The sequence below is a fragment of the Variovorax sp. AC103 genome (genome assembly GCF_979254005.1).
Window position 1 is genome coordinate 56,116 of sequence record NZ_CEEDFC010000026.1, and the last position, 54,366, is coordinate 110,481.

At 67.8% G+C, this 54,366-nt stretch carries 54 protein-coding genes and 1 pseudogene (2 of these 55 cut by a window edge); 24 read left to right on the forward strand and 31 right to left on the reverse strand.

Annotated elements, in window-relative coordinates; translation table 11 throughout:
• On the reverse strand, positions 1-1,321 hold the 5' portion of the coding sequence (glgX, locus tag AC0IYU_RS29585) for a glycogen debranching protein GlgX (protein ID WP_472124573.1). It extends 821 nt beyond the left edge of the window; 1,321 of the gene's 2,142 nt are visible here — the first part of the coding sequence; it begins with the start codon at positions 1,319-1,321; the stop codon falls past the left edge of the window.
• Positions 1,322-1,534: 213 nt separating this feature from the next.
• Here glgX and AC0IYU_RS29590 point away from each other — a divergent pair, with 213 nt between their 5' ends.
• Positions 1,535-1,786, forward strand: coding sequence for a hypothetical protein (locus AC0IYU_RS29590; RefSeq protein WP_472124576.1), 252 nt, complete (start codon positions 1,535-1,537; stop codon positions 1,784-1,786).
• A 5-nt stretch (positions 1,787-1,791) separates the two neighbouring features.
• Here the strand turns inward: AC0IYU_RS29590 and AC0IYU_RS29595 are convergent, their stop codons facing one another.
• Positions 1,792-3,126, reverse strand: coding sequence for an MFS family transporter (locus AC0IYU_RS29595; protein ID WP_472124579.1), 1,335 nt, complete (start codon positions 3,124-3,126; stop codon positions 1,792-1,794).
• Between the two features lie 350 nt (positions 3,127-3,476).
• On the opposite strand from AC0IYU_RS29595, the gene AC0IYU_RS29600 reads away from it, so the two are divergent.
• Entirely contained in the window at positions 3,477-4,142 is a 666-nt protein-coding gene (locus AC0IYU_RS29600; protein ID WP_472124581.1) for a hypothetical protein, read from the forward strand.
• Between the two features lie 27 nt (positions 4,143-4,169).
• Here AC0IYU_RS29600 and AC0IYU_RS29605 read toward each other — a convergent pair whose 3' ends face one another.
• Positions 4,170-4,844 (reverse strand): NAD(P)-dependent oxidoreductase, encoded by a 675-nt coding sequence (locus AC0IYU_RS29605; protein ID WP_472124583.1) that lies wholly within the window; start codon positions 4,842-4,844, stop codon positions 4,170-4,172.
• 44 nt (positions 4,845-4,888) lie between these two features.
• Positions 4,889-5,755, reverse strand: coding sequence for an SDR family oxidoreductase (locus AC0IYU_RS29610; protein WP_472124586.1), 867 nt, complete (start codon positions 5,753-5,755; stop codon positions 4,889-4,891).
• Positions 5,756-5,854: 99 nt separating this feature from the next.
• Here AC0IYU_RS29610 and AC0IYU_RS29615 point away from each other — a divergent pair, with 99 nt between their 5' ends.
• Entirely contained in the window at positions 5,855-6,754 is a 900-nt protein-coding gene (locus AC0IYU_RS29615; protein ID WP_472124589.1) for a LysR family transcriptional regulator, read from the forward strand.
• Between the two features lie 37 nt (positions 6,755-6,791).
• On the opposite strand, the gene AC0IYU_RS29620 is transcribed toward AC0IYU_RS29615, so the two are convergent.
• The 4 genes from AC0IYU_RS29620 to AC0IYU_RS29635 form a co-directional block, all read right to left on the reverse strand.
• The gene (locus tag AC0IYU_RS29620) at positions 6,792-7,163 is read right to left on the reverse strand and encodes a hypothetical protein (protein ID WP_472124591.1); all 372 of its coding nucleotides are present in this window, start codon (positions 7,161-7,163) and stop codon (positions 6,792-6,794) included.
• Positions 7,164-7,197: 34 nt separating this feature from the next.
• Positions 7,198-7,812, reverse strand: a complete 615-nt coding sequence (locus AC0IYU_RS29625; protein ID WP_472124740.1) for a response regulator transcription factor — start codon at positions 7,810-7,812, stop codon at positions 7,198-7,200.
• A gap of 14 nt (positions 7,813-7,826) precedes the next feature.
• On the reverse strand, positions 7,827-9,998 hold the full coding sequence (locus AC0IYU_RS29630; protein ID WP_472124594.1) for a sensor histidine kinase: 2,172 nt from the start codon (positions 9,996-9,998) through the stop codon (positions 7,827-7,829).
• 84 nt (positions 9,999-10,082) lie between these two features.
• On the reverse strand, positions 10,083-10,694 hold the full coding sequence (locus tag AC0IYU_RS29635) for a class I SAM-dependent methyltransferase (protein WP_472124597.1): 612 nt from the start codon (positions 10,692-10,694) through the stop codon (positions 10,083-10,085).
• Positions 10,695-10,922: 228 nt separating this feature from the next.
• Here AC0IYU_RS29635 and AC0IYU_RS29640 point away from each other — a divergent pair, with 228 nt between their 5' ends.
• A complete protein-coding gene (locus AC0IYU_RS29640) occupies positions 10,923-11,303 on the forward strand; it encodes a nuclear transport factor 2 family protein (RefSeq protein WP_472124600.1) in 381 nt (126 codons plus the stop codon).
• 25 nt (positions 11,304-11,328) lie between these two features.
• Here the strand turns inward: AC0IYU_RS29640 and AC0IYU_RS29645 are convergent, their stop codons facing one another.
• The 6 genes from AC0IYU_RS29645 to AC0IYU_RS29670 form a co-directional block, all read right to left on the reverse strand.
• Positions 11,329-11,970, reverse strand: coding sequence for a glutathione S-transferase family protein (locus AC0IYU_RS29645; protein WP_472124603.1), 642 nt, complete (start codon positions 11,968-11,970; stop codon positions 11,329-11,331).
• A 22-nt stretch (positions 11,971-11,992) separates the two neighbouring features.
• Positions 11,993-12,190 carry a hypothetical protein gene (locus AC0IYU_RS29650; RefSeq protein WP_472124606.1) on the reverse strand — a complete coding sequence of 66 codons (198 nt, stop codon included), beginning with the start codon at positions 12,188-12,190 and terminating at the stop codon, positions 11,993-11,995.
• Between the two features lie 152 nt (positions 12,191-12,342).
• The gene (locus AC0IYU_RS29655; protein ID WP_472124609.1) at positions 12,343-12,747 is read right to left on the reverse strand and encodes a hypothetical protein; all 405 of its coding nucleotides are present in this window, start codon (positions 12,745-12,747) and stop codon (positions 12,343-12,345) included.
• Between the two features lie 194 nt (positions 12,748-12,941).
• Positions 12,942-13,241: a hypothetical protein gene (locus AC0IYU_RS29660; RefSeq protein WP_472124612.1), complete on the reverse strand. Its 300-nt coding sequence runs from the start codon at positions 13,239-13,241 to the stop codon at positions 12,942-12,944.
• A 2-nt stretch (positions 13,242-13,243) separates the two neighbouring features.
• Positions 13,244-14,245 (reverse strand): Bug family tripartite tricarboxylate transporter substrate binding protein, encoded by a 1,002-nt coding sequence (locus AC0IYU_RS29665; RefSeq protein WP_472124615.1) that lies wholly within the window; start codon positions 14,243-14,245, stop codon positions 13,244-13,246.
• A gap of 41 nt (positions 14,246-14,286) precedes the next feature.
• Entirely contained in the window at positions 14,287-15,495 is a 1,209-nt protein-coding gene (locus tag AC0IYU_RS29670) for a CaiB/BaiF CoA transferase family protein (RefSeq protein ID WP_472124618.1), read from the reverse strand.
• A gap of 163 nt (positions 15,496-15,658) precedes the next feature.
• Between AC0IYU_RS29670 and AC0IYU_RS29675 the strand changes: the two genes are divergently transcribed.
• Entirely contained in the window at positions 15,659-16,549 is an 891-nt protein-coding gene (locus AC0IYU_RS29675; RefSeq protein ID WP_472124621.1) for a LysR family transcriptional regulator, read from the forward strand.
• A 17-nt stretch (positions 16,550-16,566) separates the two neighbouring features.
• Here the strand turns inward: AC0IYU_RS29675 and AC0IYU_RS29680 are convergent, their stop codons facing one another.
• From AC0IYU_RS29680 to AC0IYU_RS29700, 5 genes are read right to left on the reverse strand one after another with little or no spacing between them, the layout of a single operon-like run.
• A complete protein-coding gene (locus tag AC0IYU_RS29680; protein WP_472124623.1) occupies positions 16,567-17,580 on the reverse strand; it encodes a 2Fe-2S iron-sulfur cluster-binding protein in 1,014 nt (337 codons plus the stop codon).
• The gene (locus AC0IYU_RS29685) at positions 17,577-18,536 is read right to left on the reverse strand and encodes a PdxA family dehydrogenase (protein WP_472124626.1); all 960 of its coding nucleotides are present in this window, start codon (positions 18,534-18,536) and stop codon (positions 17,577-17,579) included. Before AC0IYU_RS29685 ends, AC0IYU_RS29680 begins: the two co-directional genes overlap by 4 nt.
• A gap of 2 nt (positions 18,537-18,538) precedes the next feature.
• Complete coding sequence (locus tag AC0IYU_RS29690; protein ID WP_472124629.1) at positions 18,539-19,003, reverse strand: aromatic-ring-hydroxylating dioxygenase subunit beta; 465 nt, start codon at positions 19,001-19,003, stop codon at positions 18,539-18,541.
• A 29-nt stretch (positions 19,004-19,032) separates the two neighbouring features.
• The gene (locus AC0IYU_RS29695; protein WP_472124632.1) at positions 19,033-20,277 is read right to left on the reverse strand and encodes a Rieske 2Fe-2S domain-containing protein; all 1,245 of its coding nucleotides are present in this window, start codon (positions 20,275-20,277) and stop codon (positions 19,033-19,035) included.
• A gap of 19 nt (positions 20,278-20,296) precedes the next feature.
• Complete coding sequence (locus AC0IYU_RS29700) at positions 20,297-21,283, reverse strand: Bug family tripartite tricarboxylate transporter substrate binding protein (protein WP_472124635.1); 987 nt, start codon at positions 21,281-21,283, stop codon at positions 20,297-20,299.
• 81 nt (positions 21,284-21,364) lie between these two features.
• Between AC0IYU_RS29700 and AC0IYU_RS29705 the strand changes: the two genes are divergently transcribed.
• Positions 21,365-22,165 (forward strand): IclR family transcriptional regulator domain-containing protein, encoded by an 801-nt coding sequence (locus AC0IYU_RS29705; RefSeq protein WP_472124638.1) that lies wholly within the window; start codon positions 21,365-21,367, stop codon positions 22,163-22,165.
• Between the two features lie 170 nt (positions 22,166-22,335).
• On the opposite strand, the gene AC0IYU_RS29710 is transcribed toward AC0IYU_RS29705, so the two are convergent.
• From AC0IYU_RS29710 to AC0IYU_RS29730, 5 genes are all read right to left on the reverse strand, one after another.
• Entirely contained in the window at positions 22,336-23,304 is a 969-nt protein-coding gene (locus AC0IYU_RS29710; RefSeq protein WP_472124639.1) for a hypothetical protein, read from the reverse strand.
• Between the two features lie 210 nt (positions 23,305-23,514).
• Positions 23,515-24,732: an NAD(P)/FAD-dependent oxidoreductase gene (locus AC0IYU_RS29715; protein WP_472124642.1), complete on the reverse strand. Its 1,218-nt coding sequence runs from the start codon at positions 24,730-24,732 to the stop codon at positions 23,515-23,517.
• A 67-nt stretch (positions 24,733-24,799) separates the two neighbouring features.
• Positions 24,800-25,123 carry a non-heme iron oxygenase ferredoxin subunit gene (locus AC0IYU_RS29720; RefSeq protein ID WP_472124644.1) on the reverse strand — a complete coding sequence of 108 codons (324 nt, stop codon included), beginning with the start codon at positions 25,121-25,123 and terminating at the stop codon, positions 24,800-24,802.
• Between the two features lie 8 nt (positions 25,124-25,131).
• Positions 25,132-25,602: an aromatic-ring-hydroxylating dioxygenase subunit beta gene (locus tag AC0IYU_RS29725; protein WP_472124646.1), complete on the reverse strand. Its 471-nt coding sequence runs from the start codon at positions 25,600-25,602 to the stop codon at positions 25,132-25,134.
• 1 nt (position 25,603) lies between these two features.
• Positions 25,604-26,869, reverse strand: coding sequence for an aromatic ring-hydroxylating dioxygenase subunit alpha (locus AC0IYU_RS29730; protein ID WP_472124648.1), 1,266 nt, complete (start codon positions 26,867-26,869; stop codon positions 25,604-25,606).
• Positions 26,870-26,999: 130 nt separating this feature from the next.
• Here AC0IYU_RS29730 and AC0IYU_RS29735 point away from each other — a divergent pair, with 130 nt between their 5' ends.
• The 7 genes from AC0IYU_RS29735 (at position 27,000) to AC0IYU_RS29765 (ending at position 33,100) form a co-directional block, all read left to right on the forward strand.
• On the forward strand, positions 27,000-27,941 hold the full coding sequence (locus tag AC0IYU_RS29735; RefSeq protein WP_472124651.1) for a LysR family transcriptional regulator: 942 nt from the start codon (positions 27,000-27,002) through the stop codon (positions 27,939-27,941).
• A 138-nt stretch (positions 27,942-28,079) separates the two neighbouring features.
• Positions 28,080-28,685 carry a TetR/AcrR family transcriptional regulator gene (locus AC0IYU_RS29740; RefSeq protein WP_472124653.1) on the forward strand — a complete coding sequence of 202 codons (606 nt, stop codon included), beginning with the start codon at positions 28,080-28,082 and terminating at the stop codon, positions 28,683-28,685.
• Between the two features lie 109 nt (positions 28,686-28,794).
• Complete coding sequence (locus AC0IYU_RS29745) at positions 28,795-29,475, forward strand: type 1 glutamine amidotransferase domain-containing protein (protein WP_472124656.1); 681 nt, start codon at positions 28,795-28,797, stop codon at positions 29,473-29,475.
• A 211-nt stretch (positions 29,476-29,686) separates the two neighbouring features.
• On the forward strand, positions 29,687-30,511 hold the full coding sequence (locus AC0IYU_RS29750; protein WP_472124657.1) for an alpha/beta fold hydrolase: 825 nt from the start codon (positions 29,687-29,689) through the stop codon (positions 30,509-30,511).
• Positions 30,512-30,566: 55 nt separating this feature from the next.
• Positions 30,567-31,328, forward strand: a complete 762-nt coding sequence (locus AC0IYU_RS29755) for an alpha/beta fold hydrolase (RefSeq protein ID WP_472124660.1) — start codon at positions 30,567-30,569, stop codon at positions 31,326-31,328.
• Positions 31,329-31,451: 123 nt separating this feature from the next.
• Positions 31,452-31,784 carry a GlcG/HbpS family heme-binding protein gene (locus AC0IYU_RS29760; protein ID WP_472124743.1) on the forward strand — a complete coding sequence of 111 codons (333 nt, stop codon included), beginning with the start codon at positions 31,452-31,454 and terminating at the stop codon, positions 31,782-31,784.
• Between the two features lie 35 nt (positions 31,785-31,819).
• Positions 31,820-33,100: an MFS transporter gene (locus AC0IYU_RS29765; protein WP_472124663.1), complete on the forward strand. Its 1,281-nt coding sequence runs from the start codon at positions 31,820-31,822 to the stop codon at positions 33,098-33,100.
• A 50-nt stretch (positions 33,101-33,150) separates the two neighbouring features.
• Here the strand turns inward: AC0IYU_RS29765 and AC0IYU_RS29770 are convergent, their stop codons facing one another.
• Together AC0IYU_RS29770 and AC0IYU_RS29775 are read right to left on the reverse strand one after the other, a co-directional pair.
• A complete protein-coding gene (locus tag AC0IYU_RS29770; RefSeq protein WP_472124666.1) occupies positions 33,151-33,789 on the reverse strand; it encodes an NADPH-dependent F420 reductase in 639 nt (212 codons plus the stop codon).
• Between the two features lie 52 nt (positions 33,790-33,841).
• Positions 33,842-34,657 (reverse strand): inositol monophosphatase family protein, encoded by an 816-nt coding sequence (locus tag AC0IYU_RS29775; protein WP_472124669.1) that lies wholly within the window; start codon positions 34,655-34,657, stop codon positions 33,842-33,844.
• 80 nt (positions 34,658-34,737) lie between these two features.
• Here AC0IYU_RS29775 and AC0IYU_RS29780 point away from each other — a divergent pair, with 80 nt between their 5' ends.
• The gene (locus tag AC0IYU_RS29780) at positions 34,738-35,691 is read left to right on the forward strand and encodes a LysR family transcriptional regulator (protein ID WP_472124672.1); all 954 of its coding nucleotides are present in this window, start codon (positions 34,738-34,740) and stop codon (positions 35,689-35,691) included.
• Between the two features lie 93 nt (positions 35,692-35,784).
• Here the strand turns inward: AC0IYU_RS29780 and AC0IYU_RS29785 are convergent.
• The 3 genes and pseudogenes from AC0IYU_RS29785 to AC0IYU_RS29795 form a co-directional block, all read right to left on the reverse strand.
• Positions 35,785-37,182: pseudogene (locus AC0IYU_RS29785) on the reverse strand (GTP-binding protein); the annotation flags it as partial.
• Positions 37,183-37,316: 134 nt separating this feature from the next.
• Complete coding sequence (locus AC0IYU_RS29790) at positions 37,317-38,558, reverse strand: D-alanyl-D-alanine carboxypeptidase family protein (protein ID WP_472124675.1); 1,242 nt, start codon at positions 38,556-38,558, stop codon at positions 37,317-37,319.
• Between the two features lie 177 nt (positions 38,559-38,735).
• Positions 38,736-39,416, reverse strand: coding sequence for a hypothetical protein (locus tag AC0IYU_RS29795; RefSeq protein WP_472124678.1), 681 nt, complete (start codon positions 39,414-39,416; stop codon positions 38,736-38,738).
• A gap of 92 nt (positions 39,417-39,508) precedes the next feature.
• On the opposite strand from AC0IYU_RS29795, the gene AC0IYU_RS29800 reads away from it, so the two are divergent.
• From AC0IYU_RS29800 to AC0IYU_RS29830, 7 genes are all read left to right on the forward strand, one after another.
• Positions 39,509-40,315 (forward strand): DUF3601 domain-containing protein, encoded by an 807-nt coding sequence (locus AC0IYU_RS29800; protein WP_472124681.1) that lies wholly within the window; start codon positions 39,509-39,511, stop codon positions 40,313-40,315.
• Between the two features lie 516 nt (positions 40,316-40,831).
• The gene (locus tag AC0IYU_RS29805; RefSeq protein WP_472124684.1) at positions 40,832-41,869 is read left to right on the forward strand and encodes a glycosyltransferase family 2 protein; all 1,038 of its coding nucleotides are present in this window, start codon (positions 40,832-40,834) and stop codon (positions 41,867-41,869) included.
• Positions 41,866-42,711: a ChbG/HpnK family deacetylase gene (locus tag AC0IYU_RS29810; protein WP_472124686.1), complete on the forward strand. Its 846-nt coding sequence runs from the start codon at positions 41,866-41,868 to the stop codon at positions 42,709-42,711. Before AC0IYU_RS29805 ends, AC0IYU_RS29810 begins: the two co-directional genes overlap by 4 nt.
• Positions 42,712-42,779: 68 nt before the next feature.
• Entirely contained in the window at positions 42,780-44,333 is a 1,554-nt protein-coding gene (locus AC0IYU_RS29815) for a glycosyltransferase family 39 protein (RefSeq protein ID WP_472124689.1), read from the forward strand.
• 162 nt (positions 44,334-44,495) lie between these two features.
• Positions 44,496-44,939, forward strand: a complete 444-nt coding sequence (locus AC0IYU_RS29820; RefSeq protein ID WP_472124692.1) for a hypothetical protein — start codon at positions 44,496-44,498, stop codon at positions 44,937-44,939.
• 79 nt (positions 44,940-45,018) lie between these two features.
• Positions 45,019-45,504: a hypothetical protein gene (locus AC0IYU_RS29825; RefSeq protein WP_472124695.1), complete on the forward strand. Its 486-nt coding sequence runs from the start codon at positions 45,019-45,021 to the stop codon at positions 45,502-45,504.
• On the forward strand, positions 45,504-45,821 hold the full coding sequence (locus AC0IYU_RS29830; RefSeq protein WP_472124698.1) for a hypothetical protein: 318 nt from the start codon (positions 45,504-45,506) through the stop codon (positions 45,819-45,821). The genes AC0IYU_RS29825 and AC0IYU_RS29830 overlap by 1 nt, the downstream gene beginning before the upstream one ends.
• Before the next feature lie 32 nt (positions 45,822-45,853).
• On the opposite strand, the gene AC0IYU_RS29835 is transcribed toward AC0IYU_RS29830, so the two are convergent.
• The gene (locus tag AC0IYU_RS29835; protein ID WP_472124701.1) at positions 45,854-47,716 is read right to left on the reverse strand and encodes a sensor histidine kinase; all 1,863 of its coding nucleotides are present in this window, start codon (positions 47,714-47,716) and stop codon (positions 45,854-45,856) included.
• Between the two features lie 137 nt (positions 47,717-47,853).
• On the opposite strand from AC0IYU_RS29835, the gene AC0IYU_RS29840 reads away from it, so the two are divergent.
• Positions 47,854-48,873 carry a phosphotransferase enzyme family protein gene (locus AC0IYU_RS29840; protein ID WP_472124704.1) on the forward strand — a complete coding sequence of 340 codons (1,020 nt, stop codon included), beginning with the start codon at positions 47,854-47,856 and terminating at the stop codon, positions 48,871-48,873.
• Positions 48,874-49,043: 170 nt separating this feature from the next.
• Here the strand turns inward: AC0IYU_RS29840 and AC0IYU_RS29845 are convergent, their stop codons facing one another.
• Positions 49,044-52,598, reverse strand: coding sequence for an indolepyruvate ferredoxin oxidoreductase family protein (locus tag AC0IYU_RS29845; RefSeq protein WP_472124707.1), 3,555 nt, complete (start codon positions 52,596-52,598; stop codon positions 49,044-49,046).
• Positions 52,599-52,877: 279 nt separating this feature from the next.
• On the opposite strand from AC0IYU_RS29845, the gene AC0IYU_RS29850 reads away from it, so the two are divergent.
• Positions 52,878-53,765, forward strand: a complete 888-nt coding sequence (locus AC0IYU_RS29850) for a LysR family transcriptional regulator (protein ID WP_409171121.1) — start codon at positions 52,878-52,880, stop codon at positions 53,763-53,765.
• Between the two features lie 520 nt (positions 53,766-54,285).
• A protein-coding gene (locus AC0IYU_RS29855; protein ID WP_472124709.1) for a hypothetical protein crosses the window boundary here: on the forward strand, positions 54,286-54,366 show its 5' portion. It continues 189 nt past the right edge of the window; the window shows 81 of its 270 coding nt (coding positions 1-81); its start codon is at positions 54,286-54,288; the stop codon falls past the right edge of the window.

Here is a 54,366-nt window from a genome sequence, read left to right on the forward strand (position 1 = left end):
GGCATTGCGCCAGCTTGCCGGCCATGCCTTCGTCGCCCTTCCAGTAGGCGCGCACCGTGTCGCGGAACTGGTCGTTCCACTCGGCCCAGCCCGGCGGAAAGCCGCCCACCTGGTAGCCGCCGGGGCCGATGTCCCACGGCTCGGCGATCAGCTTCACGCTGGAAAGCACCGGGTCCTGCCGGCAGCTCTTGAGGAAGCCGCCGCCTTCGTCGAAACCGTGCGGCTCGCGCGCCAGGATGGTCGCCAGGTCGAAGCGGAAGCCGTCCACGCGCATCTCCGTCACCCAGTAGCGCAGGCTGTCCATCACCATCTGCAGCACGCGAGGATGGCTCAGGTTCACCGTGTTGCCGGTGCCCGTGTCGTTGATGTAGTAGCGCGGACCCGGCCCGTCGCCACCGGGCATCAGGCGGTAGTAGCTGGCGTTGTCGATGCCCTTGAAGGAGATCGTCGGGCCGAGCTCGTTGCCCTCGGGCGTGTGGTTGTAGACCACGTCCAGGATCACCTCGAGCCCGTGCGCATGGAAGCGGTCGACCATGTGCTTGAACTCGTCGATGTGCGGCCCGTCCATGTAGCGCGGGTCGAGCGCGAAGAAGCCGATGGTGTCGTAGCCCCAGAAGTTGGTGAGGCCCTGCTCCAGCAGCGACGACTGGTTGAGGAACATCTGCACCGGCAGCAACTCCACGCTGGTCACGCCCAGCGCACGGATGGGCGCCAGCACCTCGTCGCGCGCCATGCCGGCGAAGGTGCCGCGGAACTGCTCGGGCACCTTCGGGTGCTTCATGGTGAAGCCGCGCACGTGGGTTTCGTAGAACACGGTTTCCTTCCATGGCACGCGCAGGGCGTCGGTCTGCGTCCACTCGAAGCGCGAATCGACCACCACGCACTTGGGCACGAAGGGCGCGCTGTCGCGCTCGTCAAAGCTCAGGTCGCCGTCTTCGTGGCCCACGGTGTAGCCGAACACCTCGGGGCCCCACTTCAGCTCGCCCATGTGCGCCTTGGCGTAGGGGTCGAGCAGCAGCTTGTGGTGGTTGAAGCGGTGGCCCTTCTCGGGCTCGTAGGGGCCGTGCACGCGCAGGCCGTAGCGCGCACCGGGCTGCAGGCCGGGCACGAAGCCGTGCCATATCTCGTCGGTGTACTCGGGCAGCGTGACGCAGCCGATCTGCGTGGTGCCGGCCTCGTCGAAGATGCAGACCTGGACCCGCGTGGCATGCGCCGAGAACACGGCGAAATTGACGCCGTCGCCCGTGAAGGTCGATCCGAGCGGGTGGGAGGTGCCTTCCAGCACTGTCAGGGGCTGCGGAACGGAAGATGTGTCTGCCATGGGTGTGGGGAGGGCGTGGGTGGTTTGCGGAAAAGGGCCTGCAAAGTTTCCACGCCGGCGCGGCCGCGCGCGGTAGTAATTGGCGCGGCCGCGCGTAGGCGGCGCGCCCATTCCGCGCCCGTGTGCATTGCTCGCAACCGTTTTGAAAGCGCGCCCGGTTACCCTGTGAAAGCGCCGGCGCGATGCCGGCTTTCTTGGACCAGGGAGTACAGCTTGTTCACGACAGTGATCTTGTGGGTGATCGCCATCGGTTGGCTGGTGGCCAACGGCATGTGGGCCCAGAAGCCCTCCCGCGCGTACGCGCGGCGGCGTACGGCGTGGGCCTGGGCGTTCGCCGGCGCATGTGCAGGCGCGTTGGCGGGGTGGGCGGTGGGCCGGCTTCCCGTCGCGGGCGCCGTCCTGGGTGGCGCGCTGGCGGGCCTGGTCGCCGGCCGGCTCACGAAAGGGCGCGCCGACGCGCCCTGAAACGCCTACTTGTCGTGGTGCAGGTAGCTCGCCTGCTTCGGCAGCAGCAGGCTCACCAGGAAGGCCACGGCCATCATGCCCGTCACGTACCAGTAGAAGTACGACTCGTGGCCGATCGACTTCAACCCCAGCGCCACGTATTCCGCGCTGCCGCCAAAGATGGCGTTGCCCACCGCATACGACAGGCCCACGCCCAGTGCGCGCACTTCGGGCGGGAACATCTCGGCCTTCACGATGCCGCTGATCGACGTGTAGAAGCTCACCACCGCCAGCGCCACCGTGATCAGCAAGCCTGCCATCAGCGGGCTGCCGACGTTTTGCAGGTTGCTGAGCACCGGCACCGTCATCAGCGCGCCCAGGGCGCCGAACAGCAGCATGTTGGTGCGGCGTCCGATGCGGTCGGACAGCGCGCCGAACAGCGGCTGCATGCACATGTAGATGAACAGGCACGCGGTCATGACGTTGCTGGCCGTCTTGATCGACATGCCGGCCGAGTTCACCAGGTACTTCTGCATGTAGGTGGTGAAGGTGTAGAAGATCAGCGAGCCGCCGGCGGTGTAGCCCAGCACCACCAGGAAGGCGCGCTTGTGATGCGTGAACAGTTCGCGCATGGTGCCCGCGCCCTTGGCGGCGCGGGTCTTGTTGCTGGCGGTCTCGGTGAGCGTGCGGCGCAGCATCAGCGCGACCACGGCCGCCAGGGCGCCCAGCACGAAGGGAATGCGCCAGCCCCAGCGCTTGAGCTCGGACTCGTCCAGCACCTGCTGCAGCACCACCACGACCACCACGGCCAGCAACTGGCCGCCGATGAGCGTGACGTACTGGAACGACGAGAAGAAGCCGCGCTGCCCGCGCATGGCGACCTCGCTCATGTAGGTGGCGGTGGTGCCGTACTCGCCGCCGACCGACAGGCCCTGCAGCAAGCGCGCGGCCAGCAGCAGCGCGGGCGCGGTGGCGCCGATCTGCGCGTAGGTGGGCAGGCAGGCAATGATCAGCGAGCCCACGCACATCATGGTGACCGAGACCACCATCGAGGTCTTGCGGCCCTTGCGGTCGGCCAGCCGGCCGAACAGCCAGCCGCCCACCGGGCGCATCAGGAAGCCGGCGGCGAACACGCCGGCCGTGTTCAGCAGCTGCACGGTCGGGTCGGACTTGGGGAAGAACGCCGGCGCGAAGTAGATGGCGCAGAAGGCGTAGACGTAGAAATCGAACCATTCGACCAGGTTGCCCGACGATGCGGCAAAGATGGCGAAGATGCGCTTGCGTTTTTCTTCGAAGGTATAGGGCGCGTTGGCGTCGGAAGTGTCCGCGCTGGCGCCGCCGGTGTTGGCGATGGTGGTCATGGGAGGAGTCCTTGTCGTCTCTGGCGGGGGTCTGCCACGGACCTTCCGGGGTCGCGTGGAGCCGTGCCGGCGAGTCTGTCGGGCAGAGGCCGCGCTGTCGTCCGTAGCTGCCCGCCGTGCGGCTACGTATCGGTACGCAAGGGTAAATACCTAGAAAGGCTTACCCGAGGTGCGCTTGGCGCAGGGCCGCGCTCCAATGAGAGGGCGGGGTGATTGCGTGAGTGCACAAAAAATTCAGCGGCTAAATTCCGGTGCGGCTCCGCAAGCTGCGGGCCCCTGTCTGAAACGGCAAGCATCTGCTTTGAGCCCAAGGGCCGTCATCACCTCACGCCAACCCGCGCAACACCAGCATGCAAAACAAACTCAGCAAACTCGCGGCAGAGTCCGCCGACAAAGGCCGTTGGGCGCTGGCCGCCGCGGCCACACGCGCCTCGACCAGCGACACGGTCGATGACCACATCAACGTGCTCGGCGCAATGCACGAAGTCGGGCTGCTGAAGAACAGCCTCGCACCATTCGCCAAGGTCTGGCGCGCCGACACAGCGGCTTTTGCCGCCGCCTGCGTGGCGCGACTCGACAAGGGAGATGCGGACTACTGGGCACTTGCGGCACTGCTCGGCCTGAACGTTGCCGACGTCGCGCCGGTGTTGATCGGGGCGGGCTTCGAGCTGCTGGCCGTCACGCGTGTTCCGGCATTCAAGGACCCCGAGCTGCACGTCGCAACGCTCGCCCGCCGTCAGGCGGTCAGCCCCGAAGTGCTGACATCGCCCATCGACCTGGGCTGGAACGCCAAGACGGGTGAACTGCTGGACGTGAGCCGCTGGCGAGCCATCGTTCTGGAGGAATGCACAGGCGTGGCGCCGCAACTGAGCGGCAGCGGCTTCGGCAGTTACTACATGCGGGCCAAGCTGCCGTTCGGTTGCTGGCGGTTGCTTCACGACAAGTTCTCGCTCGACGCAGATGCGGCGGTGCCGCCCGATGCAACGCTCTGGAAGAAGAGCAAAGGCGGGCTGTAGCGTCGGCCACCAGCAGCCCCTCACCCTTCACCAGGAAATCAGCGGCGACCGGCGCAGCCAGGCGTCGCCGTTCACCTGGTCCAGAACGAAGCTTGCCGCGTCCGCCCTCGCGATGGTCCCGCCGTGGAAGCCGGAGAGGTCCGTGAGGGCGCGAACCGCGGGCCCCGAGGCCTTGTCGTTGAGCACCGAAGGCCGCACCAGCACCCAGTCGAGCCCGCTGTTCCTGACGAGCGCTTCCTGCCGGTTCTTGTCGGCGTAGACCTTGCGCAGCAGGGCCGGAAAAATCAGCCGGTCGAAGAAGAAGCCGCCGTGCCCGGCGCTGTCGCCAGCCCCCATGCCGGTGATGCAAACCAGCCGCTGCACGCCTTCCGCCCGCATCGCACCGACGAGTGCACGCGTTGCAGTGGACAGCGCGGTCACCTCCCGGAAAGGGCTGGCCGGCGTGCCCAACGCGCTGATCACGGCGTCCATGCCCCCGAGGGCCTTGCGCAACGCACGTTCGTCACTGGCGTCGCCGACGGTGATCGTCGCACCCTCCAGGCCGCTCGCCTTTTCGGGCGAGCGCACCAGTGCGTGCACGTCGTGCCCGCGTGCAAGCGCCTGCTCGACGATGAGCCGGCCCGTGCCGCCAGTGGCGCCGAGAACCAGGACTTTCTTGCGGGTCGGCACGGCGAACGTGGCAGTGGTGTCTGAATTGATCATGAGGGGCTCCTTTTCGTTGACGTTGACGTTGCCGGGCCCGTCGCTCAGGCCGAGGCGCCAGCCTCGAAGGCGAAGTCGCGGTACGAGCGCAATGGGCGTCCCAGCAGCGTCGCCAGGCGCTGCACGTCGCCGGCCTCCGGGGTCATTCCGTCCGACAGGAAGCGTTCGCTCATGAGGCGCATGTCGTAGGCCATCCAGCCTGGCATGAAGTTCAGGAGGTTCTTCTCGAAGCCGACGGTGTCGTCGCCGCCGTAGGCAATCGGGCGACCCGCCACGGCCGACCAGATGCCGGCGACGTCGGCGCCCGTCAGCGTGTCGGGACCGACCAGGTTGATGCGCTTGAGCGGCAGCGTCTGCGATGCGTCGCGCGCCAGCAGTTCGATGGCGGCGATCTCCGCGAGGTCGCGCGTGTCGATCATCGCGAGCCCCTTGGCGCCGATGGGCATCGGATAGACGCCGTGGCCGAGCACCGCATCCTTGATCGTGAGGTCGTTCTGCATGAAGTAGGCCGGCCGCAGGATGGTGGCGCCGAAGCCCATCTGCTCGAGCATGCGCTCCACCCCGAACTTGCCCGCGAAGTGGGGAACGTTCACATACCTGTCGCTGTGGATCACCGACAGGTAGACGACGCGCTCGACCCCTGCGTCGCGCGCCACGTTGAGCGTGACCAGGGCCTGGGTGAACTCGTCCGGCACGACGCCGTTGAGCAGGAACAGGGTGGAGACCCCGGCCATGGCGCGGCGCAACGCCGCCACGTCGAGCAGGTCGCCCTGCACGACCTCGACGCTTTCGGGGAAGGTGGCCTTGGACGGATCGCGCACCAGTGCGCGCACGGCGGCGCCGCGGTCGACGAGTTGCTGGACGACCTGGCGGCCGATGTTGCCGCTGGCGCCCGTGATGAGGATGGTCATGGAATTGCTCCGGTTCGTTGAAGGAGCCTCGATCTTCAAAGTTCCAGGGCCGGGCCGATAGACCCTATATTTGGACACCTCGTCTCACTGGTGGAACACATGGACTTCCTCGCCCTCACCGACTTCAACCTCGTGGCGCGTCACGGCGGCTTTGGGCGCGCTGCCCGGGAATCCGGGCGGCCGAAGGCGACGCTGTCGCGCCGGGTGGCCGACCTGGAACGCGGGCTCGACCTGCGCCTGTTCGAGCGGGGCGCGCGCACCCTGAAGCTCACCGAGGAGGGGCGCGCCCTCTACGAGCGGACCTCGGTGCTGCTGACCGAAATCGACGAGACCGCGGCGGCGATCGCATCTGGCGGCGGTGCCCCGCGCGGCAGCCTGAGGGTGAGTGCGCCCCTGCTCTTCTCGCAAGCCGCGATGGGCAAGCTCGCCGCCCGATTCGCCCTGCAGTACGGCGACGTCCGGCTCGAGGTCACCACCGAGGACCGGCCGGTCGACATGGTGGAAGAGGGTTATGACGTGGTGATCCGCGTGAACCCCGACCCCGATGCGCGGCTGGTCGGGCGGATCTTCCTGAGGGACCGGCTCGTGGTGGTGGCGAGCCCCGGACTCGGGTGGCCGACGGGCACCGAGCCTGCCCCGGCCGTGGTGCGTGGCGGCAGCGGGGCGGGGGAACAGCGCTCGACATGGGAGATGACCGGTCCGTCCGGCACGAAACGCATCGAGGTGGAACCCGTGCTGCGCCTGTCCTCGTTGTTCATGGTGCGCGACGCCGTCAGGGCAGGCGTCGGGGCGGCGCGACTGCCGTTGTCGCTGGTCACTCACGACCTGGCCGCAGGGCGTCTGGTGCACTGGGGCGATGTCGACGGACCTGAGATTGCGCTGTGGGCGCTGTATCCGTCGCGCAGGCTGCTGAGCACCCGCGTTTCAGTGTTCCTGGACTTCCTGAAAGAGGCCTTTCCCACCGGATCGCCCGACGAGCTGGCAGCGTTCGTCGATTGAAAGCCATGCGGCGATGGCCCGCAGGGCCTGCCCCCGCCTACAGGCCGGCACACACATGGCTCACGACCGGAGATGCGCCAGCAGCGCCTGCTTGCGGCTCGGGTTGCAGGTCGACGCGGAAGATGCAGGAATACGGTGGCCACAGATTGGCGCGTTGACTCGAGCACTGCAGCGCCGTGGTCCCGCCCGACGCGGCGCCTGGGGCGGGGCTGCAGGTGTAGCCCTGCGAAGCCAATGTCCGGGCCAGCTTGTCGGCCGGCTCTCCCTTCGCTGCCGCCAGGACGGCATCGAGCCTTTGACCCTCCCGCACCTCGACAGAGGCACACCCGCTGGTCATCGACAGCATCGCGAGACAGGTCAGCGCGGATCCAATGAGCGAGCGGGTTGCTGGGGTGTTTTCCGTGGGCATGGGTTCAGGTGTGCGAATGGAAGGGGTCGAGCGCTCAAAGGCCATGCTCCCGCAGGAACCGGTCCAGCTGATGGCTGTTCGACAGCCCCAGCTTGCCGAACACATGCGCCCGATGGGTTTCCACCGTGCGCTGCTCCAGCGGCGCGAGCTCCAGGGCGATCTGCTTGTTGGGCTTGCCCTCGGCCACCAGCCGCGCCACCTGCATCTCGCGCGGGGTGAGCTTGCTCCACAGGGCCTGCGCGGCCTGTCGGGCCTGGCGGCGCACCGCAATGTCTCCGGCCTGCTGCAGGGCCCGGGCAATGCTGTCGAGCAGGCGCTCGTCGTTGCAGGGCTTCTCCAGCCAGCCGAAGGCGCCGTTCTGCACGGCCTCCACGGCCATGGGGATGTCGCCGTGCCCCGAAAGAAAGATGACGACCAGCGGGCTGTCCTGCGCGCGCAGCGCGTCGAACACCTGCAGGCCGCTCACGCCTTCCATGCGCAGGTCGAGCACGACGCAGCCGGCGCGCTGCAGGTCGGCGCCCGCCAGAAAGGCCTCGCCCGACGCAAAGGTCTGCACCGCGTAGCCGCGCGACAGCAGCAGCAGGCCGAGCGAGCGGCGCACGGCCTCGTCGTCGTCCACCACGCAGAGGTTGTTGGCCAGGGGAGCGATGGCATGGGCTGCGGTCATGGCGGTGAGATCTCCAGCGCAAGGGTGAATACGGTACCGCCGCCGGGCCGGTCGGCAAAGGACAGCCGGCCCCGGTGGGCCTCCACGATGGTGCGGCAGATGTTCAGGCCCAGCCCCAGCCCGCCGGCCTTGGTGGTGAAGAAGGGCGCGAACACCTGCTCGGCCAGCGCGGCGTCGATGCCGGGCCCATGGTCGGCCACGCGGATGTGCACGCGGCCGTCGAGCAGCTCGGCGTCGATTTCCACCACACGCTGCTCGGGTGGCGTGGCCTGCATGGCCTGCAGGCTGTTGGAGACCAGGTTGAGCAGCACCTGCTCCAGCAGCACGCGGTCGCCGCGCACCGGGGGCAGGCTCGGGGGCATGTGCACCTCGGCACGCGCCTGGCGCTGGCGCATTTCGCCCTGCAGCAGCGCCAGCGCGTTGGCCACCAGCGCGCTCACCGCGCAGTCTTCGGTGCCCACCGTGCGCTGGCGCACGAAGCCGCGAATGCGCCGCACGATCTCGGCGCTGCGCTGGGCCTGCGCCATGGTCTCGTCCAGGCTGCTCACCAGCAGTTGCTGGTTGCCCTGCTCCGCGAAAGCCTTGGCCGCGCTCGCGAAATTGCTCAGCGCCATCAGCGGCTGGTTCAGTTCGTGGGCCAGGGTGGAAGCCATCTCGCCCAGGCTGGCCAGGCGCTGCGCGTGCTGCAGCTGTTCGTCGTTCTGGCGCTGGCGCAACTCGGCGCGCTTCTGCTCGGTGATGTCGACCACCGAGCTCATCCAGCCGCTGTGCGCGCCGCCGGCGTCGATCAGCGGCGCGGTGTAGACCATGGTGATCACCTCGTGCCCGTCGCGGTGCCGCAGGCGCGACTCGAAGCCCGAGCGCGCGGGCTGGCCGCTCATCATGGCGTCGTAGTGCTGCCAGTGCTGCGTGACGTCGTTCGGATGCCAGTAGGGGTAGGGCGGCAGCTTGCCGAGCAGCTCGTCGGCGCCGTAGCCGGTCATGTCGCAGAAGGCCGGGTTGACGTAGGTGATGCGGCCTTCGCGGTCGCGCGCGCGCATGCCGACCAGCAGCGAGTCTTCCATCGCCTTGCGGAAGGCGTGCGCCTCGTCCAGCGCGTGGGTGCGCTCGCGCACGCGCAGCTCCAGGTCGCGCCGCGCATCGCGCTGCTCGGCGAAACGGCGCTCGCGCAACTGCCAGTACAGCCCGCCCAGCAGCAGCACGCCGGCGCACAGCAGGCCGAGCATCCAGGCGCGCTCGCGGGCACGGGTGACCTCGGCGTGGTCGGCCATCACCGTGAGCGTCCAGCCCAGGTCGGGAAGGGGCTCGTCGACGGCCAGGAAGCGGCGCGGCTTGCCGGCGATGTCGGTGCGCACCAGGTAGCCGGGCTGGTCGTCGCTGCGCTCCACTTTCCACGGCAGCGGCGCAAAGCTGGTGCGCCCGCCGTATTGCTGGTCGCGCCGCATGCGGTCGAGTTCGCCCGGCGCAATGTCGCGCGTGGTCTGGTACAGCCACGAGGGCACCGAGCTCAGGAACACCACGCCGCGCGCGTCGGTCAGCAGGATCGGGTCGCGCACGAAGGCCCAGGCCTCCTGCAGCTGGCGCAGGCTGACCTTGACGGTGACCACCCCCAGCACCTCGCTGCCGCCCGCGCGCACCGGCGCCGAGATGAACAGCCCCGGCTCGCCCGTGGTCTGGCCCACGCCGTAGAACATGCCGCCGCGCCCCGCGCGCGCGTCGATGAAGTAGGGCCGGTTGGCATACGACTCGCCCACGAAGCTCTGCGGCGTGGCCCAGTTGCTGGCCGCGAGCGTCGTGCCGTTCAGGTCGCTGAGGTACAGCGCGTCGGAGCCCGCCTGGCGGTTCACCTCCTCGATGTAGAGGTTGGCGCGCTGCTGCACGGCGGCGTCCCGCGGGTAGGCCAGTGCGGCCAGCACTTCGGGGTGCAGGCCGGTGGTGAACGGCAGGTAGTTGTACTTGCCGGCCGAGTCGCGCAGGCCCAGCACATGGACTTCCATGGCGCGGCGGATCGAGTCGGCCTGGAAGCTGGCTTCGCGCATGCCGGCCCATTGGGCGGCCAGGCCGATCAGCAGCAGGGCCAGCGCGAGGGCTGCGGCCCAGCTTGCCAGCGCGCGGCGGCGCATGCGCGGGCGCGGAACGATTAGCGGTTCTGGCGAAGTGGGCGGCATGGGGAAGGGAGGCCGACCGGCGCGGCGAGCAGGGATTTTGCCCTGCGGCCGGCGCCGCGCCGCGTGACCGCCGCCCATGGGCTGTCAGGCATACGCCACCCAGCCGCGGAAGGCCAGGCCTGCGTAGAACAGTTGAGCCTGGCCGAAGCCGGCCTCCGCGAGCAGCGCCTCTTCATCGTCGGGGCCGATCACCGGCAGTCTTTCGCCGATCGCGGTCGCCGCGTTGCGAGCAGCTTGCGCATCGACACCGGACGACATGGCGAACGCCGCGTAACGCGAAAGCCACAGCGCGCGTTCCGCCGGCGCCTGCGGGAAGCTCATGTGGGCCATGACGAAAGGCGCCCCCGGTTTCAGGCGCCGGCGGATCTGCGTCAATGTGCGCCTGCGCTCGTCGACCGCAATGAAGTGCATCGTCAGCAGGCAGGTCGCCGCATCGAACGGGCCGGCGGGCGCGGTGTCTACGTAGCCGTGGTGAAGCTGGGCGCGTTCCATCAGCGGTCCGAGCGCTTCTTGCGCCAGGTCGAGCATCGACTTCGCCGGATCGACACCGACGAAGCGCCATTGCGGGTAGGCCTGCGCGAAAGCCTTCAGCTCTACACCGCCGCCCGCGCCGACGACCAGCACATCGGCGTGCGCCGGTGCGCGCTCGGCCAATAGGAGGGTCGCCATCTTCTGCAGGTCGGACCAGCCCGGCACCAGTCGGCGGGTCTTGTCGGGTTAGCTGGACACCGCTTGCGAATCATTGAAGTGGCTTTGCGTGTCGATGGCTGGTGCGGTCATGCGGGCAGTTTAGGGCGGCTTCGCACAGCGGCGGCATCGGCACCGGGGCCTTTGCGCACGCGATGTACGGGGCTACAGTCGCCACAGCAAGCCTGTCACCGGGCATTTGTGCCGCAAGGCAGCCGACGCGCATGGAGGTCGATCATGGAAGAGCAGAACATCCGGATGGCTGTCGAGCGGCATTGGCTGGCTTCCGCCGCGGGCGACCAGGTGGCCGAGCATGAGATCTATCACGACGATGCGGTGTGCATGTATCCGCAGTCGGGCGAGGTCATCCACGGTCGCCACAACCTGCAGGCGCTTCGCAGCCATCACCCCGGCAAGCCCTCGGGCTTCACGGTTCGCCGGATCGCGGGGGAGGGCAGCTTGTGGATCACGGAGTACACGATCGACTACGGCGGCAAGCGCGCGTACACCGTGAGCATCATGGAGTTCCGAGGCATCAAGGTGGCGCGCGAGACGCAATACTTCGCAGACCCCTTCGATGCCCCCGCCTGGCGCGCGCAGTGGGTCGAGAGAGCGTGATCTGCTGCCTCCCGCGCCCGCCGCGTCAGTCCAGCATCGGCACCAGGTCCGGGTCCCCCTTGGCCATCGCACGGCGGTACGCCGGCCGCTCGCCGATGCGCTGCAGGTAGGCGCGGATGTTCGGATAAGGCGACAGGTCGATCGGCTGGAACAGCCGCATCGTGGTGAACGAGAACACGCTCATGATGTCGGCCGCGGTGAACTCGCTGCCCGCGAGCCAGGTGGCTTCGCCCAGCCGTGCCTCCACGAGCGCCAGCACCCGGTCGAGCCTGCCCTGCACCGACACCAGCACCGGATGGTCCGTGGCAAGCTTCGCCCGGCTCATCATCATGAGGCGACCGATGGCCGGTTGCAGGTTGCCGTTGGAAAAATGGAACCAGTAGAGAAAGGCGGCGTAGTCCGGATGTTCCGGCCCGGGCTTGAGGCGGCCGCCTCCATGCTTGACGATGATGTACTCGACGATGGCGGCCGACTCGGCCAGCAGCACGTCGCCGTCTTCGATCACCGGCGCCGCGCCCAGCGGATGCAGCGCCTTGAACTCGGGCGGCGAGAGCACGGTCACTGGATCGCGTGTGTAGTGCCGAAGCTCGTACGGAATGTCCAACTCTTCGCAGAGCCAGACGACGCGTTCGGATTGGGAGTGGCCGAGGTGGTGGATTTTGAGCATGGGGTGCGGGTGAAATGCCTTGCTAGAGCTCAGGATTGTCTTCGGAGCCCTCGCCAGCATCCACGGGGGCGCGTGCTGTGGCGGTGTCCGCGACGGGCGGTGTGATGTTCCGCGATTTTTCGTCCTGTTCACGCAGCCATTCTTCGGGCGTGGGCTGCTGCGTGCCCTCCTGCTTCGACAAGCCTTGAATGAGTTCGATGAGGTGGCGCCGGTCTTTCATGCAACCGGTTGTAGGGGAACGCCGGCGCACTGCCTGTAGGCGAGGGCCACGTCCTGTCGGGTCACATGGCCCGTGGCGGCGACGAATCCAAGGGCCTGGAGCGAACTGCTGCTCCTCCGATGTCGGGCTGCTCGGCCGCCAGGGCGCGTGGCCTATCGGCGGCCGGTGCGCACTTCCTTGGCGCGTTGTTGCTGCACCGTCTTCAGAAAAGCCAGTCTTTCGCTGCAATCGGCACTCGTGGCGACGAGCTGCAAGGGGTTGCGCCGCCGCGCCTCTATTTGCTTTTCTGCCGCCCCGGCGTCCTGGAGACCCTCTACGAGCCCGCCGGCGACAGCCGCCTTCGACTGCTTGAAGAACTGCTTTTCGAAGGCCGGGGTGCCGCATCGGGCCGCAATCACGCGGTAGTCGGCCTCGCGCTGCAGTGCCGCGTCGATGCCATCGCGGCCCGGATCGGCACGGCATGGCTGCGAAGTCAAACCAGCGGCCAACAGCAAGGCCGGGAGCGCGCCTCTCGAAATGAGCAGCAACAGTCCGGCGTGGACTTGCGGGTTGGGCACGAAACTCTCCTGGATTCGCCATGCTCATGGCGCACGACCTCTTGAGTCAGGCTCTGACTCTGCGCCTCGGACATGCGGCGCGCCATCGGTATTCGCCGCAGTTGTATGCCGGAACGCGGGGCCCTGCCGTAGGCGAGCCGCCCGATGCGCGGGAGAAAGCGCCGCGTGCTGGTGGGCGCCAGGCAGCAGCCCGGTCAGCGAGCCGCTTGCCGCTGGTCCAGCACGTGCCGCAACGCGGCCTCCAGCGTGGGCCAGTTCGAAAAAAGATAGATCTTTTCTTGCGGATCGAAGCGGGCGCCGAATTCGACCAGCGTTGCCGAGAAGCTGGCGGCACTGCCCAGGAGTGCGGGGTGCGCGGCACCGGAGGGCGGCGCGTAGACGCCGACGGTGCAGCCAAGGCTCGCCGCCATGGACTGCACTCGCTCGGAATTGCTGGGAGGAGGGGAAAGCATGCCTGCATTTTCACGGCGCGCGCCGACGTGCGCGCCGCTCATGCTCAAACAGCGCTGATGTTCTTGTCCTTCGCGACTTTGGTCCAGCGCGCGGCGTCCGCGGACAGCCGCTTGCGCATGGCCTCGGCGGGCTGGTACCCGGCAATGGCGCCGGCGTGGACCAGCTTGTCCTGCACGTCCTTGTCCTTGGCAAGAATGTCGGCGAGCTCCTTGTTGATGCGGGCCACCACGGCGGCGGGCGTGCCCAGCGGTGCGATGAGACCGCCCCACGAATCGAAGTCGAACTTGGGGAAGCCCTGGGCCGACACCGTCTTCACGCCCGGCAGCAGCACGTTGCCGCGCGGCGAGCTGACGGCAATGGCGCGCAGCTTGCCGGACTTGATGTGCGGCAGGGCGGCCACCACGTCCGCGAACATCACGCCGAGCTGGCCGCCCAGCAGGTCGGTCACCGCCGGCGCGCTGCCGCGGTAGGGCACGTGCTGCATGTCGAAACCGCCCAGGTCCTTCAGCTGCTCCATGGCCAGGTGGCCGAAGCTGCCCGCACCCGAACTGGTGTAGTTCAGCGGCGTCTTCGCGGCCTTGGCATGGGCGATGAGGCTTTGCAGTGAATCGACGCCTGGCATCAGCGTCGGGTTGACGACGATGGCCATGGGCAGGTCGTACACGGTGGCGACGCACATGAAGTCTTTCTCCACGTCGTAGGCGCCGTTCTTGTACAGCAGCGGGGCCAGCAGCGCCGGCATGCCGAACATCGACAGCGTGTTGCCGTCGGCCGGCGACTTGATGAACTGGGCGGTGCCGATGGAGCCGGACGCACCCGGGCGGTTGTCGACCATGATCGACGTGCCCAGGCGTTCGCCGAGCTTCTGCGACGTGATGCGCGCGGCGGTGTCGGTCGGGCCGCCGGCGGGGAAGGCCACGACCATCTTGACGATCTTGGCCGGCCATGCGGCGTCGGCGGCGAAGGCCGGCAGGCCGAGCGTGGAGAGTGCGCCGGCGGCGCCTGTGGCCAGCAGATGCCGGCGAGTGATGTGAGCTTGGTTCATGTCTGACTCGTTGAAGGATGAATTCGTTTTTCGTCGGCGATTCAGATCGCCTGCTGCGCCCGTGCCGCGGCGATGGCCTGCTCGTCCATGGCCAGCACCTCGCGCAGTACCTCGTCCGTGTGCTCCCCCAGGTGCGGAGGAGGCCGGCGCACCGGCGTGCGCTCGCCGTCCATCACGTAGGGGGGCGCCAGCACGGTTTGCTGCCCTGCCTGCGAATCGTCGAAGTGGTGCAGCAGCTTGGCCTGGCTGGTCCGCTGCGATGTCAGCGCCTCGTACATGCCGAGCACTTCGCCGCAGGGGATGCCGGCTTCGGTGAGTCTGGCCAGCAGGTCGTGGCGGCTGAACCCGCGCAAGGCTTCCCGCACCAGGGGCAGAAGGATCTCGCGGTTGGCCGAGCGGTCGGTGTTGGTGGCGAAGCGCGGGTCGGCGGCCCATTCGGGGTGGCCGACGACCTGCTGGCAGAAGCGCACGAACTGGCCGTTGTTGCCCACGGTGATGACCACCGGGCCGTCCGCGGCATCGAAGACGCCGTAGGGAACGATCGAAGGATGCGCGTTGCCGAACTTGGGCGGATCGCCGGCCTTCAGCAGGGCCTCCATGCCGTAGTACGAGGTGATCATCAGGCCGCAGTCGTACAACGCCATCTGCACATGGCGCCCGCGTCCGGTGGTGTGGCGCTCGTACAGCGCGGCGAGGATGGCCTGGCCCGCGTACATGCCGGTGAACATGTCGACGGCCGCCACGCCGAACTTCAGCGGGCCCTGGCCCGCCTCGCCGTTCATGGCCATGATGCCGGCCTCGCCCTGCACCAGCAGGTCGTAGCCGGGGCGCTGCGCCTCCGACGTGCTTCGCGCATAGCCGGAGATGGAGCAATAGACCAGGCGGGGGTTCGATGCGCTCAGCTGCCGGTAGCCCAGGCCCAGCTTGTCGGCGCCGCCGACCTTGAAGTTCTCGATGACCACGTCCGATTTCTCGGCGAGTTGGCGCGCGATCTGCACCCCGGCGGGGGACTGCAGGTCGATGGTGACGGATCGCTTGTTGCGGTTCGCGCTGTTGAAGTACGAGGTGTTCTTCGCGCCCACGCGCACGCCCCAGTCGCGCGTGTCGTCGCCGCGGCTGGGGTGCTCGACCTTGATGACGTCAGCGCCCAGGTCGGCCAGCGCCATGGCGCACATCGGGCCCGCGAGCACGCGGGACAGGTCGAGAACACGAAGGCCAGCCAGGGGCTGGACAGGGGTGGCTTGGGGCATGGGGGCGAGCGAACGGGCGAAAGACGAGCGAAGAAGGACAGCGGTCGCAAGAAGAGCTTGCGATGCGTTCGGACGGGGGCCGGGGATGCGCGATTATTCGTCCGCAGGAGGGAATTGACAATCGTGCGACATTTATGACGTTTGTGTAAATCTGGAATTGACAATGGATGTTCAAGCCCTGGGCCTGCTGGTCGACATCATCGAGGCGGGCAACCTGAGCAAGGCGGCGGCCATGCTCGGCATGAGCCGGGCCAACGTGAGCCAGCGGATCAACCGCTTCGAGCGTGAACTCGGCGCGCAGCTGCTGAGGCGCACCACGCGCCAGCTGGAGCCCACCGAGCTGGGCATGAAGCTCTACGCGCACGGTCGCGCCGTGCGTCACGAGGTGAAGGCCGCGGCCGAAGCCGTGAGCAGCCTCGGCAAGGGCTTGCAGGGAATGATTCGGCTCAGCGTGCCCAGCGGCTACGGTCAGTTGCGCATGTCGGGCTGGCTGGCGGAGTTCATGGAGCGGCATCCGGAGATCACGCTGCACGTGATCTTCGACAACGACATCGAGGAGCTGGTGAAGGGCTCGGTCGATTTCGCGGTGCGCGTCATGGCCGAGCCGCCGGCGCACCTGGTTGCCAGAGAACTGGGGCGCGTGCGCTACGTGGCCTGCGCGACCGCGTCGTTCATCGCGCGGCACGGAATGCCGACGAGCCTGGAAGCGCTGAAGCAGCTGCCGCTGATCACCTCGCCGCAAACCGGCGAGCGCCTGAGCATGGCGGGGGTGCAGGCGGGCGGGCACCGGTCATTGCGGACACGGCCCCGGCTGATTTCCGCCAACTTTCACTTTCTCTGCGATGCGGTCGTGCAAGGGCTGGGCGTCGGGCTGGTGCCCGACTACATGGTGCAGGCGCCCATCGAAAGAGGAGAGATGCAACGCCTGGCGCTGAAGGAGGGCGACCTCGACTTCTTGTCGACGCGGAAATTCCTGCTCTACGTTCCGAGCCGCTACCAGACGCAGGCCGTGCGCACCCTGATCGATTTTCTCGTCGAGAAGGAACACCCATAGGCCCGCGATGCCTGTCTTCAGGCGGTGTGCGCGGGTCCTTCGACGAACACGTCGGAATGGAAGTCGCGCGCTTCGAGCCCGCGATGCCGCAGCGCTGCGTCCCGCACGGCATTCACCATGGCTGGCGATCCGCAGCAGTACAGCTCGTGCCCGCGCAGGTCGGGGCATGCGGCCAGCAGGGCTTCGTCGGCGCGGCCTGCAAAGTCGTCGGTGCCGGCTGCGCCGTCGGCGCTCAGCGCCGAGATGAAGCGCATCCGCGGCCATTGCTTCTGCCAGCGCGCGACCGCGGGCCGCAGGTAGATGCCGTCGGCCTGCCGCGCCGCCCAGATCAGGGTGACGGGCCGGTCGATGCGGCGCTTGAGCATGTCGTCGAGGATGGACTTCACCGGCGCGAAACCGGTGCCGCCCGCCACGAACACCACCGGCCGCGTCTGCTCCTCCTGCAGCGAGAACGCGCCGAACGGCAGCTCGATGTCCAGCAGCTCGCCGGCCGCGAGCCGGGGCACGCGCGCGCTGAAGGCGCCTCCCGGCACGTGCCGCACATGCAGCGTGACGGCGTCGCTCTCGTGCGGCGCGTTGGCCATGGAGTAGCTGCGCGTGCTGCCGTCGGGCAGCGTGAGCTGCAGGTACTGCCCGGCCCTGAACTTGGCGCGCTGGCCCGCGGGCAGGCGAAGTTGCAGCACCGACACGTCGGGCGCGGCCAGGTCGTTGCGGAATACCTTCGCCCTGAAGCGCTTGCGTGCGGCGGGGTCGACGCGGCGCACCGCCAGCGGTGCGATCTCGATGTCGCCGCGCGGCGCGCACATGCAGAACAGCACCTGGCCGGGCAGGCAGGTCTCGTTGACGATGGCGCCGTGGCCGACGGCATCCACCTCGCCCCGAACCACCGAGCCGGCGCAGTTGCCGCAGACGCCCTTGCGGCACGAGTACGGCAGCTCGATGCCGGCGCGTGCGGCCGCGTCGAGCACGCTCTCGTCGCCGGCGCATTCGAAGGCGATGTCGCTGCCCGCAATCGCGATGCGATGGCTCATGACCGCCCCCCCGACAGCAGTGCGATCGTGCGCAGCACGGCCTGCGGGTCGGCGATGCCCTTCCCTGCGATGTCCATGGCGCTGCCGTGTCCGACGCTCGACAGCAGCGCATCGGCGCCGATGCTGAGTGCGCTGGCGGCCTGGGGCGCCAGCAGCTTGACGGGAATATGACCCTGGTCGTGCAGCATCGCGACGTAGAGGTCGTGGCCGCCGTGCCCATGTTGTGCCAGCAGCATGTCGGCGCCGGCGGGGCCGCTCACGCGCAGGCCCTCGGCGCGAAGCGCCTGCACGGCCGGCACGACGATGGCCGCGTCTTCCGGCCCGAACAGTCCGCCTTCCGAAGCGTGCGGGTTGATGCCGAACACGCCGATCGAAGGGTCGTTCACGCCCAGCAGTGCACAGGCCTGTGCGCCTGCACGCACCGCGCTCGCCACGAGCGCCGGGGTCAGCCGGTCGAGCGCGGTGCGAACGCTTTCGTGCAGCGTGGCATGCACGATGCGCAGTCCGCCGCCGACCAGCATGAGGAACACGCGGTCCTCGGGCACGCCGCACACGCGCGCGACCAGCGACGGGTAGCCGCTGAAGGCGATGCCGGCCTGGTGGATCGCGGTCTCGTGGTGCGGGCAGGCCACCACGGCATCGACCTCGCCGCGCCGGCAGGCCTGCAGCGCGGCGGTGGCCGAGGCGACCGCCGATGCGCCCGCCGCCGCATCGATGCGACCGGGGACCGCCGCGCTCGCGGGCAAGTCGCCCGCGCCGACGCACCGCACATCGCGCAACAGCGCATCCAGGCCCAGTTGCGCCGCCGTGCGTTCGAACACGCTGGTGGGTCCATAGAGCGTGATGCGCGCGCGCTCGGTGACGGGCAGCGCGGCGAGCGCCTTCAGCGCGATCTCCGGGCCGATGCCGTTGGGGTCGCCGGCCGCCAGCGCCAGCCTCAGTGAACGGGTGTGCATGGTCACAGCGGCAGCGCAAGCAGGGTGTCGGTCACCGTGCTGTCGCACACGGCCACGCGCGATTGCAGGCGCAGCTGTCCGTCCTGCCGCACGAAGCGGTCCTGGTAGACGCCGGTGGCGAACACCTCGGTCTGGCCCGTGGCCATGATGCGTGCCACCAGGAAGGGCGTGCGCGCCTCGGCGGCGTCGGCCCCGGCCTTGTGCAGCAGCGGCATGCCCAGCAGGTGCCGGTAGCGCTGGCGTTCGTAGATGTTGGCTTCGCGCAGCGCCGCGATCCGGTCTTCGAGCATGGCGCGCGAGTCGGCATAGACGATGCCGGCCGGCAGGCCCTCGCGCTCGTTCTCGATGTGCGTGATGCGGTAGTGGCAGTCTTCGGTGAAGAAGCCGGGCCATTGCTCCAGCGCATCGCTGTCGATGGCGTCGGCGTAGGCCGCGTTGAAGGCGCACAGCGCCAGCAGGTCGATCATGTGTTGAGTCCTCGTTCTTCTTCCGTGGCTCAGGCGCCCATGTGCCGGCGGTAGGCTTTCCAGAAACCGCGCACCGAGGCCTCGGTGGCGCGGCCCTCACCGGAGACGGCCGTGTCGCCGCCCATCTCGACCACGGCCTCGTGGTCGGCCGCGCCGGCAATGCCGCGCTGCACGAAGCCGCCGACTGCGCCGTCTTCCATCGAAATGAAGCCCGCAGGCCCCACGAGGTTCGACTGCTTGAGGCGCACCTTGCGCTGCTCGGGCGTGTCGTCGGTGTAGCCGATGTAGGTCCAGTTGAGTTCGGTGCGCGCCGTGCCCTTGGGCAGCACCTGGCGCACGGCCAGGCAGTTCTGGATCTGCTGCAGCACGAAGCCGGGGAACACCGACAGGATCTGCAGGGTCACGCCGTCGTCGTATTCCTTGAAGCCGGCCAGCACGCTCGGGTCTTTCAGGCGATAGCGGTCGTTGTCGGAGCGAAGCGCCTGCTCCCTGTACGACGCGTCCTTTTCGGCCGCCGGGTCGATCATCGAATAGCTCACATGGTGGCCGCCGCTCTCGTCGACGATCACACCGCCTTTCTGCGACAGGCGGTTGAGCTCGAAGGTGGTGAAGAACATGTGCAGCAGGCTGGCGTGGTAGCTGTCCTTGACGTTCTCGACGTAGAGCTTCCAGTTGTTCGGCAGCGCCTGCGTGAAGCGACCGATGACCTCCACCGGCTTGTGCAGCACGCGTTCGATGCGCTGGCAGATCTCGTCGCCGAGGTACTCCTCGATCGACGGCACCTCGTCGCTGAAGCTGCCGAAGACCAGACCGCAGAAGCTCGCGACGCGCAGCTTGCGCGGGCCGTGCGCCTCCTTGCAGAAGCTCGCGGGCATGCCGCCCTGGCCCTTCACGCCCTTCTCGAAGGCCACGCCGGTCAAGTCGCCCTGGCGGTTGTAGCTCCACGCGTGGTACACACACTGGAAGTTGTCGCTGCGGCCCGATTTCTCGAGCGCGATCAGCGCGCCGCGGTGCGCGCAACGGTTCTCGAAGGCGTAGATCTCGCCGTCGTCGTCGCGCACCGCCACCACCGGCGTCTCGCCTGCGAAGGTGGTGCGGTAGCTGCCTGCGTCGGGCAGCTCGGCCTCCAGGCAAAGGTAGTTCCACACCTCGCCGCGGAAGAGGCGCGACTGCTCGTCGGCGGCGAGCTGCGCGTCGCTGTACACCGCGAACGGGATGCGTGTGAGGCCGGGTCCGGACCAGTGGACGGGTTGGGGTTGGATGTCGTTGTGCATGGGTTCTTCGCTGGGTCGCTTATTCCATGGTGACCTTGGCGGCCTGGATGACCTTGTGCCACTTGGCCGACTCGGCCTGGATGAACTGGCCCGTGCGCTCGCTGTCCCAGCCGCGCGGCTCGGCGCCCTGTTCGGCGAACTTCTGCTTCACGTCGGGCAGCGCCAGCGCGGCGGCCATCGCCTTCTGTGTCGCGGCGACGGTGGCGGGCGGCGTGCCCGGCGGGGCGACCACGGCGAACCACGTCACCGCGTTCATGGCCGGCAGCTTCTGCTCGGCGAAGGTGGGCACGTTGGGCAGTGCCTTGGAACGCTGCTCGTCGGCCACCGCGAGGATGCGGACCTTGCCGGTGCGCTCGAACTGCAGCGACGAGGAGATGTTGTCGAAGAACACGTCCACCTGCCCGCCGATCAGGTCGACCAGCGCGGGCGCGGTGCCCTTGTACGGCACATGCGTCATCTCGGTGCCCGTGAGCTGCATGAACATGCTGGCCGTGAGGTGCGACGTGGTGCCGTTGCCTTGGGAGGCGAAGCTCACCTTGCCGGGGTTCGCCTTGAGGTAGGCGATGAACTCGGCCACGTTGTGCACCGGCAGCTTCGGGTTCACCACCAGCACGTTGGGCACGGTGGCCAGCACCGTCACCGGCACCCAGCGCGCCGGGTCGAAGCCGAGCTTCTTGTAGAGGTGCTGGTTGATGGCGATGGGCGCGGGCGGCGAGGCCAGCAGCGTCTTGCCGTCGGGCTCGGCGCGGAACACCACGTCCGCGCCGATGTTTCCGCCGGCGCCGGTGCGGTTCTCGACCACCACGCCGGCCGGGTACAGGTCGCGCAGCTTGTCGGCCACCACGCGCGGCAGGATGTCGGCGGTGCCGCCGGCCGGAAAGGGCACGACGAGGCGTGCGATCTTGTTGTCGTTCTGTGCGTAGGCCTGGCCTGCGAGTGCGGCAAGGCCGACCAGGCAGGCGCAAGCCGGCAGGGCGCGCATGCGCCGGGCGATGGTCTGGAACATTGACTGTCTCCGTGTTCTTCGTGCGTCGAGGGGATTCCAGTGTCACTTTGCAGCCGGTGCGCAACAAGCTAGATTTGCGCAATGCGCAAAAATCAGACCATTGCCCCAGGAGCGGAAGCGCCGCTCGACAAGAATTTCGTGGCCTCGCTGCAAAAGGGGCTCGACGTGCTGACCTGCTTCGGCCGTCAGCACAGCCGCCTCACCGTGTCGGAAGTGGGCCGCCTCACGCGCAGCTCGCCAGCGTCGGCGCGGCGCTCGCTGCTCACGCTGCAGACGCTGGGCTACCTGGACAGCGACGGAAAGCGCTTCTGGATGCTGCCGAAAGCGCTGCTGGTGGCGCACGCGTACCTCGCGTCGCGGCCCGCGCCCTCGCTGGCGCAGCCGCTGCTCGACGCGCTGTCGGAGCGCACGCGAGAGTCGGCGTCGCTCGGCATGCTGCAGGGCGACGATGCGATCATCATCGCGCGCTCCACCGCGCGGCGCAGCCTGAGCACGGGGCTGGGCATCGGCTCGCGGCTGCCGGCCTATTGCGCGGCGCTGGGGCGCGTGCTGCTCGCAGGCCTGCCGCCCGAGGAGGCCGCGCGGCGCGTGCGCGCCATGCCGCGCCCGCGCCTGACCGCACGCACGGTCACCGATGCCGGCGAGGTGCTGGCGCTCATCGCGCGCTGCCGCGAGGAGGGCTACGCCAGCAACGACGGCGAGCTCGAACTCGGCGTGCGCTCGATGGCCGTGCCTGTGCGGGACCGCTCGGGCGAGGTGACGGCGGCGATGAGCATCGCGGTGCGTGCGGAGCGCATGACACTGGCGGAGGTGCGCGAAACCTTCCTGCCTGCGCTGCGCAAGGCCAGCAGCAGCCTGGTGACGCGCCTGCATGCGGTGTAAGCAAGCAACGAGCTGCCCATTCAGCCGCGCCGGGAAGCTGCTCGGCGCAGATCGTCACGGAAGTGTTCCAGCAGATCCGGCCCTGTCGTGCAGCGAGTGAATGCACGCATGCACCACGGCTTCTCGTCGATTGCGAGCCCGCAGTTGCGCAGGGCAGTTGACCTGTGCCGTCAGGCAGCAAGGCCCAGCTCGCGCGCCTCGGCCTCGTAGTTCGCGTAGGAGGCTTTCAGCACCGCGCCGTTGAGGATCATCTCGGCCAGCGGCTCGCGCGCCGCGCCGGGCTGGCCGTCGTAGACGCGGGTGCGCACCCAGCACGACTCGGTGCGCGCGCTTTCGCTCAGCGCGATGATTTCGCGCTCCAGCGTGTACGGATGATCGACGAACAGCGGGCCCTTGAGCAGCCGGATCTGCTGCCCCGCGAACAGCCCCACGGCCGGCCCGCGCCCCTTGAAGCCGGCCTCGCCGACGGTGCTGCCCAGCAGCACGGAGATCATCTCGAAAGGAATGATGGCGCGGCCCCATGGCGAGCCGGTGGCGCCTTCAGGCGTGTACCAAGGGCTCGGCTCGGTGATGACCTGCAGCTTGTCGGCCAGGCTGAACGGGTAGTAGTTGCCCATGTGCTGGTCGAAGCCCATGCGCACGTTCTCGGTCACGGCGCCGCGCTGGCCGACCTTCAGGTCGCGGTTGATGACCAGGCCGGCTGCCGGACGCAGCTTGGCGATGCGCTGCTCCAGTTCATGCGGCAGGCCGGCGGCGTCGCCCACCGAGGCCGAGCCCGTGAGCACCGGCATGCCGTCGCGCTTCTCTGCCCACAGGCGCACGAAGCGCTCGCCGGGCGCGGGCCGCTGCACGAAGGCGCGCACCTCTTCGCCCTCGACCACCATGTTCTGGTAGTGCGCGCTGATGCAGCCGGTCTCGAACCAGGCCTTGCCGAAGACGTCGAACAGCAGCGGATCGAACTGGCTGAAATGCGTCGGCCCTTCGATGGGGCCGGCGCGCAGGCCCAGGCCCTCGGCCATGCTGTCGTCGTGGATGGATTTGTGGCCGTCGTAGCTCTGGTCGTTGAGCATCTGGCGCGGCTTGCGCAGCGGGCCGCAGAGGGCGGGGGTGCCGCTGAAGGGTGTCGTGGGTGAGGTCATGCGGCAGCATCGGGGCAAGCGCGCCGTGGCGCAATCGCTGAGGCGACAGGCGAGGGCGCCAGCGGTGGCCCGGCAGCGTAGCTCGTGCAAGGGTCGGCGGGTGCACCTGCGCTTCGTCGCCGGTGCTGCCGAGCACGAGGAGCTTGGGGGTGTCGATACCCCCGAGCCCACGACGACTTCGATGAAGAGCCGCTCGGCCGTTGCCGACCGTCAGAGCCTGGACAAAGGGACCTGGAGGTCGGCGAGTTGTTGGGCGTCGACGCGCGTGCGGCGCTCGATCAGGCGTCGCGCAAAACGCAGGTCGCGCGCCGCGTTCGGCCCCATTGCCGCGGCGACTTGGTCCCCATCGAGGAAGAACAGCACGAAGCTGTTGGCGTCCGCGTCGCCGCGCATGACCACCTGGTGCTTAGGAGTCGGCACGCCGAAGATCTGCAGGTTGACGTCGTACTGGTCGGACCAGAACCACGGCAGCGGCTGATGGTTCACCGCGGTGCCCAGCGCGGCGCGTGCGGCCGCGATCCCTTGCTCCTGGGCGTTCTGCCAGGACTCCAGTCGCATGCGGCGCCCGGCCCAGTCGCAGTGCCACACCGCGACGTCGCCGGCGGCCAGGATGTCCGGGTCCGAGGTGCGGCACTGGGAATCGACCCGCACGCCGCCTTCGCATGCCAGGCCCGCTTCGCGTGCGAGTTCATCGTTCGCGATCAACCCGACGCCGAAAAGAACCACGTCGCAAGCGAGCCTTCGTCCGTCGTCGAGGGTCGCCGTCAAATCTTCGCCGGGGCCTTGGGCCAGCTGCTCGATCCCCGCACCCAGCTCGACCTGAACGCCATGCGCGGTGTGAAGCCGCAGCAGGTAGTCGGAAATCTCTTCAGGCACCGTGCGCTCGCACAGCCGCCCCATGGCCTCGACGACCGTGACGTCCAGGCCCTTCTTCCGGGCGGTTGCCGCGACCTCCAGGCCGATCCATCCTCCGCCCACCACCAGCAGCCGCTTTCCGGGGACGAGCGCTGCACCGAGCGCTCCCGCATCGCCGATGCTGCGCAGCGTGAAGACGCCAGGCAGGTCGGAGCCGGGGATGGCCAAGCGGCGCGCGCGCCCCCCGGTGCACAGGATCAAGCTGTCGTAGCGAATCGGCTCGCCGCGGCTCAGATGCAACTGCTTGGCGGTCCTGTCGATGCGCGTGGCGCTGACACCGGGGCGCCAGTCGAGCTTCAGCGCATCGAAGGCTTCCGGTTTCAGTAGGTAGGTCGTGTCCGCATGCGCATCGCCTGCGAGCACCGCCTTCGACAGCGGCGGCCTTTCGTAAGGGCGGTGAGGCTCATCGCCGATCAGCACGACCCGGCCCTCGAAGCCGTCGCTGCGCAGCGTCTGCGCAGCCCATCCGCCGGCCTGGCCTCCGCCCACGACCACGATCGTCCGATCACTCATGGGGCCTCCGGACCGCCGAGGAACGGTGTGTCTGCGCCCGGTGCGCGAGCATTGCCATGCATCCGAATCAGCCCAGCGAAAGCAACACCCGGCCGCCTTCGATCTTCACCGGATAGGAGCGGATGGCTTCCGTCACGGGGGCGCAGGTCGGTGCGCCATTGCGCACGTCGAACTTGCCCTGGTGCAGCGGGCACTCGATCTCGTGCCCCTCCAGAAAGCCGTCGCACAGGCGGGCATGTCCGTGGGTGCAGAGGTTGTCGGTCGCATAGATCTGGCCGTCCACGCTGTACAGGGCGATGTCGCGTCCGTCGACCAGCATGCCCACGACATCGTCTGCCGGTACGTCATCGACCGGTGCCGCATCGGTCCATTGGAATTCGGAATCGCTCATGGGTCGCCTCACAACGGATAGATGATGGAGTTCGGGATCATTTCGCTGTCGTAGATGACCTGGCGCGAAGCGAACTTCAGCCCCTGTTCGGTCCGCACGACGACATCGATGTAGCGCCCGACGCTGAAGACCGTCGAGAGCTCGGAAAGCTTGGTGCGAAATACCGCGTAGTTGGCTTCCGACTCGAAGCGATCGGCTTCGGCTTTCAGAACAACCGGCGCGCCGACGATGTGGCGCTGGTAGTAGGGGTCGTGAAACAGAGTTTCTCGAATCCCGTAGACACGGTCCTTGAGCATTCCCTTGCTCTCGAACGAGAGCGTCGCCAGTGGAAAGCCACGGTCGTAGTTTTCTCTGGGCTGCAGCCGGTAGGTGCAGTCTTCCGTGAAGAATTCGGGCCAGAGTTCCCATTGGCTGGAACTGACGGCCTGGGCGTAGCTGGCGTAGAGCTGGGACAGCTCGAAGTAGTCTTTGAAATCCACGTCAAGCCTCCATCACCTTGCGCCAGTACGCGTACATGCCCCGGATCAGGGTCTCGGTGACCATGTGATCGGTGTCGCCCACCTCGCGTCCGCCAAGCTCGGCGAGCGTGCGATGAAAAGGCTTCTGCTCGAAACCCTTTTGCGACAGCTCGATCACTTCACCATCGTCTGCGGACACGAATCCGGCAGGTCCGAAAAGGTTGGCCTGACGCAGCCGGCGCTGCGTCATTTCTTCGGTGTCGTCCTCGAATCCGAAGTGGGTCCATACGAAATCGAAGGCGCCGGGGCCGCTCGGCTGGATGTGGCGCGTGGAGACGCTGTTGACCTGCTGCTGGAAGATCACGCTCGGGAACAGCGTCATCATCACGGCGGTCGGTCCGCCCCACCACGGCTCCGGCACGATGTCGAGGAAGCGGGGGTCGTTGAGCTGCATGCTCTCCTTGAAGCTCGAGACCTGGGTGACCTCGCCGGCCTTGCCGCTTGCGCCGCGCGTTGAAATCATCGCGGCATGGCGATGGTGCCGGTCCATTCGAAGCTCGGACTTGTTGTCCGCACGCCAGAGGCCAAAGGTGACGAACCAGGTGTGCAGCAGGCCCGGGTGGTAGGGGTCCTTGATGTTCTCCTGCATCAACTTCCAGTTGCCCGGAATGCGCTGGCGGTTGTAGCCGAGGATCGTCAGCTTCCGGCCGTTGAACAGCCGATCGAAATAACCCAGGATCTCCGGCCCCATGAAGTCTTCGAGCGATTCGACGTCGGGGTCGAAGGATGCAAAGACAACGCCGCCACGTGTTGCGACCTTGAGTTTGTTCAGGCCATGCTCGGCCGGCTTGAAGTCGGCGGGCATCCCGCCGTTGACCTTGCCGTCCTGCTTGACGCCCCGCCGGAAAGGAACCCCCTGCAGGTCGCCGGTGAGGGCGTAGTTCCATTGGTGATAGGGGCAGGTGAACCCCTGCGCCTTGCGGTTTCCATGGCGTTCGCGGCAGAACTGCATGCCTCGGTGAGCGCACACGTTTTCGACGACGCTGATGGAATCCTCGGCGTCGCGCACCATGATCACGGAGCGCTCGCCGACGACCGTGCGCGTGAAGTCCCCGACCTGCGGAACCTCGGCTTCGAGGCCGACGTAGCACCAGTGGTTGCGATAGAAGAGGCGTTCCAGCTCTTGCCGATGCTGGTCGGCCTCGGTGTAGGCCATGAAGGGGATCCGGCTGGTGCCCTGGTTTTCCCAGTGGATCTTCTGGGGGAAGACGGCCGATGTGTCATCCATGTGGTGTGTCTCCTGTGCTGCCTCAGGGGAGGGCAGCGTCTTGTGGGTGCGGCAATGATCTCCCTTCCACTCACATCGCTCAATAGAATATGAGCAATAGATCAAATTGATTCTGCGAATGTGAGGCGCCATGGAGCTCAAGGACATCGACCTCAACCTTCTGGTCGTTTTCCAGCAATTGCTCGTCGACCGGCGCGTCTCGAAGGTGGCCAGCAGCCTCGGCCTGTCGCAGCCGGGTGTAAGCAACGCACTGGCACGACTGCGCAAGCTCACCGACGACCCGCTGTTCCTGCGAACGCCCCACGGCATGGAGCCGACGCCGTACGCGCAGCAACTCGCGGGGCCCACCGCGACGGCATTGCAGGTCATCCACGCGGCCATCAACCAGAAGGCCTCCTTCGATCCGACGACGTCGAAGCGCGCCTTCACGGTGGGCATGACAGACATCGGCGAGATCTACTTCCTGCCCAAGCTGATGAAGGAAGTGGCGCGGGTCGCGCCCCACGTGTCGATCAGCACCGTTCGCAACACCGCCGTGAACCTGCAGGATGAGATGGAAGCAGGCCATGTGGACCTGGCGATCGGCTTGTTGCCGCAGCTCAAGGCGGGGTACTTTCAGCGCCGGCTGTTCAAGCAGCACTACGTTTGCATGTTCCGGCGGGGGCATCCCCTGGACAAGAGGACGGTGTCATTGAGCGAGTTCTCCGCGGCCGATCACGTCGTCGTGATCTCGGCGGGCACGGGACACGGCAATGCCGACGAAATCCTCGGGCGCAAGAAGGTGCTGCGAAAGGTGGTCCTCACGGTTCCGCACTATGTGGCGGTGGGCCACATCCTTCATGACTCGGACCTGGTGGCGACCGTGCCTGAACGGCTCGCCCAGGCGCTGGCGGGGCCTTTCGGCCTTTCCTACATCCGTCACCCGGCCAAGCTGCCCGAGATTGCGATCAACCTGTTCTGGCATGGCCGATTTCACAAGGACCCGGCCATCACGTGGCTGCGTTCGCTGATCTTCGGGCTGCATGGTGAAGGCACGGCCGACCAGGACGGCCAAAAGAGTCGCGGCGGGTAATGAGTGAATGGGAGTCTGCGCCGCATAGAGATCCTTCAAGCAGCCGGATGGAGTCGTGTGCAGCGAGCGGAAAGGGCGACTGAATATTTTTTCAATCAGCACTAGACGACTGGTCTACTTGACGGCTAGAATTGCGTCATGGCGAAAACGATCACCCCCGAATCCACCGACACCCGAGACAACATCCTCGCGGCCGGTCAGCGAATGATGGCTGCGAAAGGGTTCACGGCCGTCGGGCTGAACGAGATCCTGACGTCGTCCGGCGTTCCGAAGGGGTCGTTCTATCACTACTTCAGCTCGAAGGAAGCGTACGGCGAGGCCTTGCTCGACAGCTATTTCGATGACTATCTTGCGGAAATCGACAAGACCCTGGCGCAGCCGGACCAGACCATGGCGCAGCGCGTGATGAATTATTTCGCCGACTGGCGGGACACGCAGTCGTTCATGGACTGCCAAGGCAAATGCCTGGCCGTGAAGTTGGGCGCCGAGGTTGCGGACTTGTCCGAACCCATGCGCCTGGCGCTGAAGAAGGGCACCGCCGGCATCACCAGCAGGTTGGCCAAGGCCTTGGAAGTCGGCATTGCGGAAAAGTCGCTCTCCATCCATGGGTCGCCTGAGGACACCGCACAGAGCCTTTACCAACTGTGGCTGGGCGCCAGTGTGATGGTCAAGATTGTGCGAGACCGAGAACCCTTCGAGGCCGCCTTGAAAACCACGCGCCAAATTCTTCACCTGTCCCACTGAACGGGGCGGGTCCTGGATGCACTTCGAACCGAGGTGCTTTTTTCAGGCCGGGGTACTAGTAGACCGGTCTATTGTATTTTTTATCAATGTTTTTTTCTGGAGAAGCAACATGAAGATTCTGATGGTCCTGACCTCGCACGACGAACTCGGCAACACCGGCCGCAAGACCGGCTTCTGGCTCGAAGAGCTTGCCGCCCCGTACTACGCGTTCAAGGCGGCTGGCGCCGAGATCGTGCTGGCCTCGCCCAACGGCGGCCAACCGCCCCTCGACCCCAAGAGCAACGAGCCGTCCTTCCAGACCGACCTGACGCGACGCTTCGAAGCCGATGCCCAGGCCACCGCGCAACTCGCCAGCACCGTGCGCCTGTACAGCGTCTCGCAGGCCGACTTCGACACGGTCTTCTATCCGGGCGGCCACGGGCCGCTGTGGGACCTGGCCGAAGACAAGCACTCGATCGCGCTGATCGAATCGTTCATCGCCGCGGGCAAGTACGTGGCTCTCGTGTGCCACGCGCCGGGTGTGCTGCGCCATGTGAAGCGCGCCGACGGCAAGCCGCTCGTCGAAGGCAAGAACGTGACCGGCTTCACCAATACGGAAGAAGAGGCAGTGGGCCTGACCAACGTCGTGCCTTTCCTCGTCGAAGACGAGCTCAAGGCCAAGGGCGGCCTGTATTCCAAGGGCGCCGACTGGTCCTCGTATGTGGTCGCGGACGGCCTGCTCATCACCGGGCAGAACCCTGGTTCGTCTGCCGAGGCAGCGCAGTTGCTGCTGGGCAAGGTCGGCAGCTGAGGCGTCCTCCGCCCGGCATTTCCACCGACCGAAAGCAGCACCCATGCAAAACCTTTCCAGGCCGACCGATCCCGCGCGCCGACACCTGTTGGCCAGCGGCGCCGCTGCCGCCGTTGCACTCGGCCTGCCCATGGCCGCATGGGCGGCTGCCAGTACCAGTGCAACCCGCAACACCGTTCCCCTTCAACCAAGCCCGCAAGAAAACACCACCATGAGCACCATCACCACACAGGACGGCACCCAGATCTTCTACAAGGACTGGGGTCCCAGGACCGCGCAGGCGATCGTGTTCCACCATGGCTGGCCGCTGAGCGCCGACGACTGGGACGCGCAGATGCTGTACTTCCTCGGCCAGGGCTATCGCGTCATTGCGCATGACCGGCGCGGCCACGGCCGCTCGTCGCAGACGGACACCGGCAACGACATGAACACCTACGCCGCCGACGTCGCGGCGCTCACGGCCCACCTCGACCTGAAGAACGCCTTTCACGTGGGTCACTCCACCGGCGGTGGCGAGGTGGCACGCTACGTTGCGCTGCACGGCGAGCGCGTTGCCAAGGCGGTGCTGATCGGCTCGGTGACACCCGTCATGCTGAAGTCCGCCGCCAATCCGGGTGGTCTGCCGATGGAGGTGTTCGACGGCTTCCGTGCGCAGCTGGCTGCCAACCGCGCGCAGTTCTACCAGGACGTGCCGGTCCCCTTCTATGGCTACAACCGCCCCGACGCGAAGGTGTCCGAGGGCATCAAGGCCAATTGGTGGCGCCAGGGAATGATGGGCGGTGCCAAGGCCCACTTCGACTGCATCAAGGCCTTCTCCGAGACCGACTTCACCGAAGACCTGAAGAAGATCGCCGTGCCCACCCTCGTGATACATGGCGACGACGACCAGATCGTGCCGATCACCGACAGCGCCTTGCTCGCGGTCAAGCTGCTCAAGAAGGGCTCGCTCAAGGTCTATCCCGGCCTGCCGCACGGCATGTGCACCACCCACCCCGCGGTGATCAACGCCGATCTGCTCGCGTTCTTCAAGGCCTGAGCCCATCGGCTGCCCTGCCCACGCCAACCCATCTGACATTCACTGGAGATTTCTCATGACGATCCGCAACATCCTTTCATCCGTCGCACTCGCCACCGCTGCCCTGGTCGGCGGCAATGTCTTCGCAGCCGACCTGCCATCGGTCGTTCTCGTGCACGGCGCTTTCGCCGACGGCTCCGACTGGGCCAAGGTCATTCCGCTGCTGCAGGCCAAGGGCATCCATGTGACGGCGGTGCAGAACGGGCTCGAGTCGCTGGCCGGCGACGTGGCCGCGACACGCCGCGCCATCGACAACCAGAACGGCAAGGTGGTGCTGGTGGGCCACTCGTGGGCCGGCACCGTGATCACCGAGTCGGGCGACAACGACAAGGTGGCCGGGCTGGTCTATGTGGCGGCCTTCGCGCCGGACGCGGGCCAGTCGTCCGCCGAGCTGGGCAAGGACTATCCGCCGTCGCCGGGCGTCAAGCGGCTGGTGGCCGACGCCAAGGGCTGGCTCACGCTGCCGCCGCAGGCCATCGCCGAAGACTTCGCGCCGGACGTGCCCCGCGCACAGGCCGCGGTCATGGCCGTGACGCAAGGCCCGCTGCAGGCCAAGGCCCTCGAAGACAAGACGACCGTGGCCGCATGGAAGACGCGCCCCTCGTGGTTCATCGTCAGCGCCAACGACCGCATCATCTCGCCCGACCTCGAGCGCGCCATGGCGAAGAAGATCGGCGCGACCACGACGACACTGCCGACCAGCCATGTGCCGCAACAGTCGCGTCCCAAGGACGTGGCCGCAGTGATCATCGCGGCGGTCAACGCCAGCGCGAAGTGAGACCGCGGTTCAGCGCCACAGGACTGTCATGCCCAGACTCACCGAGACCCTGACGCTCGCCGATGCGAAGGCGATGGTCCTGGCCGCCGAGGCCTGCGCTTCGCGGCTCGGCATCGCCACTCGATTGCCGTGGTGGACTGCGGCGGGCACCTGCTGCACTTCTCTCGAGGCGAGGCAGGCGTCGCCGGGTGTGCGGCGCTGGCGATCGACAAGGCGCACACCTCGGCGATGTTCGGCCACCCCACCGGCACGCTCGCTCGGCTGGCACAACCCGGTGCCGAGCTGTACGGCATCCAGCACGCGCTCGGTGGCCGCGCCGTGGTGTTCGGCGGAGGCCTTCCGATCCGCTCGAACGGCAGCTTGGTCGGTGCCATCGGTGCCAGCGCGGGGAGCGTCGAGCAGGACATCGCGGTCGCGCAGGCCGGGGCGTCGGCCCTGGTCCCCTGCATCGACTGAACCACACACCCCGACATTCAAAGAGCCTCCACACCATGTCCTCCAGCATCGCCCACGCCATCCCGGCAACATCGTTCGGCTCGCGCACGGCCTCCGCTGCTGCGGCGGCACCGCAAGTCAGCTCAGGCATGACGCTCGCGGCCGCCATCGCGTGCATCGCGCTGGTGGCCGTGGACCTGCGCCCAGGCATCGTCTCCATCGGCCCGATGCTCGAGCAGATCCGCAGCGCGTTCGGGATCTCCAACACACAGGCCTCCCTGTTGACTGCCATTCCGAACGTTCTCATGGGGCTGCTGGCACTGCCTGCACCCTGGCTCGCGCGTCGCTTCGGTCGGGACCGGGTGATCCTGGCCGCGCTGGCGGTGCTGGGCATTGCCACCTTGTTGCGCGCCTTCGTGGGAACCACGGCTTCGCTGCTCGTCACCACCGCCGGCGTGGGCGCGGGCATCGCCGTCTCGGGTGCGTTGATCTCGGGCTTCGTCAAGGCCCGCTTCCCCCGGCATGTGTCCTTGCTGATGGGCCTGTATGCGATGTCGCTCGGCCTGGGCAGCACCCTTGCCGCCGCGATGACGGGGCCGCTGGCGGCGCTTGGCGGCGGCTGGCGTCTGGGCACCGGGTTCTGGGCGCTGCCCGGGCTCACGGCCATCGCCGCCTGGCTGTACGTGGCTGGCTCGCAAGACCCGGCCGATGCGCCCCGCGCAGTGTCGGCACAAGCCGCTTCTGCTCCAGCCGTTCCTGTGCATCCGGCGAGGTCCTCGAAGGCTTGGCTGGTGGCCTTCTACTTCGCGACCAACAACTTCCTGTTCTTCGGCCTGCTCTCGTGGATCGCACCGATGTACCGCGAATTCGGCAACACCCACGCCTCGCACGGCACCGCCGGACTGGCACTCGCAAGCTTCACGACCACCTTCATGCTCGCCAACCCGCTGCCCGCGCTGGTCGGCAAGGCCGAAGACCGTCGATGGGTGATCGGCTTGTTCGCCGGCATCGCGCTCGTGGGCCTGTGCGCGATGGCCATCGCGCCGGGCGCCATGCCCCTGCTCGTCATTCCCCTCGTTGCGGCAGGCATAGGAGGCTCGTTCTCCCTGGGCATGACCCTGCCGCTCGACCACACCTCCAGCCCTGACGAAGCCAACTCGTGGACATCTTTCGTGCTGTTCGTCGGCTACTTCCTGGGCGCGCTGGGGCCACTCACGCTCGGCTTGTTGCGCGACCTGACGGGAAGCTTCCATGTGTCGACCTGGGCGCTCGTCGCCGCAGGAACGCTGATGTTCTCGCTGGCACCTTTTCTTGCTCCGAGGCCAGCGCGCGGCTGAGGGTCACGCCCTGCGGTTTTCGCGCGGCACGGCCGGGCACCGGGCGGTGCTCAGCGAGCGAGGCTCAGCGCGAAAGGCTTGAACCCGTACCGCCGCAGCACGTGCGGCACCATCAGCATCAGGGCCTCGGTGGCGCGCGCGCTCGCAATGTCGCCCAGGTCGACAATCCAGTCGGCCGGCCAGCCCAGGTCGCCGAGCAGCGCGACCACGGTCGCCTTCGCGCCTTCGTCGTTCCCCGAGACAAACACGCTTGCAGGCACCGACAGACTGCGTGGGTCGGCCATCACGCTGAACACCATGGTGTTCAGCGTCTTCACGACGCGCGTGCCGGGCAATGCCTGCTGGAGGCGCTCGCCCAGGCTGCCCTCGGTGTAGAGCAGCCCGGCTGGCATGCCGTCGGCGCCGCGCGCCGAGGCGTTCGAGATGTCGATGAGGATCTTTCCTTCGAGCTCGGCGCGCAGCTCAGTCAGACGCGCGAGCGCGCTGTCGCCCGGTGTCGCGTTGACGACGATCTGCGCGCCGCCGGCGGCCGCGCGGGTGTGCATGTGGCGCACCGCAGGTCCGCTCCACTTTGCGGCGGCTGCGACCGGGTCGCGCGAGCCGATGGCGATGTCATGGCCGCTTGCGGCGAGCTTGCCCGCGAGTGCGCCGGCGACGCGGCCCGAGCCGAGGATGGAGATGTGGTTCATGGATTTCCGTTGAGCGTGGAATGACAGAAGGTGAAAGGAAGGGGAGCGAGCCTCAGGCGACGACGGAAAGCGTTTGCACGGCCTCGCGCTGCAGCCCCGGCGCCGCGGCCAGGAAGTCCTCACTGTCCAGGCGCCAGGGCTTTCCGCGCAGGTCGCTGACCGCGCCGCCGGCTTCCTCGACAAGCAGGGCGCCCGACACCAGGCCCGAGCGCACGTTGCTGTGCTGCCAGAACGCATCCATCTGCCCCCCGGCCACCATCGCCAGCTGGAAGGTCGCGGAAACTGTCACGCGCACCACCAGGGCCGCTTCCAGCATCGCGGTGACCGATTGGCCGATGCGGCGGTAGGTCTCGCTGCTTTCGCCGGGGCGCGCCTGGCCGGTGGCCACCATGGCGCTGCGCAACTCGGTCTTGGCCGATGGGCGAAGCGGCATGCCGTCGACGAAGGCGCCGCCGCCGCGCACGGCGGTGTAGGTTCGCCCGGTGAGTGGCACATGCGCGACGGTCAGCACCGGAACGTTGTCGCGGACCAGCGTGGCCGTCACCCCCCAGTCCGGCTGGCCGTGCACATGGTTGATGTTGCCCTCGACCGGATCGGTGATCCACCACTCGCCCGGCGGCAGGGCTCCGCCTTCGAGTTCGTCCTCGACCCAGCCTGCGTCGGGCCGTGCAACCCGAAGCGCATCGCGCAGGCAGTCCAGCGATGCAGAGTCGTTGGCGTGGATGGCCGTCACGACGTCGTCGAACGTGGCGAGCGGCGCCGTGTGGCCGAAGCGCTCCAGCAACCGGGCGCCGGCCGAATGAACGGCGGCGATGACGGCAGGCAGCAGCAGGTGGTCGGTCGTCGGGGAAGTGGTTTCTGCGGGCATCGAAGCTCCTTGCTTGTTCAATGCGGCGGACCATATCAGTTAACCTCAAGTGCATCTTTGGTAAAAACGGAGTTACCTGAATGCAACTGGATCTGAACCTCTTGAGTGCACTCGATGCCCTGCTCGAAGAGGGCAGCGTGGCCGGCGCGGCGGCGCGCATGCATGTGTCGTCACCGGCCATGAGCCGCACGCTCGGGCGCATCCGCCGTGCCACCGGCGACCAGATCCTGGTGCGTACAGGCTGGACCATGACGCCCACCCCGCATGCGGTTGCAGTTCGCAGCGAGGTGCATGCGCTGGTGCAAAAGGCGAACGCCGTGCTCTCACCGCAGCGGCCGTTGGATCTGGAGCAACTCGAACGCACTTTCACGCTGCAGTGTCACGACGCCATCGGCACGGCGATCGGCCCCGCGCTACTGGCCATCGTGCAGGCCCAGGCACCGGGCGTGGCGCTGCGCCTGCTGGCCGAAGCCGCCACCGACACCAACGACCTGCGCCACGGCCAGGTCGACCTGGAGATCGGTGCGGCCGTGCCGCCTCAGCCCGAAATCCGCCACGAGACCATCGGCGAGGACCGCTTGGTGCTCGCCGTGCGCAGCGGTCATCCGCTGGCGAGCGGCAAGGCCGACCTTGGGCGCTATGCGCTCGCACAGCACCTGACGGTGTCGCGCCGCGGTCGTCTCAGCGATCCGGTCGACAAGGCGCTGGCCGCTCTGGGCCTGCGCCGGCGCGTCGTCGCTTCGGCGCCCACGAGCACGGCTGCGTTGCTGTTCGTGCGGCAGAGCGATCTGGTCGTGGTCGTGCCCGAGCAGATGTGCCGTTCGGCTGTCGTCGCACTGGGGCTGCAGACCTTGCCCCTGCCGCTCAAGATGACACCGGTGCCCGTGCACCAGGCGTGGCACCAGCGCTACGACACCGACAACGCGCACAGCTGGTTGCGCGCGCAGGTGCGCGAGGCGATGCGCATGGTCTTCGACGCGGCGAAACCCGCGCGCAGCGGCCCGCGCAAGGCACGCGCCGCGCGCGCTGGCTGAGCCTTGCTGGATCCGCCGGGTTGCGCGGACCACTGCATGGCGCGCCGCCGGGCGTCAGGGGTCTGTGCCGGACCGCGGGTGTCCCGGCTGCAGCGGGCGCGTCTGCACCTCGAGGTGGTACATCTCGCGTAAGCGGTCGAGCACGGTGCGCAGGTGAAGCTCGCCCAGTCCGTAGAGAACCGTCTCGTGGGCGGCCGCCACATGCTCGATGCGCAGGCAGGGATCTTCGGCTGCGAGCTTGCCAAGGGTCTCCCACGTGCGCTGCTCGTCGCCATGGCGCCGGGGCGCCACAGCCAGACCGTGCATCGGCACCGGAAACGCCAGCGGCGCGAGATGGACATGGCTGTCTTCGGCCGCGTCGTGCAGCACGGCATCGAAATGAATGTCCTCGACCTTGGCCACCGCCACGATATCGCCCGGCAGCGCGTTCGACACCTCGACATGGTCCTTGCCCTGGAGCATGAACAGGTGCCCCACCTTGAAGGGCTTGCGGCCGTCGCCGATGTAGAGCTGGCTCTCGCGTGTGAGCGTGCCCTGGTGCACGCGCAAGATGCCCATCTTGCCGACGTAGGGTGCGTTCGTGACCTTGAACACGTGCGCCAGCACGTGCAGCGAAGGGTCGGGCCTGGCCTCCATGGGCTTGGCCCCTGCGCCCTCGCCAACGATGAAGTTCGGCGGGTTGGCCTCGCTCGGGTCGGGCAGGAGCTTGACGATCACGTCCAGCAGCTCGGCCACGCCGGCGCCGCTGCGCGACGAGACGAAGCACACGGGAATCAGGTGGCCTTCGCGCAGCGCCTGCTCGAGCGGCGCATGCAGCTCGGCCGGATCCACGTCGCCCTCCTCGAGGTAGCGGTCGACGAAGGCCGCGTCGACCTCGACCACCTGCTCCACCAGTGCGCGGTGCGCCGCTTCGACGGGGCCGAAGTCGGACTGCCCGAAGCGGTTGAAGAAGCAGTCCACCACCTGCTTGGGGACCCCGGCGGGCAGGTTCAGCGGCAGGCATTCGCGCCCGAAGGTCGTCTGGATGTCGGCCAGCAGGGCCGAGAGGGAGACGCCCTGCGAGTCGATCTTGCTGACGATGATCATGCGGGCCAGGCCGCGCGAGGCCGCGTACGCCATCATGCGCACCGCCATCGGCTCGATGCCGGTGGCGGCATTGATGACCACCGCCACCGTCTCCACCGCCTCCAGCGCCGGCAGGCTCTGGCCCAGGAAGTCCGGGCCGCCGGGCGTGTCGATGAGGTGGATGCGCGTGCCGGCATGGGTGAGGTGCATCACCGACGCGTTGAGCGAGTGCTGCATGCGGCGCTCCAGCGGGTCGTGGTCGCTGACGGTGCTGCCGCGCTCTATGCTGCCGCACGCCTTGATGGCACCCGCCTTGTACAGCAGGGCCTCCGCGAGGGAGGTCTTGCCGGCGGCTGGGGCGCCGACCAGCGCCAGTGTTCGCACCGCGTTCACGTCGGCCGCGAGGCCGTTCGACCGGTTCGGCATGGCTGGACTCCTTTGCGCGTTCGCAAGGCCGGCCCGGCGGATCGCAAGGGCTTGGGTGTTGCGCGTTGGCGTCGGGTCAGCCTACGGGATTGACCGTGCCGATGCAAGCTGATTGCGGCCGCATCACGCGCGCTTCACTTGCCGAACAACCGGGTGAGGCGTTGCCACATGCGCAGGAAGAAGCCTGCCCGTTCCACGTCAGCCTGCGCAATCAGCGGCGCCTCGCCCACCGGCTTGCCGTTCGATTCCGCGATGACCTTGCCGATCACCGTTCCCTTGGCCACCGGCGCCTCCAGGTCCGGCTTGACCTGCACCGAGGTGCTCACTTTCTGGCCGCGCGGCACCGTCACCGTCCAAGGCGAGCCCAGGCCCGCGGCCACGGTGTCGGCCTTGCCGAAGATGATCTTGGGCGTCGCAACGACCGCGCTGGGCTGGATGGGGGTGGCCTGCTCGAAGTTGGCAAATCCCCAGCCGAGGAGCGAGCGCGTCTGGTCGGCGCGCGCCTGCATGCTGTTGGTGTTGAGGATCACCGTGATCAGGCGCATCCCGTTGCGCTTGGACGAAGTGACGAGACAGTAGCCCGCGTCCTGGGTGTGGCCGGTCTTCAGGCCGTCGACGGTGGGGTCGGTGTAGAGCAGCGCGTTGCGATTGCCCTGCTTGATGCCGTTGTACTTGAACTCACGCTCCGCGTAGATCGGGTAGTAGTCGGAGCTGTCGCGGATGATCGCGCGCGCCAGGATCGCGAGGTCCCGCGCAGACGACTTGTGCTCCGGATCGGGCAGGCCCGTGGCATTCACGAAATGCGTGTGCGTCATGCCCAGGCGCTGGGCTTCGGCGTTCATGAGCTTGGCGAAGCCCTCTTCGGAGCCGGCCATGTGCTCGGCGATGGCCTTGGACGCGTCGTTGCCCGACTGGATGATGATGCCGCGCAGGATGTCGATGACCGTGGCCTGGCTGTTGAGCGGCAGGTACATGCACGACTCGGTGCTCGAGCCGCGGCACCAGGCGTTCTGGCTGACCGACACGAGATCGTCCTTCTTGAGCTTGCCCGACCGAAGTGCCTGCTCGACCAGGAAGCTGGTCATCATCTTGGTCAGCGATGCGGGCGGGAGCGGTTCGTCGGGGTTGGCCGAGGCGAGCACCTCGCCCGATTCGAAGTCCATCAGCAACCATGCCTTGGAGGCCAGCGCCGGCGGCCCGCCGGCAACCGCGGTTTGTCCGGCTGCTGGCTCCGCGGCAGGCGCGGCGGCGGCGGGCTTCTTGTGGGCTGCTGGCTTGGCGGCATGGGAGGCAGCGACGGCTGCTGCGCCGGGAACCAGGGCGCCGGATGCGATTGCGAACGCGAGCGGGAGGAGGGAGAAAGTCTTGAGTTGCATTGGCTTACAGGAGGGGAAACGGAGAGTTCGGCGCGTCGAGCGACTTCGATTGTGCTTGGAGGATCAACAAGCGCAACGCAAGTTCGCCAAACAGGCGGGTTTTCTGAAGTTGTAAGCGGTTCGACACATGGAGGATGTGGCACCGGGCGGAACCCGCCCGCCCCAGGCGGCCTCGGCTCACACGGATGAGCGCGACAGCGTGGCCAATTTCTTTCGGGCGCTTTGCAGGAAGCCGACCCGCTCGACGGGCAGCCGGGCCTTCGTCTCCCCGAGCGCGATGAGCTCGAACGCGCAAGCTGCGGAAAGCTTGGCGGCGAGCGGGTCGCGCGGCGCGAGGCCGTCGAGCATGGAAATCGAGACGACATGCACCTTCAGATGACGGTGGAGGGTTTTCGACAGCTTCTGGCAGGCCGTGGTCATGGCGGCCTCATCGGGCGTGAGCTGGCCGTGCGCGACCAGCAACTCCACGGTGCCGTCCTTGTCTTCGCCCAGCATGACGGCGCGCACGACCGAGTCCTTGAACTTGGAGCGCAGCATCGAACGGATCGGCTCGGCGGCTGCGAACGACTTCAACGCGATGCTGCGCAGCTCGGCGTAGAAAACGAAGGAACGGTCGACCTGGACAGTTTCGGCAAGCTCGGGCTCCTCCGCCACCTGCGCCTCCGCTCGCGCCTTCGGCTTTTGCCTTTTCAGCATGCCGCTGGCGACGAGGTGCTCCAGGGTGCGCGCCACATCGGCGGAATCGAGCTTCGAGCGCTGGGCAAGCTCACTGCTCGAGAACTGTTGGTCGGGAGCCGCGTAGACGACCTTCAGGAGCTTCTGCACCTCGGGGGCGAAGAGGAAATCTGCTGCGCTCATTTTTTGCTGGATCCGTACAAGGGGTCCGCATTATCGAAGCGCGACCAACTAAAGTCGGCCGCAATCGACCCCACAACGCCGACGCAACGAACATGCATGGACCCCAACCCTCCGGCACCTGGACCGGCCGTGAACCGGCAAAGGCCTGGGGCCCGCTGCAGCCCGGGCGCAGCTACGAAGTGCGCGAGAGCTTTGTCGATTACGACGGCATAGAACACCCCGTCGGTGAAAGCTGGCGCTTCCTGGGCTCCAGCTTCCTGCCGTACGACGATGGGCTGTCGCTGTTCGTCTCGCTCGACGGGCGCGACGAATGGCACATCCGGCTGCAAGACAGGCCCACGGAACAGGCGTCAGTCGTTCGCAGGCTGGGCGACCATGTCGTGCCGCTCGACGCCTCGCAGCACGACGCTGCGGGCGCGCTGCCGGACGAGCGCGAATGGCATCTGGCATTGCGCCTGCGCGGGTGGCGCTGGTTCGCCGTTCATGCGGGGTCCGGCTTCGTGGCGGGAGCCGTTGGCGGGGCAGCCATTGCGGCAGTCGCGCTGCCCGACAGCCAGGTTGACGGGGCCGCTGCCCGGGCGCTGTGGGCCGGGGCTTCGATGCTGCTGCTCGGGCTTCTGTTCGGCGGCATCGGGCTGGTGCTGGGCTGGCGAACACGGCGCCGCGTTCAGTGGGAGATGCTGGCTACGGCGTTGTCGCCGGGCACGCCTGCTGGAGCGGTGAGGGCTTTCCTGGGTGAGCCGAACGGGGGGCGCATCGAGCTCTTTCCTGCGTCTGCCGATGCTGCTGCGACGACGTGGGTGTATCGGCCGGCGTTGCACCAGGGATTGCGTTATCGGGGGCGACTGGCGGTGGACTTCGATATGCGCGAGCGGGTGGTCGCGCTGCGGAGGGTTTGAGAGCGCCGTTCCAACGGTATGGAGGTGGCACTGCGGACAGGACTTCAACGCCTGGTTGATGGCGAAGCCACAGCAAGTTGCGCCTCGGCTGTCGTGCTTTCAAACAGCGCCGCTGTGACGACAGTTGATCGGCCGCACACCGACAGCGTGAGCGTGTTCAGAGCACCCGTCGATCGGGGCACGCCAGCAGTGTGTCCCAGTGCGCAGCGCCTAGGCACTGCCTGCTTGGCGCCCGCATTCCCAACGATGCTGACCGCGCACTGACCCCGTGAGATGCGTCTTTGGAGGCAAGGTCATTGCGCTTTTTTCTATTACGAAAGTGATAATTCCCAGCTAAGTCTTGGGTGCTAGATCCACAACCGATTGCCCCTGCGACGAGCCGTGATGTCGGCTGTCCGTACATAGTTTCTGGAGCATTTCGCTGGTGATGACCGCTGCCTTTCACACACGTGCCTGCACGCCGCTCGCCGCATCCATGATGTGCCTGCACGGCAAGTTCGCAGCGGGGCGCCGGTCATGAGTGCGGTCATGCGCGAGGCGCCCCAGCTGGTGCAGGTGCACCAGGTGAACCAGGTGCCTCAAGTGCACACACCCGCCCCATTGCCGCGCCCACGCAGCCTGTCTTGCGTGGTGCCCTGCTTCAACGAGGCGCTGAACCTGCGCCAGCTGCTGCCGCAATTGCAGGCGATGCTGCGCGCCACGCAGCTGCGTTGGGAGATCATCGTGGTCGACGACGGCAGCACCGACGACACGGAAAGCGTCACGCGCGAGTGGTGCGCCACATCGGGCTTTCGCTGCATCTCGCTGTCGCGCAACTTCGGCAAGGAGGCCGCCATCACCGCGGGCCTGGCCGCTGCCTCGGGCGACGCGGTGGTGCTGCTCGACGGCGACATGCAGCACTCGCCGGCGCTGGTGCGTGCCATGGTCGACCACTGGCTGGCAGGCGCCGAGGTGGTCTACGCGGTGCGCGACGACCGCAGCGGCGAAGGGCGCCTGAAGAAGCTGGGCACGCGGTTGTTCTACAAGCTGCTGAACGCGTCCGACCGCTTCGACGTGCCCGAGAACGCGGGCGACTTTCGCCTCATGGACCGCAAGGTGGTGGACGTGCTCACCAGCCTGCCGGAGCGCAGCCGGTTCATGAAGGGCCTGTATGCGTGGGTCGGGTTCCGGGCCGTGGCATTGCCCTACACGCCCGCCCCGCGCGCGCAGGGCCGCAGCCATTTCAACGGGCGTCGGCTCGTCAGGCTGGCGCTCGACGGCCTCACCGCCTTTACCACCTGGCCGCTGCGCATGGTGAGCGTGGTGGGGCTCATGCTGGCATTGCCTGCCTTTGCCTACGGCATCTATGTGGTGGTCGACCACATGGTCTTCGGCAACGAGGTGTCGGGCTGGGCCACCATCGTGGTGAGCCTGATGTTCTTCATTGGCGTGCAGATGATTTCCACCGGCATCGTCGGCGAGTACGTTGCGCGGATCTTCGAAGAGGTCAAGGGCCGCCCCGTGTACGTGGTGCGGGAGCAGAGCGGCACCGGGCTCGACGTGGGAGAGGCATGACGGCAGGTGCGTCCGGCACGCAGCAGCTGTGCATCTGTGCCGACGACTTCGGCATGAGCAGCGGCATCAATGCCGCGGTGCTCGACCTGATCGAGCGGCGCAAGCTCACCGCCACCGGCTGCCTCGTGCAGCGCGAGGCGTGGGGCCTGGGGCTGCTGTCGCTGCGGCGCGTCGAGCCCGAACGCGTGGATGTCGGCCTGCACCTGGACCTGACGCCGCCGCGCGCGCCGGGCGGCGACGAGCCCGGGCTCGGCCCCTTGCTTCTTCGCACCTGCACCCGGACCGCATCGCGGCAGGGCCTGCAGCGTGCCATTGCCGATCAGCTCTCGCGCTTCGAGGACGGCATGGGCCGGCCGCCCGCGTTCGTCGACGGGCATCGACACGTGCATCAGTTTCCCGTGGTGCGGCGTGCGCTGCTGGACGAACTGTCGAACCGCTACGGCGCTTCGCTGCCGTGGCTGCGCAACACCAGGCCGCGCACGGCGCACGGCGCCGGCGCGTTCAAGGCGCACGTCATTCATGCGCTGGGAGGTCGGGCGCTGGCACGCGAGGCGGTGCGAAGGTCGCACCCGATGAGCCACGCGCTCCTGGGTGTCTACGACTTCGCGGGCGGCCTCGACGGCTACCGCACGCGGCTGCTCGCATGGCTGGGCGCCGCGCGCAGCGGCGACGTGCTGATGTGTCACCCGTCGTTGGACGGCACACCCGCAACGCCGCACGGCGAGGCGCGCATCGCTGAATACACGGTGCTCGTCGCCATGGATTTTCCGTGGACCTCGCCCACGGGCGACCGCGTGGCGCTGGCGCCGTGGTCGCGGCACGCGGAGCTTGCCCGCGCATGAAGTCGGCCTCCGGAAACATGGCATCGGCGCGCGGTCTTTCATGGGTGCGTTCCGCCTGGCCTGCCTTTGTGCCCCTGGGCGACCAGGCGCGCATCGTGCTGGCCCTGGCGGCGATGGCCCTCGTGTGGACCTTGTCCATTGCGTTCTTCTATCCCACGCCGCCCTGGGACAACGTCGAGGAACTGTTCTGGGCCGGCAGCTTCGAGTTCGGCTACTACAAGCACCCGCCGCTGCCGAGCTGGATCATGGGCCTGCTGGTGCGGCTCGCGGGCCGCGAGCCGTGGCTGACCTATGCCGCCGGCGTCGCATGCGGCGCGGGGGCGCTGTTCATCGTGTGGAAGTGGGCGCGCGAGTTGGTGACGCCCCAGCGCGCCGCGCTGGCGCTCGTGCTGGGCACGCTGGTCACCTACCACGTGCAGCGCGCCACCATCTACAACCACAACACCGTGCAGCTGGTGTCGCTGGCCGGCTATTGGTGGATGTTGTGGCGCGTGCTCCGGGCGCCGTCTTCCCGCTACAGGGACTGGGTGTACCTGGGGTGCTTTGCGGCCCTGGCGTTCCTGACCAAGTACAGCGCGGTGGTGCAGTTTGCGGTGGGCTTCGCATTCATCGTCCGGCACGGCCTGTGGCACGCCAGGCACGTGCAGGCCGGCCTGGCGCTCGCCGGCGCCGTGGCCCTGTTGTTGCTGGCGCCGCACTTCGTGTGGATGTTTCGCCATCCAGATCTCTCGATTGCCTACGCGCTGTACTCCGTGCATTCGAAGCCGCCCGACGTCTACAGCTACCGCAGCCTGCTTCACGTGGTGACGCAGCAGGTCGGCCGGCTGCTGCCGATGGTGCTGCTGGCCGCCTGCCTGTGGCACACGCGGACGAACAAGGCCCCGCAGACACGGCATGCGCCGGTGCCCGCCGGCACCGCCTTCGACAGGCGCTTCCTGGCCTGGGCGACCTTCGGCCCCGTGTGCGCGGTGCTGCCGCTGGCGGCCGTGCTGCAGATCACGCTGCTGCCTTCGTGGCTCACCACGTTCTTCCTGCCCGCGGCGTTGTGGGCAGTGGTGAATGTGCCGGGGCTGGACGCGGAGCACTGGACGCGCCGGCGCTGGCGCATCGTCGTGGCGGTCACGGTCTGTGTGCATGTTGCGGCGGCGCTGGGCCAGGGCTGGGTCGAGGGCGTGGGGAGCAAGAAGCTCGGCTACATGACGCGCGCCAATCTGCCGGCCGCGGACGTCGCGCTGGCGCTGGACGACATCTGGCAAAGCCGTGTCGGTCGTGTCAGCGGTGTGCCCTTCACGCTGCTCGTGGGCGACACCTGGTTCGCCGGTGCGGTGGCCTTGAAGATGGACCCGTCTGTGCAACTCCTCGTCGACGCGCAGGAGCGCGATTCGCCCTGGCTGGCGCCGGGCGCTCTGGCGCGCCAGGGCGGCATGGTGGTGATTCTCGACAACCCCGACTTCCTGTCCGAAGGCGTGATGCTGGAGCCGACGCTCGGCGCGGCCGACTGCCGAGGTTCGCTGCTGGTTCCCTGGACGGGGAAGGGCGCAAGCCAGAGCGTGCGCATACGCTGGGGCATCCTGCTTCCGCGCGGCGGCGTGGCGCGGCAGTGCGCTCCGCCGGTGCGCTGACCCGAGCGCGGCGCCCGCATCCAGGCCTTGCGCCGTCGCGCCGTCGCACAGCCGGAGTTGCTTTCGCCTACACGCGCTGCCTGCCCACCCCGACACCGCGTGCGGCCGGGTTTTGCACAAATAGCGGCTTCGCAACTTGTTGCTCACTCTCGAAAGACCGCCATGGCAGACGACGCAAAGACCCCTTCCCAACTGGCCGACGAGGCCCGCCAGGCCGGCCAGGACGCCACCAAGGCCGCCAGCGGACTGGCCGAAGAGGCCAAAGCGATCGCCGGCGACACGGTGCGGACCCTGCGCGCCGGTGCCGACGATGCCAAGGCGGCTGCTGGCGAAGCGCTGGACACCGCGCGCGGCGTCGCCGCCGACGCGAAGGACGTGGCCGCGGACGCCCTTGACACCGGCAAGGCCTATGCCCGCAATGCGGTGAACGAATCGGGCAAGAAGATTGCCAGTCTCAGGGAGCATGCGGCGCACTGGCAGGAGTCTTGCTCCAAGCAGATCGCAGCCGAGCCGATGAAGTCGGTGCTGGTTGCAGCGGCCGGCGGCGCGTTGCTGGCCGGACTGCTGCTGGCGTTCGACCGTTCGCCGCGCCGCTACTTCAACTGATGCGCCGATGTCTCCCCGGCCTTCGTGGCCGTGGAACTCGAGGCCGACCAACGTGCCATGACTATCGTGCGGAACCACCATGACTGAAGCGCTCACCCCCAAGGAAAGACTCGCCCTGTCCCGTGCCAGCCTGCTGGCGGCGATGGGGTACAGGAAAGTGGCCACGGACACCGGCGAGCAGATCGTTCGCGTGGTCAAGGAACCCGAACCCGCGGCAGCCGCCGCCACCTGGAGCCGGCGGGTCGAGGACAAGATCGAGCGCAGCATGGTGGGAAGCTGGTGGCGCCGCAGCCATCTGAGCACGGTGGCAGAGTTGGGCAGGCCGTTTCTTCAGGACTATGCCGCCAGGCACCCGGGCAAGCTGATGGTCTATGCGGCGGGCGCAGGGTCGTTGATCGTGCTGGTCAAGCCCTGGCGCTTGCTGTCGCTCGGCATGATCGTGGGGCTGGTGGTGCGCAGCACCGACATCGCCGGCATGGTGTCCGACTACCTGGTTCCGCAGCTGGGGGACACCGATGCGCCGCGGGACGATTTTCTCGACCAAGCGCCAGGCAGGAGCGCGTGATGGAACCGATGAAGCCCATGAAGCCCATGAAGCCGATGGAGCCCATGAAGCCGATGCCTGCGCCAGACGACTCCTGGTGGCCCGAAGGCTTGTCCAACCCGTCAAGCACCGGCGGGCAGGACGGCGTGCGCTACGCCTTCTTCCCCGAACAGCGGCGGCTGGTGGTGGCGAAAGACGGCCGCGTCAGGCAATACGACACGGGCAGCCACCAGATCTCGGGCGTCAGCCAGCAACAGCAGGATTCACAGGGCGGGATGCCGACATTCGCCAGCCAGGACGGCCCGGTCGATCTGGCCTCGCTGAAAGAAGTCGGTTAGCAGCCGCCGAGCAGCTGCCTCTTTCTTTTTCTTCAGTCGGCGAACGGAGCGGCGGCGTGCACCGGCAGGTGCAGGCACATCGACGACGCGCCGGCAGCCGACTGCAAAGTCAGCGTGCCCCCCAGTGCCGCCGCACGCGCGCGCATGTTCGTCAGCCCCCGTCCCGCGGACTTCGCGGTCACGTCGAAGCCCTTGCCGTTGTCGCACAGCGTGACTTCGATGGCCTCGTCCGTCGGCTCGTCCGTGGTGCCCTGCTGAATGCGCCGTGCGCTGAGGCTGGCCCGTGTCGCGCCTGAATGCGCCGTCAAGTTGGCGAAGGCCTCGAACAGCAGCATCTGCAGCTGATGGGATTCGCGCGCGCTCCAGCCGGCCATGGGCGGCAGGCGGCCGACGTCCCAGTGCAGGTCGATGCCGGCGGCCTGCAGGCGCGGACCCAGCCGGTAGCGCACGCTGCCCAGGGTCGAGGCCACGTCGCCCTCGTCGGCATGCATGGCGTCCACGGTGAGCTTGAGCTGGTCCACCGCGTCGCGCAGGTGCAGCGTGACGTCGTCGCGCGCCGCCCCCGGCTGCTGGGCGATGCGCAGCAGCCCGACGAGCTGGCCGCCCAGCCCGTCGTGCAGGTCCTGCACCAGCCGCTGGCGTTCCTCCAGCGCGCCGCGCGCCTTTTCCCCCTCTCGCTCGCGTGCGAAGGCAGCCTCCAGGGCGGCGTTGCGCTCGGCGAGTTCGGTCTCCAGCGCGGCGTTCATCTGCACCATCGCATGGGCGTCCTTGCGCATGCGCTCCGCAATGACCCAGGCCAGCGTGACGGCGAACCCCACCCAGGCGAAGCGTATCCAGGGCACCATCGCATAGGCCTCGGGGGAGGTTCGCATGACCCACACGTCGCGCACGCCGCACAGCACGATCAGCACCACGGCCAGGCCCAGCACGCGGTGTTCCAGCACGGCGCTGCGCAGCGCCACCCGCAGCACGACGACCATCATCGCCAGTGCGGACAGCAGGGCCAGGCCCCGCCACAGCGGCATCAACCACAGCCAGGGCACCATGATGCCCAGCACCGCCGTCACGGGTGCCAGCCAGGCCATCAGGCCCAGCAGGCGCGCCAGCCGGCTGTCGCCGCGCCCCACCACCGTCAGCGCGAAGCGGCACAACAGCGGCACCGCCGCCTGGAACGCCGCCAGCGGAAGCACGCCCCACCAGGGCCAGGGCAGCGGCACATGCGTGAAAAGCACGCGTGCCGTCTGCAGCGACCACAGCAACTCTCCGAGGCCGTAGTAGAGATAGATCGATTCGCGCTGGCGCAGCCACACCAGCAGCGACAGCGCGCCCAGCACGCCGCTCACGATGGCGATGAAGCGCCCGCCGCTCACCTGCCAGAACAGGGCGCTTTCGTACAACGGAAGAATCTCGGCCTCGCTGCCCGCCACCACCAGGGACAGCCCGCCCTGGCGCGCGGTCTGCGCCGCAATGGCAACTTCCACGCGCAGCGGCGCCGCCGAACCGGTGGCCGGCAGCACGATGTACTGGGGCGTCGTGGAGGCATCGTCGTAGGGCCCGGGTGGAAAGGCACCGAAGCGCGCCACCTCCCGGCCGTCCACCGAGATACGAAAGCTGTTGCCCACGCGCGGCACGAACAGCGCCATGGGGGCGGCGGGGTCGGCCACCGGGAGCTCGAACGCGAAGTGCGCCTGCCCGTCGACCGCGTCCCGCTGGTCCCAGTCATACGGCAGGGCCACGGTCTGCGGGGCTTGGGCCTGTCCGCGCACGGTCAGCGTGAGCCTGGCGTGGTCCACCACGGTCAGCGCCTGCGCGGAAACGTGCCAGCCCAATCCCACCGCCGCGAGGAGGATCAGCAACAGCAGGCGCCATCCGAGCGCTTCATTTCGAGGACCCATGACGGCGGCAACTGTAGCAACATTCGCTTGCAAAACTGCCGTTAATTTTGCGCATGTACGGCCGCAGATGCCTTGCCGGGTGCGGCGGTCGTGAGGGCTGCCACTGCATAATCGCGCCCTTTTCCCTTGGAAGCCGGATGCAAATCGAGATCGCGCAATCCACGCCCACGGCCGCCAGCATTTCGATGCTCGTGCAGGCGGGCTATGACTTGGGCGAGGTCGTCGAGAGTGAATTTCTACGGCGCAGCTTCAACCAGGTCTATCGACTGAGTTTTGCGAGCGGGAAACGCGTGGTGGCCCGGCTGTGCGCCGACCGGCCCCGCGGCGCGCCGAACGGTTTGTTCGAGTCGGCCGCGCTGCGGCACTGGGCCGAGGCCGGATGCCGTGTCTCGCGCTGCCTGCCGGCGGCCAACGGTGAAGTGGCCATCCAGGTGAAACTGCCCGAGGGCTCGCGGGCGCTGATGCTGTTCGAGCACCTGGACGGCGAGTTCACCAGCGAGGCAGGCGAGGACATCGAAGCCTTCGCGCGCGGGCTGGCTGCCCTGCACATCGCCGGCGAGAGCTACGAGGGGCCGAGCAGCGCCTACTGCCTGGACCTGGACTACCTGCTGCTGCACCCGCTCGAAGGCCTGCTGCGCGCCCCGACCATGACGGCCGAGCTGCGCCCGCAGTTCGAGGCCCTGGCCCGGCGCCTGCAGGACGACATCCTGTCGCTGGGCGAACTGAGCCGCGTGCTGTGCCACGGCGATGCGCACGGCAGCAACAACTTCGTGGTGGACGGCATCGGCGCGCAGAAGGGCCGCCGCGAGGCCGTGTTCTTCGACTTCGACGAGGCCGGCCCCGGCTACCTCGCCTACGAACTGGCGGTGTACCCCTGGAGCCTGCATCCGCACACGCCCGACGGCGTGGCGAGCGACAAGGCCAAGGCCAAGTGGCTGCACTTCATTTCGGCGTATCGCGAGGTGAGGCCCGTGGCCGATGCCGACCTGGCGGCCATTGCGCGCTTCATGTCGATCCGGCAGTTCTGGCTGCTGGGCGAGTATTCGGGGCGCATCGACGTCTGGGGGTCGCAAGCCATCCCCACGGACTACCTGCGCCGCCAGATCACCATGCTGCGCAACTGGCAGACGCTGGAGCTGCCGCTGCTGCAGGGCTAGCTAGCCGATGCGGTTGACGCCGCACCAGCGCACCATGAACACCGCCAGCACCGCGGTGACCTGCACCACACTGTCGATCCACACCCACTCGTCGATCCAGGCAGGCCAGCGCGCCGTTTGTTGCGGATGCGCCGCTCTCGCGCGCGGCGCATCCGTGTTCGCATGCCGTGTCAGGCGGCCAGTGCCGCCGCCTTCGGTGCAGGCTTTGGGGCGCGGGGAACGCTCGCGTCCAGTTGCTTCGCCAGCGCGCCCCACCGCACTCGTGCCGAGACCACGCTTTCCTCCTTCACATGCCCGAACCCGCGAATCTGCTCCGGCAGGCGTGCGAGCGCGAGCGCGGTGTCGAAGTCGATGCGGTCGAATCGCGCCACCACGTCTTCGACCATCGCGCGGTAGTCGGCGATCAGCTGGCGCTCCATGCGCCGCTCGGCCGTGCGGCCGAACACGTCGAGCGCGGTGCCGCGCAGCCCGCGCAACTTCGCGAGCACGCGAAACGCATTCATCATCCACGGCCCGAAGCTTGTCTTCACCGCATGGCCTTGCGCATCGCGGCGGCCCAGCACCGGCGGCGCCAGGTGAAAGCGCAGCACGGGCTTGCCTTCGAACTGCTCGGACAGCTTCTCGATGAAGCGCTTGTCGGTGTACAGGCGCGCAACCTCGTACTCGTCCTTGTAGGCCATGAGCTTGAAGAGGCCCGAGGCCACCGCCTTCGCGAGCAGCGTGGTGCCGCGCGCGCGGTGTTCGGCTGCGCGCACCCGCTCCACCAGTTCGGCATAGCCCTGCGCGTAAGCGGCATTCTGGTACGAGGTGAGGAACGCGATGCGGTCCGTCACCAGCGCCTCGAAGCTCTGCGGCCGCTGCAGCGCCACCACCTTCGCCGGTGCGGCCTGCCGCGCGACGGCGGCCAGATCGAGCGCCGCCTTGCGGCCCCAGCGGAAGGCGGCCTGGTTGGCCTTGATGGCCACGCCGTTGATCTCGATGGCCTTGTTCAGCGCCTCGGCCGACAGCGGCACGAAGCCTTTCTGGAAAGCGAAGCCCAGCAGGAACAGGTTGGCGGCAATGGCGTCGCCCATGAGCCGTGTGGCGAGCTGCGTGGCGTCGATGAAATCGGCGCGGCCTTCGACCGACTCCTCGATCAGCGCGCGCACCTGCGCGGCGGGGAACTCCCAGTCGGGCTGCTGCGCGAAATGCCCGGTCGGCTGCTCGAAGGTGTTGACCAGCGCATAGGTGCGCCCCGGCCGCATGCGCGCGATGGCGTCGGGCGCGCCGGCCGTGAGCATGTCGCACCCGAGGATCAGGTCGGCCTCGCCCGTGGGAATGCGCTGCGCCTTCAGTTGCGCCGCGTCGCGCGCTATGCGCACGTGCGACGTGACCGAGCCGTTCTTCTGCGACATGCCCGTCATGTCGAGCACGCTCACGCCCTTGCCCTCGAGGTGCGCCGCCATGCCGATCAGCGCGCCGATGGTGATGACGCCCGTGCCGCCGATGCCGGTGATCAGGATGTTGTGCATGCCTTCGAGTGCATGCTGTGGCGGCGCAGGCAACGGCGGCTCTTCGGCTGCAGCCATGGCCGCGACCGGTGCCTGCTTGCGCGGCTTCACGCCTTCCACCGTCACGAAGCTAGGGCAGAAGCCCTTGATGCACGACTCATCGGCGTTGCACGCGCTCTGGTCCACGCTGCGCTTCAGGCCCAGGTCGGTTTGCTTGGGCAGCAGCGCGGTGCAGTTCGACTGCTCGCCGCAATCGCCGCAGCCTTCGCACACCGCGTCGTTGATGAACACGCGCCGCGCGGCCTGCGGAAACTCGCCCCTCTTGCGACGCCGGCGCTTTTCGGCCGCGCACACCTGGTCGTAGATCAGCACCGACACGCCCTCGAACTCGCGCAGCTCGCGCTGCACCGCGTCCATGTCGTCGCGGTGGTGCACGGTCATGACGAAGCCGTCGCGGTCGGCGGGCAGGGGGCTGCGGTCGGCCCAGCGCGTCGGGTCTTCGGCCACCAGTGCCAGGCGCTTCACGCCCTCTGCGGCCATCTGGTGCGCGATGCGCGGCACGTTGATCGGCCCGTCGACCGGCTGGCCGCCCGTCATCGCGACCGCGTCGTTGTAGAGGATCTTGTAGGTGATGTTCACGCCCGCCGCCACCGCCGCGCGGATCGCCATCGAGCCCGAGTGGTAGTACGTGCCGTCGCCCAGGTTCGCGAACACGTGCTTGCGTTTGGAGAACCACGCCTGCCCCAGCCACGGCGCGCCTTCGCCGCCCATGTGCGTGGTCGTCTTGTTGTGCTCGGGGTAGATGGCCGTGGCCATCACGTGGCAGCCGATGCCCGCGAGCGCCAGGCTGCCCTCGGGCACCTTGGTGGAGGTGTTGTGCGGGCAGCCCGCGCAGTACCAGGCCGGCCGCGAGGGCGTGGCCACGGCCTTGCCCAGCACCACGTCCTTCGCGTCGAGAATCGCCAGCCGCATGCGGATGCGGTCGCTGGTGTGAAAGCGCGCCACGCGCGCCGCGATGACGCGTGCGATCTGGGCCACTGAGAAGTCCGCCGTGGCCGGCAGCAGCCACTGGCCGCGCGGGTGCGCGCCCCATTCGCCCTGTTCGTCGAACTTGCCGATCACGCGCGGGCGCACGTTCTCGCGCCAGTTGTACAGGTGCTCCTTGAGTTGGTACTCGACGATCTGGCGCTTTTCCTCGACCACCAGAATTTCTTCGAGCCCGTCGGCGAACTCGCGGATCGAGTCGGGCTCCAGCGGCCACGGCATCGACACCTTGAACAGGCGAATGCCGATGCGCGCGGCCTCGTGGGCGTCGATGCCCAGTTCTTCCAGCGCTTCGAGCACGTCGCGGTACGACTTGCCCGAGGCCACGATGCCCAGCCGCGCCTTGGGCGAATCGATGGTCACGCGGTTCAGCTTGTTGGCGCGCGCGTAGGCGATGGCGGCGTAGATCTTGTAGTCCTGCATCAGCGCCTCCTGCTTGCGCGCCTGCACGCCCAGCGTGTCGGTCGACAGGCGCGCGTGCACGCCGCCGGCCGGAAACACGAAGTCCGCGGGCAGCCGCGTGTGCACGTCGAGCGCGCCGGCGGCGATGGAGCCCGACGACTCCACCGTGTCGGCCAGCGCCTTGAAGCCCACCGGCAGGCCGGCGAAGCGCGACATCGCGAAGCCGTGCAGGCCGAGTTCGATGTACTCCTCCACGCTCTGCGGATAGAGCATCGGGATCATCGAGGCCGCGAACAGGTGGTCGCTCTGGTTGGGCAGCGTGGAAGAAGACGCGCCGTGGTCGTCGCCCGCCACCAGCAGCACGCCGCCGTGGGGCGAGGTGCCTGCGTGGCTCATGTGCTTGAACACGTCGCCGCAGCGGTCCACGCCGGGCGCCTTGCCGTACCACATGGCGAACACGCCGTCGACCGCGCTCTCGCCGGTCAGGTGCACCTGCTGCGTGCCCCACACGGCGGTGGCGGCCAGCTCTTCGTTCACGCCGGGCAGGAACTTGACGGCGTTGGCCTCGAGCCGCGGCTGCGCCTTCCACAGCGCTTCGTCGAGCCCGCCGAGCGGCGAGCCGCGGTAGCCCGAGACGAAGCCCGCGGTGTTCAGGCCCGCCTGCTGGTCGCGCCATTTCTGCACGAGCATGAGGCGCACCAGCGCCTGGATGCCGCTGAGGTAGATCCGGCCTTCGGTGGCCGTGTATTTGTCGTCCAGCGCAACGCTGGCCAGTTCGTGGGATGCCATGACTGAAAAGGACTCCGGGTAGGACTCGTTGGAATGCGGGCGTGGCCCCGGTAGAGGGCCGGCCTGCCTTGTGCCGCGCCGGGGTAGACGGCGGGGCAGCAACGATTCTTCAGTGTTGCGGCCGGAAAGTGCTTCTTCTTTTTGGCAGACCGGCCGGCCTTACGGAAGATCTGTCTTCTGACGGCACCATCCGCCGAAAGGATTTCGGTGAGGGCCGGTCGGCTTGCTGGCCCGACAATGGCGACCCCCGCCGACCGACCGGAACCCCACCCCACACCGATGAGACCCGACCTCGATTCGCTCGCGCTGTTCCTGCGCGCCATTGAGCACGGCAGCCTGTCGAAGGCTGCTGCCGAGAGCCACATGGTGCTGTCGGCCGCGAGCCGCCGCCTGGCCATCCTCGAAGGCCACCTGGGCGTGGCGCTGCTCAACCGCAGCTCGAAGGGCGTCACGCCCACGGGCGCGGGCGAGTCGCTGGCCATGCATGCGCGCCAGATATTGCGCGACGTCGACCGCATGCGCGCCGACCTGTCCGACTATGCGCAGGGCGCCACCGGCCGCGTGCGCCTGCACGCCAATGCATCGGCCATGGGCCAGTTCCTGCCCGACGACGTGGCGAGCTTTCGCCAGCGCTACCCCGAGATTCGCGTGAGCGTGGAGGAGCACCGCAGCGTCTACATCGTGCAGGCCATTCGCGACCGCCAGGCCGACGTGGGCGTCATCACGAGCGAGGCGGCCGACCCGGCGCTGCACTTCATTCCGTACCGCACCGACCGGCTGGTGGCCATCGTGCGGCAGAAGCATCCGTGGCGCGGGCGCGAGGTGTCTTTCGAGGAGCTGCTCGACTTCGACTTCGTGGGGCTCGAGGACGACTCGGCCATTTCACGCACCATGGAAGACGCGGCCATGAGCGCGCGCAAGGTGCTGCGGCTGCGCGTGCGGGTGAAGAGCTTCGAGGCGGTGTGCCGGATGATCGAGGCCGGCATGGGCGTGGGCATCTTGCCCGAGGGGGCGGCGGTGACTTACCGCAAGGAGATGAAGCTGCGCTTCATCAACCTGACCGATGCGTGGGCTTCGCGGCGCATGTACCTGTGCACGCGGCAGGAGGCGTTGAGTTTTCCGCAGCGCCGATTGGTCGATCATTTGTTGGCGCGGGGCATGCCTTAGGGATCGGATGCGGGTTCGTTCAGGGCGGCGCTCACGCCGACGGGGTACCTTGCTCCGCGAATGTCCCCCGGCCTGCGGCCTCCTCCTTTATTTCGCTGCGCAAGGCACCCCATCGACGTGAGCTTTCAGCGCAGCGGTGGACCGCCAGTCACGTCGCGGCTCGCGAAGCAAATGTGGCCTTTCGTCACGCGCCGGCAAGTACCCATGAAGGCCGCGCGTGAGGCATTGCGGAAGCTGCATTTGTTGGCGGTTGCCGAGACTTTCGTGCCGCGTGGAACGGCAGTTTCGGTGGGCTGTTCTCTAAAGTGGACGCCCCTGTCACTCAACCACCCATCAAGGGAACACGGAAGGCGCTGCACACACAACCACTGAAATTCTGGAAGGCTGCTTGCCTCGCGGCAGGTTGTCGGTGCCAAAGCACCGATGCGTATGCGAGGTATCAAAGGCGACGGTCGGGGTGCAGCAACACCCCGACCGTCTAACCAAATCGGTGCAACACCCTCTAAAGGACCGCACAAAAATGGCTACCAAGACTATAGCCCGGCCTCGCACGCCGGTAGCTTCCGAAGACAACGCCCAAGACCCGGCGGATCGTCTCGAA

What these genes read in the sequence shown, in the direction of transcription:
- AC0IYU_RS29595 (WP_472124579.1), bottom strand. Translation starts at nt 3,126, where the DNA reads ATGACCACCATCGCCAACACCGGCGGCGCCAGCGCGGACACTTCCGAC.
- AC0IYU_RS29600 (WP_472124581.1), top strand. Translation starts at nt 3,477, where the DNA reads ATGCAAAACAAACTCAGCAAACTCGCGGCAGAGTCCGCCGACAAAGGC.
- AC0IYU_RS29605 (WP_472124583.1), bottom strand. Translation starts at nt 4,844, where the DNA reads ATGATCAATTCAGACACCACTGCCACGTTCGCCGTGCCGACCCGCAAG.
- AC0IYU_RS29610 (WP_472124586.1), bottom strand. Translation starts at nt 5,755, where the DNA reads ATGACCATCCTCATCACGGGCGCCAGCGGCAACATCGGCCGCCAGGTC.
- AC0IYU_RS29615 (WP_472124589.1), top strand. Translation starts at nt 5,855, where the DNA reads ATGGACTTCCTCGCCCTCACCGACTTCAACCTCGTGGCGCGTCACGGC.
- AC0IYU_RS29620 (WP_472124591.1), bottom strand. Translation starts at nt 7,163, where the DNA reads ATGCCCACGGAAAACACCCCAGCAACCCGCTCGCTCATTGGATCCGCG.
- AC0IYU_RS29630 (WP_472124594.1), bottom strand. Translation starts at nt 9,998, where the DNA reads ATGCCGCCCACTTCGCCAGAACCGCTAATCGTTCCGCGCCCGCGCATG.
- AC0IYU_RS29640 (WP_472124600.1), top strand. Translation starts at nt 10,923, where the DNA reads ATGGAAGAGCAGAACATCCGGATGGCTGTCGAGCGGCATTGGCTGGCT.
- AC0IYU_RS29645 (WP_472124603.1), bottom strand. Translation starts at nt 11,970, where the DNA reads ATGCTCAAAATCCACCACCTCGGCCACTCCCAATCCGAACGCGTCGTC.
- AC0IYU_RS29650 (WP_472124606.1), bottom strand. Translation starts at nt 12,190, where the DNA reads ATGAAAGACCGGCGCCACCTCATCGAACTCATTCAAGGCTTGTCGAAG.
- AC0IYU_RS29660 (WP_472124612.1), bottom strand. Translation starts at nt 13,241, where the DNA reads ATGAGCGGCGCGCACGTCGGCGCGCGCCGTGAAAATGCAGGCATGCTT.
- AC0IYU_RS29665 (WP_472124615.1), bottom strand. Translation starts at nt 14,245, where the DNA reads ATGAACCAAGCTCACATCACTCGCCGGCATCTGCTGGCCACAGGCGCC.
- AC0IYU_RS29670 (WP_472124618.1), bottom strand. Translation starts at nt 15,495, where the DNA reads ATGCCCCAAGCCACCCCTGTCCAGCCCCTGGCTGGCCTTCGTGTTCTC.
- AC0IYU_RS29675 (WP_472124621.1), top strand. Translation starts at nt 15,659, where the DNA reads ATGGATGTTCAAGCCCTGGGCCTGCTGGTCGACATCATCGAGGCGGGC.
- AC0IYU_RS29680 (WP_472124623.1), bottom strand. Translation starts at nt 17,580, where the DNA reads ATGAGCCATCGCATCGCGATTGCGGGCAGCGACATCGCCTTCGAATGC.
- AC0IYU_RS29685 (WP_472124626.1), bottom strand. Translation starts at nt 18,536, where the DNA reads ATGCACACCCGTTCACTGAGGCTGGCGCTGGCGGCCGGCGACCCCAAC.
- AC0IYU_RS29690 (WP_472124629.1), bottom strand. Translation starts at nt 19,003, where the DNA reads ATGATCGACCTGCTGGCGCTGTGCGCCTTCAACGCGGCCTACGCCGAC.
- AC0IYU_RS29695 (WP_472124632.1), bottom strand. Translation starts at nt 20,277, where the DNA reads ATGCACAACGACATCCAACCCCAACCCGTCCACTGGTCCGGACCCGGC.
- AC0IYU_RS29700 (WP_472124635.1), bottom strand. Translation starts at nt 21,283, where the DNA reads ATGTTCCAGACCATCGCCCGGCGCATGCGCGCCCTGCCGGCTTGCGCC.
- AC0IYU_RS29705 (WP_472124638.1), top strand. Translation starts at nt 21,365, where the DNA reads ATGCGCAAAAATCAGACCATTGCCCCAGGAGCGGAAGCGCCGCTCGAC.
- AC0IYU_RS29710 (WP_472124639.1), bottom strand. Translation starts at nt 23,304, where the DNA reads ATGACCTCACCCACGACACCCTTCAGCGGCACCCCCGCCCTCTGCGGC.
- AC0IYU_RS29715 (WP_472124642.1), bottom strand. Translation starts at nt 24,732, where the DNA reads ATGAGTGATCGGACGATCGTGGTCGTGGGCGGAGGCCAGGCCGGCGGA.
- AC0IYU_RS29720 (WP_472124644.1), bottom strand. Translation starts at nt 25,123, where the DNA reads ATGAGCGATTCCGAATTCCAATGGACCGATGCGGCACCGGTCGATGAC.
- AC0IYU_RS29730 (WP_472124648.1), bottom strand. Translation starts at nt 26,869, where the DNA reads ATGGATGACACATCGGCCGTCTTCCCCCAGAAGATCCACTGGGAAAAC.
- AC0IYU_RS29735 (WP_472124651.1), top strand. Translation starts at nt 27,000, where the DNA reads ATGGAGCTCAAGGACATCGACCTCAACCTTCTGGTCGTTTTCCAGCAA.
- AC0IYU_RS29740 (WP_472124653.1), top strand. Translation starts at nt 28,080, where the DNA reads ATGGCGAAAACGATCACCCCCGAATCCACCGACACCCGAGACAACATC.
- AC0IYU_RS29745 (WP_472124656.1), top strand. Translation starts at nt 28,795, where the DNA reads ATGAAGATTCTGATGGTCCTGACCTCGCACGACGAACTCGGCAACACC.
- AC0IYU_RS29750 (WP_472124657.1), top strand. Translation starts at nt 29,687, where the DNA reads ATGAGCACCATCACCACACAGGACGGCACCCAGATCTTCTACAAGGAC.
- AC0IYU_RS29755 (WP_472124660.1), top strand. Translation starts at nt 30,567, where the DNA reads ATGACGATCCGCAACATCCTTTCATCCGTCGCACTCGCCACCGCTGCC.
- AC0IYU_RS29765 (WP_472124663.1), top strand. Translation starts at nt 31,820, where the DNA reads ATGTCCTCCAGCATCGCCCACGCCATCCCGGCAACATCGTTCGGCTCG.
- AC0IYU_RS29770 (WP_472124666.1), bottom strand. Translation starts at nt 33,789, where the DNA reads ATGAACCACATCTCCATCCTCGGCTCGGGCCGCGTCGCCGGCGCACTC.
- AC0IYU_RS29775 (WP_472124669.1), bottom strand. Translation starts at nt 34,657, where the DNA reads ATGCCCGCAGAAACCACTTCCCCGACGACCGACCACCTGCTGCTGCCT.
- AC0IYU_RS29780 (WP_472124672.1), top strand. Translation starts at nt 34,738, where the DNA reads ATGCAACTGGATCTGAACCTCTTGAGTGCACTCGATGCCCTGCTCGAA.
- AC0IYU_RS29790 (WP_472124675.1), bottom strand. Translation starts at nt 38,558, where the DNA reads ATGCAACTCAAGACTTTCTCCCTCCTCCCGCTCGCGTTCGCAATCGCA.
- AC0IYU_RS29795 (WP_472124678.1), bottom strand. Translation starts at nt 39,416, where the DNA reads ATGAGCGCAGCAGATTTCCTCTTCGCCCCCGAGGTGCAGAAGCTCCTG.
- AC0IYU_RS29800 (WP_472124681.1), top strand. Translation starts at nt 39,509, where the DNA reads ATGCATGGACCCCAACCCTCCGGCACCTGGACCGGCCGTGAACCGGCA.
- AC0IYU_RS29805 (WP_472124684.1), top strand. Translation starts at nt 40,832, where the DNA reads ATGAGTGCGGTCATGCGCGAGGCGCCCCAGCTGGTGCAGGTGCACCAG.
- AC0IYU_RS29810 (WP_472124686.1), top strand. Translation starts at nt 41,866, where the DNA reads ATGACGGCAGGTGCGTCCGGCACGCAGCAGCTGTGCATCTGTGCCGAC.
- AC0IYU_RS29820 (WP_472124692.1), top strand. Translation starts at nt 44,496, where the DNA reads ATGGCAGACGACGCAAAGACCCCTTCCCAACTGGCCGACGAGGCCCGC.
- AC0IYU_RS29825 (WP_472124695.1), top strand. Translation starts at nt 45,019, where the DNA reads ATGACTGAAGCGCTCACCCCCAAGGAAAGACTCGCCCTGTCCCGTGCC.
- AC0IYU_RS29830 (WP_472124698.1), top strand. Translation starts at nt 45,504, where the DNA reads ATGGAACCGATGAAGCCCATGAAGCCCATGAAGCCGATGGAGCCCATG.
- AC0IYU_RS29835 (WP_472124701.1), bottom strand. Translation starts at nt 47,716, where the DNA reads ATGGGTCCTCGAAATGAAGCGCTCGGATGGCGCCTGCTGTTGCTGATC.
- AC0IYU_RS29840 (WP_472124704.1), top strand. Translation starts at nt 47,854, where the DNA reads ATGCAAATCGAGATCGCGCAATCCACGCCCACGGCCGCCAGCATTTCG.
- AC0IYU_RS29845 (WP_472124707.1), bottom strand. Translation starts at nt 52,598, where the DNA reads ATGGCATCCCACGAACTGGCCAGCGTTGCGCTGGACGACAAATACACG.
- AC0IYU_RS29850 (WP_409171121.1), top strand. Translation starts at nt 52,878, where the DNA reads ATGAGACCCGACCTCGATTCGCTCGCGCTGTTCCTGCGCGCCATTGAG.